Origin of the sequence: methane-oxidizing endosymbiont of Gigantopelta aegis (assembly GCF_016097405.1) — a bacterium.
GTDB lineage: Bacteria > Pseudomonadota > Gammaproteobacteria > Methylococcales > Methylomonadaceae > Methylomarinum.
This window is the reverse complement of record NZ_JAEHGD010000002.1, coordinates 8,056-65,726: the sequence shown is the minus strand read 5'-3', so window position 1 is coordinate 65,726 and position 57,671 is coordinate 8,056. Positions and strand designations below refer to the sequence as shown.

Here is a 57,671-nt window from a genome sequence, read left to right as displayed (position 1 = left end):
CTGGCCTACCACTATCGCTTATTTTTGCACCAAAACTGGCAAACCAGTGTATTCAACGATGGCTTTGGTAACCTTGTCCGGGGTTATTTTCGTCGCTATGGACTGGGGCTGGAATACGCCATCCCGGACCTGATTGCAACAGGGGAAATTCATTATAATAACTTCAAACAAAACACTGTCGGTTTTGCAGCAAGCTTAAATTATCAATTTGATGACTATTGGTCTGCCAATCTGCAATTTGATACTCGCAGCCATGAAATTGGACTGAGGGCTTTGACCAGTGGGCGAGTTTCGGGCAACCAATCCTCCAACGTAACCGCTTGGTCTGTGACCACTGGCTTCGAATACAAAGCTCATGAGTCTAGTAGTTTTAACTTCAATCAATCATTCTTTGCTTATAGTGATAACAATATTCGCTACCAAGCAAATGCCCAACTATACCAACGCTGGTATAGTGGCCCTTGGTATAAATTTTCAACCCGATTGAATGCCGGAACATCTTTGAACACCCGACAAACTGGAAATTATTATCATCCAGAAAACGATGCCTCGCTTGGTCTAACGATGGATCATGACCTCTTGACCTACCGTCATTATGATTTAACTTTTCACCAACGCATTGCATTAACATCCGGCTTTTATTTTCAGAAACAAATTCTTAACCCAGTTACCAACAGTCAGGTGAAATATCACCTTGATCCGGTTGGTAGCATCCAATATGAGCATCGCTGGAAAACACTGGATCGTTATGAGCTAATTTATGGTGCGATTCGTCGTTATGCTGTCTATGATGGCGACAGAACGGAAGACTGGGCTTTTTATTTAAACCTGTCAATGAGGTTTTAAATGATCAAGTTTTACTTACTAATACTCTGCCTATTCAGTCCGGCGCTGTTCGGTATGAACCAAACCTTTATCAGCCTTTGTTATCACGATGTCAAGGATGAATGGGATGACGACCCGATGACCGTCGATACAAACCGGTTGATAAACCAGTTCGCCTGGTTACGTGAACATCACTATCACCCGGTGAGTCTGCAACAGATTCTGGATGCGCAAAAAGGCCTGAAACCATTACCGGAAAAAGCGGTATTACTGACTTTCGATGACGGTTACCGCAATTTTTATCATCGTATTTACCCCATTCTGAAACAATTTAACTATCCGGCCATTTTTTCCTTAGTCACAAGCTGGATGGAAACACCCACTGACCAGCCCGTCCATTACGGAAATGAATTGAAGTCCCGCAACGATTTTTTGACCTGGCAACAAGTCAGGGAAATGATGACCTCAGGGCTGATTGAAATTGCGTCACACAGCCATGATCTACATCATGGCATCTTGGCCAATGTACAAGGCAATACCCAACCTGCGGCCGCAACACGACAGTATTTCCCGAATTTGCAACGCTATGAAACCGATGAAGAGTATCGACACAGAATCCGACTGGATTTAAAAAAAAGCTCGGATATTTTATTGAAAAGAACAGGAAAGCGACCTCGAATAATTGTCTGGCCCTATGGTGATTATAGTATTGAAGTAATCAATTTAGCCAAAAAAGCAGGAATGACTATTTCCATTGGCTTGGGTACTGGAATAAATCCATTGTCCCAAAACCTGCATATACAGCGGCATTTGATTATGGACAACCCGCCCTTGGCCGATTTCGTCTATGACATCAGACACTTAAATGAACAAGAGCCGATCCGTGTCGCCCATGTTGATATGGATTACATCTACGATGAAAACCCCAAACAGATCAATGCTAACCTGAGCAGACTGCTGGACAGAATAAAGGCTATGCGTATCAACACTGTCTACTTGCAGGCTTTTTCCGACCCTGATGGTGATGGTAATGCTGATTCGCTCTATTTTCCGAACCAGCACCTGCCGGTTCGGGCCGATCTGTTCAACCGCGTGGCCTGGCAGTTGAGAACCCGAGCGGGTGTTTCTGTCTATGCCTGGCTGCCGGTACTGGCTTTTCGGGCAAATCTGCCGCAGGATTGGTGGGTACATGAATGGAAAGATGGTAAGGCGGTTCCCAGTCATAACAATTACCACAGGCTTTCTCCCTTTCATCGACAAGCCCGTGAATTTGTTGCTGATATTTACCGAGATTTAGCTCGCTATAGCCACTTTGCCGGTTTATTATTCCATGATGACGCCTTATTGACTGATTTTGAGGATGCTAGCCCTGCCGCGTTAAAACAAATGGAAAAAATAAACCCTGAAGACAAAACACAATTCAACATTAATGCGCTGACCGCTTTTACTGATTATCTGACCCAAGCCGTCCGCTATTACCGGCCGGAAATCAAAACAGCACGTAATCTATACGCTAATGTTATTATGCAGCCTGAAAGCAAGGAATGGTTTGCACAATCTTTTGAAGATTTTATGGCGCATTATGACTATGTTGCGGTAATGGCCATGCCTTATATGGAAAATGCAAAAAATCCAAAAAAATGGCTGACGGAATTGATTGATAAAATTGAAAAAAAACACCCTGAAGCACTAAAAAGAACAGTTTTTGAACTGCAATCGGTAGATTGGCGCGTATCAAAAAAAATATCCGGCATCGAACTTAAGCAACAAATGACATTGTTACAGCAAAAAAATGCCTTGAATTACGGCTATTACCCAGGGCAATCGGGTTTAAATTACACCAAGAATCTTGAGTAAATAATCATTATCCCACCCTGCCATCATTCGCTTGGTTTTTACACCGACTTTGGCCGTTTCCTCGGCTTTTATTAAATTTAAGGCCATGTGTCGAATGACAGCTAAGTTTGAAGCACTATATCCTTTGCGGGTTCGGTTGCTATCCTCATCAAAAGCAAGATCAAGAACCCAATGCAAGTTATTTTCAATCGCCCAATGAGCGCGAACAGCATGCTCTAACTTGTTTGGATCGTTTGCGCTTAAACTGCTTATAAAATAGCGTGTTTCCTCGGTTATTTTTTCATCCACTTCTCTTGTGGCTGTGACGGCAATAATACTTTTTAATCCTGACCAGGAATGCTCCTTTTTAACCATTCAATCTCATCCGTGACACGAACAGAACGCGTTTCAATTCGCCCATGCTCACCATTGACGGTTTTTGTGGCAATTTCTGGCGATAAAGCGGATGTAAAATAGGCCTTTACATCCTCATGTAAGGTGCCATGATTTCCTTTTAAACTCAAAACATAGTCACCGCCTTGGTCGATAATCTGTTTGGCTATTTTCTTTTGGCACCCCATTGCATCAATTGTAATCAAAGCGCCTGCAATATCCAAACGCGACAGAAGTTTGGGTATGGCCGTAATTTCATTGGATTTATCATCCACTTTCGCCTGACCTAAAACCAAACTGTTTTTCCGCGACCAGGCGCTCACCATATAGATGGCTGACTTATTTGAGGCTTTATCAATACTGCGCCTTAAGCATTTGCCATCCATTGCAATATCTTCAACCAAGTCCGCTAGATCGGCCACCCAGTTTGAGAAGCATTGACTAAATTGTTCCGTATCTATGGCGGCAAAAACAGCACCCAACGTATCATGTGAAGGGATTCCATTTTCTAAACCAAGCTGTTCAGTGAACCAGCTTTCTTTAGCCTTTCCAAATTTTTCAATGGCCACCCAGTTATCGGCTCCACAAATAGTCGCACACAAGGTGATGAAAAATATATCAGTGAGTTGATGCTTCTTTCGCCGATCTACTCTTGGATCAGCAATCGTTGAAAAATGGTGGATAATTGAGGCCGTTGGGGTAACTGTCATTTATAATCAAAATGATAAAACCAATACCTTATCTAAATTATAATTTCAACCCTTTTTTAAACCCGATTGCCCTGGGCTATTACCCAGATGATTTTCATCGTAATAAGCCAGCCTTGTCTTTGCTAAAAGAAATGATGTCACTGGAAACTTTTCCATATGGTATTTGAAATATTAGGGGCTGTTGCCATTTCACATAGGTAACCATAAAAAGGCGCAAGCCAGAGCGATAGAGCCTTCAAAATTTCGTTTGAGTTTGTCATATCGCGTGGCGATCGCTCTGAAATGCTTAAGTCTTGCAAACACATTTTCAACGAGATGGCGATATTTGTAGAGACACCAATCCATTTCATCATTTCCCCGAGTTGAATTCTTTTTTCTTGGGATAACAGGAACAGCCCCTTTGTCTTTAATTTGAAGACGTAATGCTTCACTGTCATAGCCTCTGTCAGCAACTATATAGTCACCTTTTGGGAGCTCTGCAACTAATTTCGGTGCTTCTTTACAGTCATGAACTTCGCCGCCTGTCACTGAGAAATGAATAGGAAGACCACAGGCATCAACGGCCATATGAATTTTACTGGTGTTCCCGGCGACAGATTTCCCTATCGCTGTTTCTTGTTCACAGGCCGCACCACTACTATGCTGATGTGCTTTCACAATACTCCCATCAATAAATTCCCATTTCAAGGGGGATTTTCAAAACGGCAACAGCCCCTAATCAATCATGGATGTTGAAAAAATACAATCATGGCTATCTAGCATTCAAGAGTACTTTCCGGTTTTAATCGAAAAACTCGCCTTTTGGATAAGTAATATTACAGAATGGCTTTGGCTGAATTTTTTAACTTCTTATTGACTTTGCCTTTTTATCCATTATTTATGGCCTATTTATGGATGGATTATTGGCGCACTCATTTATTACTTTCACTGGGAAAGAAAACAACCTTTCAAGCCAGGCGACATACCTGAACTAGAACACTATCCACCTGTATCTATTGTCGTACCTTGTCATAATGAGGGAGAGGATATCCGCGAAACCCTCGAATTTTTACTACAGCAAAATTATCCTGCATTTGACATCATCGCAGTCAATGACGGCAGTACTGATAACACGTTGGAAATCTTGAGCGACCTTGCCGCCAGGCATGACAAAATCAGAGTCATTAACCTAACCAGCAACCAAGGCAAGGCAACCGCTTTAAATACAGCCGCTTTATTATCCCCCATGAATTTCTTGTTTGTATCGATGGCGATGCCTTACTTGCACCCGAAGCGGTTGCATGGATGATGAAACACTTTATCTCAGGCCCCAGAGTCGGTGCTGTTACAGGTAACCCCGAATCAGAACCCGTACCACATTATTGGGCAAAATACAGGTAGGGGAATTTTCAGCCATTATCGGCCTGATTAAACGAGCACAACGAATATATGGTCGTATATTCACTGTTTCAGGTGTCGTGGCTGGTTTTCGTAAATCGGCACTACACCGAGTCGGCTACTGGAGTCCTGATATGGTCACAGAAGATATTGATATCAGTTGGAAATTACAGTTGGATCATTGGGATATTCGCTACGAACCCAACGCCTTATGCTGGATTTTAATGCCCGAAACATTGACTGGTTTATGGAAACAACGTCTACGCTGGGCCCAAGGCGGTATGGAAGTTATGCTTAAATATTTTAAGAAACTCGGGCTTTGGGTATCTCGGCGTATGTGGATGATATACCTAGAATACCTGATCAGTATTTTTTGGGCTTATACCATGCTAATCACATTTACATTTTGGGCATTGGGTTATTTTATTGAATTACCTGACCCGCTAAAAGTCCCCACACTACTACCGAGCTGGGGCGGCGTATTACTGGGAATAACCTGTTTGTTACAATTTGCCATCAGCCTGTTTATTGATGGTCGTTATGAAAAGGGGATAGGCAAAAACTACTTTTGGGTAATCTGGTATCCAATGGTGTACTGGATTATCAGTGTATTTACCACCGTCTTTGGCATGCAAAAAGCCATCTTCAGACAAAAAGGCCAACGCGCAACATGGGTCAGCCCTGACCGGGGAATCCGATGAAAGATTTAATCCTCAATTCACCCTCCATGCAGTCCTTATGGCAACGCTATTCTTCTTTTATTCTCACCTTCATCTTCTGGGTTCTTTGGTTTTTCTCTGGGTTCCGGTTGCCACTTTACTGGCCTGGTATCTAGGGGCTGTTGCCGTTTTGAAAATCCCCCTTGAAATTCAATAACTCCGCCACATAGATTGTTTATTTTGACTCAAAAACAAGCCAAACCTTGTCTTCGAAAAACAGTCGAAGGTATTTTTTATCGCTTGCGAGTAGGTTGTCCCTGGAGAGATTTACCCACGGCTTTTGGTAATTGGAATGCGGTATATAAACGATTCAATGACTGGTCTCGTAAAGAAAAACTGATGGGTATTTTTAACGCCTTGGTTGTTGATCCAGACCTGGAATGGGAATTTATTGATGGGAGTATTGTGAAAGCACATCAGCATAGTAGTGGTGCGGCCTGTGAACAAGAAACAGCGATAGGGAAATCTGTCGCCGGGAACACCAGTAAAATTCATATGGCCGTTGATGCCTGTGGTCTTCCTATTCATTTCTCAGTGACAGGCGGCGAAGTTCATGACTGTAAAGAAGCACCGAAATTAGTTGCAGAGCTCCCAAAAGGTGACTATATAGTTGCTGACAGAGGCTATGACAGTGAAGCATTACGTCTTCAAATTAAAGACAAAGGGGCTGTTCCTGTTATCCCAAGAAAAAGAATTCAACTCGGGGAAATGATGAAATGGATTGGTGTCTCTACAAATATCGCCATCTCGTTGAAAATGTGTTTGCAAGACTTAAGCATTTCAGAGCGATCGCCACGCGATATGACAAACTCAAACGAAATTTTGAAGGCTCTATCGCTCTGGCTTGCGCCTTTTTATGGTTACCTATGTGAAATGGCAACAGCCCCTAGGCTATCATCTGGTTTATTTTGAAATGTTCACCCTACAAGGCTATAAGCAGGTGATCCATGACTTTGTCAAATTTATCATCTCTGTTGCCATTATGGGTGGAAGTCTTGCAATCTGGGCGGCATATAATTTTATCCGTTTTAAAGGCAATGATCGGCGCGCAAAACCTCAATCTGTTACGCTGGAAGACCAGGCAGAGTTTTTTGGCATTAATAGTGATTTACTCAGAAAATACCGGCAAGCATCTTATGTTAGGGTATCATTTGATGACAATGGAAAAATAACCGATTTAAGCTAAATTCAACTGCCCCAAGTTTTTCTGTTACTATCGCCTTAAGCTTCAGGTCTTAAGGAGAACATCCCATGCGCATTGAATTTCACGGTGCAGATCAGAATGTAACAGGATCCTGTCATTTGCTGACCAAAAAAGGCAAAAAGATACTGATAGATTGTGGCCTCTATCAGGGCGGTCGAGAGATAGAGGAAGAAAACGCCCAGCCTTTTGGCTTTGACCCCGCCGAGATTGATTATTTATTACTGACACATGCTCACCTAGACCATTGCGGTCGTATTCCATTATTGGTTAAACAAGGCTTTCAAGGCGAGATTATTACCACATCGGCCAGCTGTGAGTTAGCTCGCTTAGTCCTATTAGACGCTGCCCATCTGCAAGAAGAAGAAGCCCGCTATAAAAACCGCAAAATTTCACGCCATGGCACAAAGCCATTGGTAGAACCCTTATATTCTGTCGTCGACACCTTAAATAGTTTTGGCTATTTTGGCCGTACAGCAAAATACAACAAAACGATTGAAATCTTCCCTGGATTCAAAGTTACTTTTATTGATGCCGGTCATATCTTAGGCTCGGCGTCGATTGTCATTAAAACCAAAATCAAAGGTAAGCTTCGTACACTCGTTTTTTCTGGCGACCTCGGCTATCACGACCGTGCGATCATCCGTGATCCAACCACGCCGCCAAAAGCCGATATTGTGGTGATGGAAACCACCTATGGTGACCGCAATCACAAAACCCTGGCACCGACCCTGGAAGAATTTTACAGCGCGACCAATAAAACCTTGAAACAAGGCGGCAACGTTATCATCCCCAGTTTTGCCCTGGAACGGGCTCAAGAATTGCTGTATTACATCCGGGAAGGTATCGATCAAGGAATACTGCCACAATATCTACCGGTCTTTCTCGACTCACCGATGGCCATTTCGGCCACCGAGATTTTCCGCCGTCATCCTGAATGCTTTGATAAAAAGACCTGCAATATTTTTAAAAACGGCGTTGACCCACTGTCTTTTCCGGGCTTGAAATTTACCCGAGAAACAGCCGAATCCATGGCTCTCAATACAATCAGCGGCGGTGCGGTCATCATTGCCGGTTCCGGCATGTGTACCGGCGGCCGTATTCGCCATCATTTAAAACATAATTTATGGAACCAGCATAACAGCATTATCTTTGTCGGTTATGCTGCCCAAGGAACGCTGGCGCGCAGAATTATCGATGGCGCCGAAGTCGTTAAAATTTTTGGCGAAGAAATCCCCGTACAAGCCAGCATTTATACCATCGGCGGTTTTTCTGCCCATGCCGATCAACAGGAGCTATTGCAATGGCATCAACACACCGGCTCTCCAGCCACTACCTTTCTGGTTCATGGCGAAAAAGACGTAATGCCGTTATTTGCCAAAAAACTTAAACGGACAACGGTTGAAATTCCAAGTTTGCATCAACATTATAAGCTTGAGAATTGTCTATAACTCATCCGCAGCACAAGGTTTGCCATGAAATATAACACGACCGACTTCCCACCGTTATTAGATAGCGAAAAAGTCCGTTCCCTCGAGGCGGATGCGTTACTTAACTATCTAAAAAGCGACCTGAACGGTCTGTCTCCGGAGAATGCACGCGCCCGTCTGGCTCATTATGGCCCGAATGCAATTCAGGAACACAAGATCAATCCGGTACTAAAATTCCTGTCTTATTTCTGGGGGCCTATTCCTTGGATGATTGAAATTGCGGCGATTTTATCGGCCATCGTTCATCATACCGAAGATTTGATTATCATTTTAGTGTTACTGATTTTTAACGCTGTCGTCGGGTTCTGGCAGGAATATCAGGCTGGTAACGCGATTGAACAACTCAAAAAACAGCTCGCATTAAAGTCCTGGGTTTGTCGCGATGGGAAATGGCAAGAAATAGATGCCAAGCAACTCGTCCCCGGCGACATTGTCCGCATCCGACTCGGTGATGTCGTACCCGCTGACATTGTACTCCTAAAAGGCGATTATCTGAGTGTTGACCAATCTGCATTGACCGGCGAATCATTACCTGTCAATAAAAAAGTTGGCGACCTAATCTATTCTAGTTCGATTGCTAAACAAGGTGAAATGATTGGCATTGTCGTCGCAACCGGCAGCAATACCTATTTTGGTAAAACGGCCAAGCTAGTGAGTTCAGCCAAATCTGTTTCCCATTTTCAAAAAGCCGTCTTAACCATTGGCGATTATCTGATTTTTATCAGCTTAGGACTGGTGACCATCTTGGTATTGGTAGGACTGGAGCGGCATTTGCCAATTATGGAATTGGTACAGTTTGCCCTGATTTTGACGGTCGCCTCCATCCCTGTCGCCATGCCAGCCGTTCTTTCCGTCACGATGGCTGTGGGAGCGGCAAGTTTAGCCCGTTTAAAAGCCATTGTCTCGCGCCTGGAATCTATCGAAGAATTAGCCAGCATGGATATTCTGTGTTCAGATAAAACGGGCACATTGACTAAAAATGAGCTCACACTGGGAGACCCCGCATACTTCAATGGTGCCGATCAACAACAACTTATTCTGACCGCCGCCCTCGCTTCTGAATGGGATACCCCGGACGCCATCGACAACGCGATTTTGCAAGCATTACCCGACAAAACAGCTTTATCGAGATTTCAACAACAAAGTTTTATTCCATTTGACCCCATTCGCAAACGCACGGAAGCCACCGTTGTCTCGGCCGATGGCAAGCATTTTAAAGTCAGCAAAGGCGCACCACAAGTCGTTCTCGCCTTATGCAAACCTGGCCCGGAACAACGTGAAAAAGCCGAAAAAGTAGTCAATGAATTTGCCCAAAAAGGCTACCGGGCGCTGGGCGTAGCCCATACCAATGCAGAAGGGCAATGGGTATTCCTCGGCATTATCCCATTGTTCGACCCACCTCGCGATGACGCCAAGGAGACGCTTAAGACTATTAAAGCATTAGGTGTCGATGTCAAAATGGTAACGGGTGACAATATCGCCATTGCCAAACAAATCGCCCAGGATCTGGACTTAGGCACCAATATTCTACTGGCCGATCAAATCATCAGTGCGCGTGACAAAAAAGATTTGATTCATGAAGTTGCTCGCTGTGCTGAACGCGCCGATGGCTTTGCCCAGGTTTTCCCGGAACATAAATTCTGGCTAGTGAAAGATCTTCAAGCCAATCAACATATCGTCGGCATGACCGGTGATGGTGTTAACGACGCCCCGGCCTTAAAACAGGCGGATGTTGGTATTGCTGTATCCGGCGCAACCGATGCCGCCCGTGCTGCAGCTGACTTAGTGCTGACCGAACCCGGTTTACTGGTTATCAAGCACGCTATTGAGGAAGCACGGCGTATTTTTAGTCGAATGACTTCGTATGCGATTTACCGTATCACCGAAACTATTCGCATCATGTTCTTTATGGTACTGGCGATGTTAATTTATAACATCTACCCCATTACCGCCATCATGATTATCTTGTTGGCCTTACTGAATGACCTCCCTATTCTGACGATTGCCAAAGACAACACCTACACCGCTCAAAAACCGGTCAATTGGGATATGCGCCAAGTGCTGACCATCGCAACTGTCCTCGGCCTGATCGGTGTAGTAGAAACCTTTCTGCTCATGATCCTCGCCGAAAGCTATTACCATGTCAGTACCGCAGAATTGCAAACCATTATCTTCCTGAAACTGGCTATTGCAGGCCATCTCACCTTGTTTGTGGCACGCACCCGGCATTGCTTCTTGTGCCCACCCTATCCTGCACCATTATTGCTAACAGCCATTATTGGCACCCAGATCGTTGCGATGCTGATTGCGCATTACGGCGTGCTTGTCACGCCTATATCCTGGGAAATTATCGGCATGATCTGGGCCTATTGCCTATTCTGGGTTTTGATTGAAGATGGCTTAAAACTGATGACCTATCATCATCTCGAAAATAGCAGCCCCAGACATCGGCATTTTTTAAATCGTGTTCGCCATTCTCTGCATTTTCATGCCAAACATTCCAACCACAATAACCACTAAAACGGCGACAAAACCATGATTGATAACCCAACAAAATATTTACTGGGCCGGCCATCGCTACTGGATATTGATGGACTTGAACTGCTCATCGAATTGGCATTGGACATGCGTTGCACTTGGTACCATGCCGCTGACAATCTCTGGCAACAACTGGAACCTGACTTATGGGAGCAATCGCATAACCCATGGGCGGTTTTACAAACCGCATCATATGATAGGATCAAACAGGTGCTTAGCGACCCCAAGCTACGAAAACAGCTGGATAGACACCTCAAAACCCATCACCAATTAAAGCATAGACCCGCCTGGTTTCAACAACAGCATGCAGATTCGCCATTGCGCCACATCGCCTATTTCAGCATGGAGTTCATGCTATCTGAAGCCTTGCCTATTTATTCGGGCGGTCTAGGAAATGTTGCGGGCGACCAACTCAAAGCGGCCAGCGATTTAGGTGTTCCTGTCATTGGTATTGGTCTACTCTATCAACGCGGTTATTTTCGCCAGGTCATCGACAACGAAGGTCGCCAATTAGCATTTTATCCCTACAACGACCCAGGTCAGTTACCCATCCAGCCGGTACGCCAAAAGAATGGGGAATGGCTGCGGCTCAAAGTTCAGCTTCCAGGTTACAACGTCTGGTTACGCTGCTGGCAGGTACACGTCGGCCGGGCAACCCTCTATCTCCTGGATAGTAATGACCCGGCCAATTTTCCAACCCATCAAGGCATTACCAGCGAATTATATGGCGGTGGAACCGAATTGCGTTTACAGCAGGAAATGTTGCTAGGTATCGGCGGCTGGCGCTTATTGACCGAACTCGGTATTGAACCTGAAGTCTGCCACTTGAACGAAGGTCATGCCGCCTTTGCCGTACTTGAGCGAGCACGTTGCTATCAAAAGAAACATGACCTGCCCTTTGCCGCCGCGCTTAACGTGACCCGTGCCGGCAATTTGTTCACGACCCATACCGCCGTTGCTGCGGCATTCGACTTATTCCCGCCACAGATGATAAAACAATATCTGGGACATTATGCAGAAGCTGGTTTAAAAATTTCAATTCAAGAATTATTGGCGCTCGGCCGCCTCAACCCAAATGATGATAACGAGCCTTTCAACATGGCTTATCTGGCTATCCGTGGCAGTGGAGCAATCAATGGGGTGAGCCAATTACATGGCCGCGTCAGTCGAGAAATTTTCCAGTCCCTGTTCCCGCGTTGGCCCACCGCCGAAATCCCCATTCAACACGTCACCAATGGCGTCCACATGCCAAGCTGGGACTCACCCATTGCTGACCAAGTCTGGACCGATAGCTGCGGCAAAGATCGTTGGCTCAACGCATCGGATGCATTATCAACCGAGATCCATTGTTTATGTGATGCCAAATTGTGGGAGTTCCGCAGCATTGGCCGCCAATCATTAATCAACTATGCCCGCAAACGGCTGGCTAGGCAACTCGCGGCTTCCGGCGCCAGCCTGGATGATGTCGAACAAGCTAAAACACTGCTGGACCCGAATATCCTAACGCTAGGTTTTGCCCGGCGCTTTGCAACCTATAAACGACCTAATCTGCTATTACATGACCCAGAGCGCTTGCTACGCATTTTAAGTAATCCTGAACGCCCGGTTCAGCTGATTATTGCTGGCAAGGCACATCCTGCCGACTATCCCGGCCAAGCTATGATTCAACAATGGATTAAATTCATTCGACAGCCGCATGTGCGGCCGCATATCATTTTTCTCAGTGATTACGATATGCAAATGACAGAACGTCTGGTGGAAGGTGTCGATGTCTGGCTCAATACACCGCGACGCCCTTGGGAGGCTTGCGGCACCAGCGGCATGAAAGTCCTGGTCAATGGCGGCCTAAACCTTTCTGAACTGGATGGCTGGTGGGCCGAAGCTTATAATCCGGAGGTTGGTTGGGCATTAGGCGATGGTCAGGAGCATGACCACGACCCTGCCTGGGATGCAAAAGAAGCCGATGACTTATACACCCTGCTGGAACAAGAAATTGCACCGCAATTTTATCATCGCGACAGCAATGGTATTCCTAAACAATGGGTTAACCGTATTCGCGAGAGCATGTCGCAATTAACGCCCGTCTACTCAGCTAGCCGCGCCGTCCGTCAATATACTGAACACTATTACCTGCCTGCGGCCCAGTCCTATCAAGCGCGAACCAAAGCACAGCCTAACCTAGGCCAGGATATCTACGAATGGAAAAATCAACTGCAAAAAAACTGGACGCATTTGCGTTTTGGCGAATACCTGACAACAACACAAAATGATCGACACATTATCGATTTACAGGTTTATGTTGATGATATTGACGCTAATGCCATTCAAGTGGAACTCTATGCCGATGGTCTAAACGACACGCCCCCCGAACGGCATATTTTTCAACACCAAAAACAGCTCGTCGGTGCTATCAATGCCTATGATTATCACATCGAAATACCCGCAACTCGCCCCTTGAGCGACTACACCCCGCGTATCATTCCTCGGCATGACATAGCACAAGTACCGCTAGAAGCAAATTTTATTCTTTGGCATCACTAATTAGGATAAACCATGACCAGAAAAACAAACCGATGCATCCCCAAACCACCGGCAAAGGATCGTATTGAACCCTTACCGTGGCATCAACCCAAGCCGCTAGAAGATGACCCGGACGCCCCGCATCGCGTCCATAAAATCATGACCAGCCCCAGCTATCGGCAGGCCGATGAAGATTTCGATTTTTTACAGAGTGACCCGGTTCGGCCCACACGTCTGCAACTGGACTTTTTGAAACCTGAATTATTGATGCAAGACCACGGCATCAAACACACCATCGTCGTTTTCGGTAGTACTCGTATTGTTGAACCCGTCGTCGCCAAACGCCGCGTTCAGGCACTGACCGAAGCCTTAAATAATACGCCCCATAATGAAACCTTAAAAAAACGCCTGGCAATCGCCAAACGTATTCAAGATAAAAGCCGCTATTATGACGTAGCCCATGAATTCGGCCAGATTGTCGGAAAATCAGGTCATGGTGCACACGACTGCCGCTTACTTATCATGACGGGCGGAGGGCCAGGCATGATGGAAGCTGCTAATCGAGGCGCTTACGATGTTGGCTCAAAAACGATTGGCTTAAATATTACTCTGCCGCATGAACAATATCCCAACCCCTATATCACACCAGAATTATGTTTTAAATTTCACTATTTCGCCTGCCGAAAAATGCATTTTCTGCTACGCGCCAAAGCCTTGGTCGTGTTCCCCGGCGGTTACGGCACCTTGGACGAATTATTTGAAACACTAACCTTAATTCAAACCCGCAGCATGCCTCCCGTTCCCATCATTCTAGTCGGAGAAAATTACTGGAAACAGGCTGTCAATTTCGATTTTTTAATGGATGAAGGCGTTATCGACCCGGAAGACTTGGAATTATTCTGGTTTGCTGAAACCGCCGAAGACATCTGGGGCGATATCAACAACTGGTATTTAGCCAAAGGCGAAACTTTATTTAACTGCTGAAGCCAATAGACAAAAAATTCAGCCAACTACGTCTCAAAAATCATCTCCGGCAACAATTAAACTTTTTGTCACCCTCAGTCTAACGTCTACCATTCGTCAGAATGATCATCATCACTTCTGAGGCGGAATAATACCACTCCTAATAAATACTTATGTTAATGAAACCCATTTTTCTCATTCCCACGTTATACATGAGTTTTTATAGAATACTTATCAAGTCAACACAAAGACCGTGCTGTAAATATTTTTGACAGCAGGATGTAATAGAAACTTTTTACACTTCAACGCTCAGTGAAGCATACCTTTTTTGTACGCCTAAAACCATGCCATAAAACAGTTATCAGATCTGCTGTAACGCCTCCCAGGCAGCTGCATAGTCAGGCTCTTCGGCAATTTCACTGACCAGTTCGGTGTAGCGCACCTTATTATCGGCATCAATAATAACGACTGCTCGAGCGGTCAAGCCTTTTAACACACTATCGACCAGGGTAATGCCATAATCTTGGGCAAAGCTGGCACGAAAGCAAGACAACGGCACAATATCTTTTAACCCTTCGGATTCACAGAAACGACTCTGAGCAAACGGTAGATCGGCGGAAATTACCAATACTACGGTATTATCCAGCTTAGCCGCCTTCTGATTGAATTTTCGGGTAGAAATCTGACAGGTCGGCGTATCCAAGCTAGGAACTATATTCAATAACTTAGTTTTGCCCTTGTAATTATGCAGCGAGACTTCCTTCAAACGCGTGTTAACCAATTTAAAATCAGGTGCCTTGCTACCCACAGCAGGCAATTCGCCATTAGTATGAATAGGTTTACCTTGAAATGTTATCGTTGCCATAATGATGTTCCTAAAAAAGATACGCTTTTCACATACGCTGACTTAATGAGGCTGCGATTTATTTTTTGCGTTTACTGAACTTAACCAGCCGACGACGTTTTTTCTGCTGCCGTTCGGTCAGTTTATTGCGCTGCCCTTTGAATGGGTTTTCCGGTGATTTAAACACCAACTTGACTGGCGTTCCTTTTAAACCCAGTTGTTGCCGATAATAATTCATCAGATAGCGACGATAGGCATCGGGAAGCGCATCGGTCTGTACGCCGTGAATCACAACAACCGGCGGATTGCGGCCACCCTGGTGCGCATATTTGAGCTTAATCCGCCGCCCTCGTACTAAAGGTGGCTGATGTGCTTCTACCGCGTCTTTCAAAATTCGGGTCAGCACTGGCGTAGACATATCAATCATCGCTGCATCGTACAATTCGTGTACTACATCGAATAATTTACCCACACCACTGCCATGCAGCGCTGAAATAGGATGTTTTTCGGCAAACTCCAGAAAAGGTAATTTACGCTCAATCTGCTTTTTCACCTGTTCTTTTTGTTCTGGACTGATGCCATCCCATTTATTCAATCCGATAATCAACGCCCGCCCTGCTTCCAGAATCAGGCCGAGTAAATGTGCATCCTGATCAGTCACGCCTTCCCGCGCATCAATCAAATAAATGACCACATTGGCTTTTTCAATCGCCTGCAACGATTTGATAATACTAAACTTTTCGATTGCCAGTGAAACCCTCGCCTTACGCCGCATACCGGCGGTGTCGATCAGGGTAAACTTCTGCCCATTGCGTTCGAACGGTATATAAATGCTATCGCGGGTCGTGCCGGCTTCATCGAACACCACAACCCGCTCTTCGCCTAATAAACGGTTGACCAAGGTCGATTTTCCGACATTCGGACGACCAACGATAGCAATGCCAATGCCGCTATCTTCGCCTTCATCATCTTCAGCAGCAACCTCAGGAATAAGCGCATCAATTCGCGCCAGTAATTCGCCAACACCACGGCCATGACTAGCGGCGATCGGCACCGGCTCACCTAAAGCCAGGCTATAAAAATCACCCGTTGCAATCTCGGCATTAACACCATCGATTTTATTGGCAACCAATACAACAGGCTTATTCCGCCGCCGCAAAGAATCAGCAATCATTTGATCGGCCGCATTCAGTCCGGCCCGGGCATCCACCAGAAAAAACACAACATCAGCTTCTTCCAGCGCAACTTCAACCTGTTTACGAGCAAAACTGTCGATACCGTCTTTATCATCAACAATACCACCGGTGTCCACTACCAGACAATCGCGATGGCCTCGCTTAACCCGGCCATATTGTCGGTCTCGCGTGAGTCCCGGATAATCGGCCACCAACGCCTCACGACTGCGAGTCAAATAATTAAACAAGGTAGATTTGCCGACATTCGGCCGCCCAACCAGGGCAATAACAGGTAACATCACTTTCCTCTGACCCGGTAAGCGGCTAAAGAACCATCCCGGGCTAACACATAAACGGTTTTATCAACCACCAAGGGTTGTGCATCGATTGCCGCGTCACTTAAATGGATACGCGCTAATTGCCGGCCATCGCTGGATGATAACCAATGTACATAACCTGCAAAATCCCCCACCACCACATAATCGTCATATACAGCCGGCGCCGATAATTTACGGTATTGCAATTCGTCTTGCTTCCATAGCGATGCACCATTGCGTTGATCTAATTGCCAGACTTCGCTGTTTTTATCACTGATATACAAATAACGCCAATCTGCACTCATCCCTGATTTGCTGGAAACATCGGCATTCCTCCACAGGATATCACCATCAACTTCCAGCACACCGAAAGTTCCAGCCTGAAAACTGGAGACAAAAACGACGCCATCGGCTTCTATCGGATCAGCATCGAGATCGATCAATCTATCGACCTCAGAACGTCCGGTCGGTATTGCGATAGTCGATTCCCACATCAATTTGCCATCGGTGAGCCGTAAGGCCAACAACTTTCCATTGGCGAACCCTGCAATGACATTGCCTTCCACCACCACCGGCCGACTCAGACCACGAATACTCAGCGCCGGAACATCACGCTCAAATATCCACAGTTGCTTGCCGTCTTTTTCACTCAACGCAAAAACTTTACCATCAATGGTGCGAATAATGACAATACCGTCTGACACCACAGGAGCCGCCAACACTTCGCTGGAGACCTGAGCTTTCCAGCGCAGCTCACCGGTTTCAAGCGACAGGGCGATAACTTCGGCATGACTCGACCCCATGATCACCGTCTCCTCGCCCACTCCAGGACCAGCCGAAAGCAGCATGTCGGTATCTTGTTCCCAAATTTCATCGCCCGTTTTTAAATCCCGCGCCAATACCAGGCCCTCACGGTCACCTGCAAACAATTTGCCATAACTGATCGCCAGTCCCAGCTTTAAATAGTATTCTCCAGCGCCATCGCCAACACTCTGTTGCCAGATTTTTTCGATTTCAATTTCGGGTTTGTATTCGATCAATGCGGCAGGTGGATTGCTATTATCTTCCCCACCCATCATACCGGTCAGAAAGTTCTTACCTTCATCCAATACGGCACAGCCATTGAGCAAAAACAATGTTATCAGCACTAAAACCGCTTGCATCACACGCCGCCTATGGAAAATGTTCAATTATTCAGACCCTGAAACAATGTCGGCCGCGGTTATATCATCCAGCTTAAATTGTATAAAAGGTGAATTAGAACCTGACCGTAAAGCGCTGGTATAGGCGGTTCTCGCTTCCGCCAAACGGCCTAATGCCACATATAAATCACCGGTTAATTCATCATATATCCCAGCAAAACCTTTTGTTACCTCTGGGTCAGCCATCGCAATCAACTGCAAACCTTCTTCATATTTTTCGCTGGCCAATTTTACCCGCACCAACCGAATCCGTGCCAGATTACTGATTTCGGTATCCGCCGTTTTCATCAGCTTATCCAATGTCGTTTCTGCCTCCGCCAGCGCATTTTTTGCCACCTGACTTTTAGCCAAAAATAACTGGCCATAATCGGCATAAGCGGTAGAGGCATATTTTTGCTGTAATTGTGCGGCAATTTTCTCCACATCGCTATTCTTGCCTGCGGCACTGCGCTTCAATATCTGTTCGTACAATGCGGAAGCCTTGAGCGCTTGCTCCTGTTTGTAATTTTTCCAGTAATCCCAGCCTAAAACGACGGCAATCGCCAAACCAATGCCAATCAGCGTTGAGGTGCCGTTTTCTTTCCACCAGCGCTTTAGCGCTTCTACCTGTTCTTCTTCAGTATCGTAAATTTCCATGTTATTTCCTGTTTAATCTGTATCAACTCAGCGTACTTTAATAAAATAAATGCCATTTAATATCAGTTGCTTACGGAAGAAGTGTATGTAACAAGGATGTCACATTCAAGCCTACACGGATGTATTTACGGCGTCTTCTGGAGTAAGTGACTGATATTAAACACCTAAATACGCTAAGTAGTTACTTTAATCTTTAAATTTAAGATTGCTTCCACTGTCGCAGAGTCGTCGTTAATTGCTCAAGCGACATATTTTTTTGTTCATCATCACTGCGTAATGGTTTCAGGCTGACGAGCTTATGTTCCGCTTCATCTTCACCGATAATCACGCCAAACTCAGCACCGCTTTTATCGGCTTTTTTAAATTGGCTTTTAAAACTGCCGCCGCCACAGTGCAGCACGACTTTCAAGCCAGGAACCTCATCCCGCAACGTCTCGCTCACCTTCATGGCAAAACGTGCCGCATTTTCGCCAACATTGATGACATAGACGTCAACGCCAGCGTCTGGTCGAAAGTCTTCTTGCTGTTCGACCAAGGCCAGCAAGCGCTCCATGCCCAGTGCAAAACCGATGGCGTAGTTATTTTTTCCGCCTAATTGTTCAATCAAGCCATCATAACGGCCACCCGCGCAAATCGTCCCTTGCGCCCCCAATTTATCAGTCACCCATTCGAACACGGTCTTGCCATAATAATCCAGCCCACGAACCAGACGCGGATTGATCACATACGCAACGCCTAACTCATCCAGCAAACCGGTTAAGGTATTAAAATGATTCAGACTGTCTTCACCCAAAGAATCCATCAAGGCAGGTGCATTCTTCAGCATCGACTGCATAGCCGGGTTTTTGCTATCTAAAATACGCAACGGATTGGTTTCAAGCCGTCGCAGACTATCTTCATCCAGTTCATCTAAATGTTGATTAAAATAAGCGACCAGTTTTTCGCGATAAAGCAGCCGTTCGGCTAGCGTCCCGAGGGTATTCAATTGTAATTCCAAATCAGGCAGAATACCGAGCTTTTTCCACAGACGATGGCTTAATAAAATAATCTCCGCATCAATATCAGGGCCTGCCATGCCATAGGTTTCAATGCCTAATTGATAAAACTGGCGATAACGGCCTTTTTGTGGCCGTTCATGCCGAAACATCGGCCCCATATACCACAATCTGTGTACCTGATTATGCAATAGACCATGCTCTAAGCAGGCACGCAAGCAACCGGCGGTGCCTTCCGGCCTTAAGGTCAAAGAATCACCATTGCGATCATCAAAGGTGTACATTTCCTTTTCGACAATATCAGTCACCTCGCCGATAGAGCGCTTGAATAATTCGGTTTTTTCGACAACAGGCAAACGGATTTCCTGATAACCATAACTGTCGAGTACCGATTTGATAATGCCTTCTACTTTATGCCAAAGCGGCGATGTCTCGGGCAGAATGTCATGCATGCCTCGAATGGCCTGAATAAGTGGTTGTTTTGCCATATCCTGTATAAGGTTAATTTAATGATTGATTGCTTTACGCGCTTGCTGTGCCTGTTTACTGGCTGGAAAACGTGTTAATAACTGGTTACGATATTTCTCGGCCATAGTCTGATTCCCCAATGCTCGCTCGGTTTGCCAGCCCACCCAAAGTGTTTCCGGAGTATGTTCTGCCACAACCAGATAACGCTGTAAAAAGGCCCGTGCTGACATATAACGTCTATTCTGATAACTTATTTTTTGCATTTGTTGTAATGCCGGCGCATAGTCCGGCTGGTATTGCAACGCATGTCGAAAGGCTTGCTCGGCCAAGTCGGTTTGTCCCTGTTTCAGATAACACAGGCCAATATTGGTCTGTGCATACCATTTCCGGTTATTTAACGGGTTATCAAGCGCTTCTTGCAATAATTTGAACCCTTCATCAAAACGTCCCGCCTCGCATAAAAACCGACCATAATTATTTTTGCTACTATAGGACTGCGGATTTAATTCGATGGCACGACGGTAATGATGATCGGCATCCTCACGTTGGCCGAGTCGTTCACTTAATACGGCTAATGCATCCTGAACTTCAGCATTCTGACTGTCATAACGCTCGGCATTCAACAGTTTTTCCCGTGCTTCGGTCAACATTCCCATTTCCAAGTAACGCACACCCAACTGCAACTGTACCTGTGCTTGCTCATCGGTACTGGCTTCACGCCCTAGCGGATTCTCCGCCATACACGCTGACAGCATCAATGCCAGAAAAAAAACGCTTAATTTATACATGCCCTTGCTCTCCTGCCATTTTAACCCAGCTTTGTCTTTACAATGACATACAGAAAGTCAAAACCCATCATACTGTTTTCAGGTCTGTCACCCATAACTCACCTTGTTTATGACAAGGCTGGGTGAAACTTGAGATGGCGACGACTTTTATCTTTGACTTGGCCGACCAGCTGACCACAGGCTGCATCAATATCATCACCCCGGGTTTTACGTATGGTGGTCACAATCCCCGCATTATGTAAAACATCGCGAAACTTCAGAATAATGGGTCCTGTTGAACATCGGTAATCCGATCCGGGAAAAGGATTGAACGGAATCAAATTGATTTTAGCCGGCACATGACGCAGTAATTTTATCAGCGCTTTCGCATCGCCTATTGAATCATTGATACCTGCCAGCATGACATATTCAAAGGTAATATGCTTGCGTGGACCGGTTTTCGCATAATCCTGACAGGCTGCCATTAACTCTGACAAAGGGTATTTCTGATTGATCGGTACCAGTTCATCCCGCAGTGTATCCGTCGGCGCATGTAATGATACCGCCATGCTGACATCGCAGACTTGGCTCAAACGCTGCATGGCTGGAACAATACCGGATGTACTGACCGTCACCCGCCGTTTGGATAGGCCGTAGCAAAAATCATCCATCATCAGGTTCATCGCGGCAACGACATTGTCGAAATTGAGCAACGGCTCGCCCATACCCATCATCACGACATTAGTGATACGCTGCTTTTCACCCAGACGTTTTTGAGCACTATAAAGTTGCCCGATAATTTCAGAAACGTTTAAATTACGATTAAACCCTTGCCGAGCCGTAGAACAAAAAGTACAAGCCAAAGCACAACCGACTTGTGACGAAACACATAATGTCCCCCGGTTTTGTTCGGGAATGAACACGGTTTCTACCCGATTGCCACAACTCATCTGTATCACCCATTTGCGGGTGCCATCGGAAGCAATCTTTTCCAGCAGAATTTCCGGCGCCTGAATGATGCAATGTTGCTTCAGCCAGGCACGCAGAGACTTGCTCAGGTTGGTCATTTGATCAAAATCATCAACACCTTCCTGATAAATCCATTTCAGCAACTGGGTTGCGCGAAATGGTTTTTCGCCCATTTCGACAAAGAAGGCCTTCAGGCCGTCCCGGTCGAAATCGAGCAGATTGGTTTTTTCAGACTTAACGAGTTCGCTCACAAATTTCATCTTCTGAAAAGAAGAATGCAATTTCTTCTTTGGCGGTTTCCGGTGCATCCGAACCGTGTACAGCATTTTCATCGATACTTTCGGCAAAATCTGCACGAATCGTACCTGGTGCCGCTTCCGCAGGGTTGGTCGCCCCCATCAGCTCGCGATTTTTCAATACCGCATTTTCACCTTCAAGCACCTGAACAACCACCGGACCTGAAATCATAAATGCCACCAGATCATTGAAGAAAGGACGCTCTTTATGCACCGCATAAAAACCTTCCGCCTGTTCTTTGGTTAAATGCAGCATTTTCATCGCGACAATGCGTAAACCATTTTTTTCAAAACGGGAAACGATTTCACCAATCACATTTTTTGCCACAGCATCTGGTTTAATAATTGAAAACGTACGTTCAATTGCCATTTTTTTTAAACTCCTATATCAAAAATAAAAAAATCTGTTCACAAAATTCTGAATTTTTCACCACTGCCATCCAAAAGCTTACGGCATCCCATCTAAATCCAGCCCTTCTTTCTCTGGAATCATCAAGTCTTCCTTGCTGACACCTAAGCCTAAAACAACCGGGCTGGCGACATAAATAGACGAGTAGGTTCCGATACCGACACCAACCAGCAAAGCAATTGCAAAGTTTTGGATAATTTCACCTCCTAAGCTGGCCAGCGCGACTAAAACCAGAGCTGTTGTTATTGATGTCATCAAGGTACGACTCAGGGTCTGGTTCAGCGATACATTCATGATGAATTCTGAAGAGCCCTTGCGCATTTTACGAAAATTCTCCCGAATCCGGTCATAAACGACGATAGTATCGTTCAATGAATAACCGATAACCGCCAGAATAGCCGCCAGCACAGTCAGGTCAAACTCAAGTGCAAACACCGAGAAAAAACCCAAGGTAATGATGACATCATGCACTAACGCAACAACAGAACCTAGCGCAAATTTATATTCAAAGCGCCAGGCAACATACAACAAAATACCAAAGATGGAATACAGCAAGGCCAGGCCACCATCTTCGGCTAGCTCATCACCTACTTGTGGGCCAACAAACTCAACCCGCCGTAATTGAGCTTTTTGCTTACTGGCCTGATTGATGGCCTTGAGAACCTGATTACTCAATTCCGCATTACTGACTTCCGCATCCGGTTTCAACCGAATCAAAACATCTTTGGAGCTGCCAAAATGTAATACCGCCGCATCGTCAAACCCGGCGTCCGCTAAGGCCTTACGAATGGCGGTCAAGTCCGCTGGCTGCTTGTAGCCGACTTCAACCAACGTTCCACCGGTAAAATCAATCCCCAGTTTCAAACCGTTCATGGCCAGTGACGCAATCGAAACCACTAACAACAATCCTGAAAAGATCATCGCCAGTTTACGCTTGCCTAAAAAATCAATCTCTTGTTTATTCATGGTAATCTTCTTTTCTCAGGCTTTTAGATAGACAGTTTTTTGATGCGTCGTCCGCCATAAATCCAGTTAATCAACATCCGCGTCCCCAGGATTGCCGTAAACATTGAGGTTAAAATACCCAGTGACAAAGTCACGGCAAAACCTTTGACCGGCCCAGTACCAAATCCAAACAACACCAAAGCCACCAACAAGGTCGTAATATTGGCATCGAGAATGGTGGTAAAGGCTTTTTCATAACCGATATAAATACTCGGTTGAGGACTGTTTCCGAGCTTCATTTCTTCTTTAATCCGCTCAAAAATAAGCACATTGGCATCCACTGCCATCCCGACCGTCAATACGATCCCGGCGATACCTGGCAATGTCAGGGTGGCCTGCAACAAAGATAACAAGGCGACAATCAGAACCAGGTTAAATGCTAACGCCGCATTTGCCACCAGGCCGAACACCTTATAGTAAACCGCCATAAAAACCAGCACCAGTAAAAAACCGACAACGACCGACATCATGCCTTTGTTGATATTATCCTGTCCCAGGCTTGGTCCAACAGTGCGTTCTTCAATAATATCGACCGGTGCCGCCAATGCCCCAGCCCTCAACAATAAGGCGAGATTACGCGCTTCTTGCGGGCTATCGAGGCCTGTAGTTTGAAAGCGTTTACTGAACGCATCACGAATCGTCGCGACACTGATCACTTTTTCGACTTTTTCTTTACGGCGAACTTTTTTGCCGTCAACGACACGGGTTTTACTCTTATATTCGATAAACACGACGGCCATCGGTTTGCCGATATGATCCCGGGTAAATTTCCCCATTTTTTTTGCACCGACGCCATTCAGCGTGATAAACACCGCTGCCGAACCATTTTGATCCAAACCCGATGAGGCATCGACAATCTGATCACCGGTTACAATGACCCGGCGTTTTAGCAAAATCGGCTGGCCGTTTTTCTCATAATACAATTTACTACCCACCGGCACCCGCCCAGCTAACGCCTGCTGAACATCATGCTCGGTATCGACCAGGCGATATTCCAGTGTTGCCGTGGTACCCAGAATTTCCTTGGCCCGCGTGGTGTCCTGTACGCCAGGCAACTGCACCACGATTCGGTTATCGCCCTGTTGCTGAATCACAGGCTCGGCCACGCCAATTTCATTCACCCGGTTACGCAAGGTTGTCATATTCTGATCCAGTGCAAATTTTTTGATTTCTTTTTGCTCCTGCTCAGAAATTTTGGCCAACAAAGTCACATCATCAGCCTCATCGACCACTAAATTACGAAACTCCTTATCTAAAACCGCCAACGCCTTATCTTTGTCTTGTGCATTTTTGAGAACGACTTTTATCACGCCGTTTTCGCGAACCACTGAACGATAACGTACTTTTGCCGCTCTCAATGCCGAGCGAATATCGCTGTAATAGCGCTCTTCTGCCTGCCTTATCGCCGCATCCATATCCACTTCCAGCAAGAAGTGGACGCCGCCGCGTAAATCCAGACCTAAATACATCGGTTTAGCACCAATCGCACGTAACCATTCAGGCGTAGAAGGCGCCAGATTCAAGGCAACGGTAATATTATCGGCCACTTTTTCACGCAGTAAGTCGGCGGCCTGCAACTGTTTCTCGGTATCATCGAAACGCACCAGAACACGCCCACTGTCAAATTCAATAGCTTTCGGGGTTAAACCGGCTTGTTGCAAAATCGCCTTGATTTCATCCGCCTTAGCTTGTGTCAGCGCGGTTGACGTAGTCGACGATAATTGAACGGCGGGATCATTACCATAAAGATTTGGTAATGCGTATAAAATTCCAACCACAAGTACGGTCAGAATCAAAATATTTTTCCATACGGGGAAATGGTTTTGCATTGTTATTCCATCAAACGATGTAGATTATTTGGTGTCGGTACCTGTACTTATCCTTACCCCGATAACGCACCGAGACGTGGTTTTCCATGACCTTGAGCCATTCGGTGCACTATTCGGGTTAAGCAATGAATCTTGCCCAACCTCCTTTATCATGGATGCTGGACATGTTCTGTTATGCTTTGCTTTTCTTTTTCAGGGTTTTGTAGGTTCCTTTAGGCATCATGCTAGCAATAGCGTGTCGCTGAATCGTTAAATGCGCATTATCATCCACTTCCAGCCGCACAAAGTTCTCATCTAAATCGACCACTTTGCCGACAATTCCGCCACTGGTCGCCACTTCATGGCCTTTGCTCAATGCCGCCAGCATTTCTTTTTGCTCTTTATTACGCTTAGATTGCGGACGAATAAACAAAAAATAGAAAAATATCAAAATTCCCAGCGGGAACAACATGGCTTCAAAACCCGGTTGTTGTGCTGCAGGGGCTGCGGCTGCGGCCGCATCGGAAATCAAGAAACTCATGGTTATCCTCTCGTATTATGTTAGGTTGACTGCCACAAAAAGGCGACAGAAAAACCGAGCTATTATGCCACAACTGGTGCTATTTTGCCTCGTTGCTGATAAAAATCATCCACAAATTGCTCAAATGTTTGCCCTGCAATCGCCTCTCTGATGCCTTTCATCAGTTCTTGATAATAATAAAGATTATGAATGGTATTCAGCCGCGCACCTAACATTTCACGGCATTTATCCAGATGCCGCAGGTAACTGCGTGAATAATGGCGACAAGTATAACAACGGCAATCTTCATCCAATGGCCGAGTATCGAACTGATACTGGCTGTTACGAATCTTGATCACGCCAGAACGGGTGAAGATATGGCCATTGCGGGCATTGCGGGTAGGCATCACGCAATCGAACATATCAACGCCCCTGCGCACCGCCTCTACCAAGTCTTCCGGCGTGCCAACTCCCATCAGATAACGTGGTTTGTCCTTCGGCATCCGGGGTTGCAAAGCTGTCAATGTCGCCAACATTTCTTCTTTCGGCTCACCAACCGAAAGCCCGCCAATGGCATAACCACCAAAACCAATACGGCTCAACCCGTCAATAGACTCTTCCCGTAAATCGGCGTACATACCGCCCTGAACAATACCAAACAAGGCCGACGGGTTGTCTCCGTGTGCTTCCTTACTACGTTCGGCCCAACGCAACGACAGCCGCATCGATTCGGCCGCTTGTTTTTCCGTTGCAGGGTACGGCGTACATTCATCAAAAATCATCACAATATCAGACCCTAAATCCCGCTGTACTTGCATCGACTCTTCCGGGCCCATAAAAATCTTGCTACCATTGACCGGCGATTTAAAGGTCACACCTTGCTCGGTTATTTTGCGCAGCGCCCCTAGGCTGAACACCTGAAAACCGCCCGAATCGGTCAGTATCGGTTTTTGCCATTGCATAAAATCATGTAGATCACCATGTGCTTTAATCACCTCCATGCCTGGCCGTAACATCAAATGGAAGGTATTGCCCAAAATGATCTCAGCCCCCATACCTGCCAGCTCATCAGGCGTCATCGCCTTGACCGTACCATAAGTACCGACCGGCATAAACACCGGTGTTTCAATCACACCGCGCGCAAAGGTCAAACGCGCTCGACGCGCATCACCATCCTGGTTTAATAATTCAAATTGCATCGTTTTAAATAATTTTCAGAAAACTGCATTTATTCATCGCTCAGACTGGCTCTCTCGGTGAGTGTTTTCGACAGTTTCTTTTTCACCTTAACACCCAGCTCTTCAAACTTGATCGCCTGTGCAATTAAATTACCACGCCCATGGGTCAGTTTATTCATCGCATCATCATAGGTTTTATTCACCGTTGCCAACTGGTTCCCCAACCTTTCCAGATCTTCGGCAAAGCCGCACAGCTTGTCATACAAAGCTCCTGCCCGGTCAGCGATCAAGCGGGCATTTTCATTCTGTCGTTCGTAACGCCAGATATTTTGCACTGTGCGCAATGTTGCCAGTAAGGTTGTCGGGGTGACAACTACGATTTTATGCTCGAAGGCGTCATTAAACAGCTTTTCATCGGCTTGAAACGCCGCCATAAACGCCGCTTCAATCGGCATGAACAACAACACAAAATCCAGCGATCGCAAGCCCTTCAAATGCGAATAATCCTTGCCACTCAAGGTTTTAATATGCGCCCTGACCGCTTCGACATGCGCTTTAAGCGCCGCCACACGCTCGTCATCATCATCCGTACTACAATAGCGTTCATAATCGAGTAATGAGACTTTGGAGTCGATCACCACATCTTTTTCTTCAGGCAATCGTACAATCACATCGGGTTTGAACAATTTGTTGTCATTATCACGCAAAGCCGTCTGGGTTTCATACTCCACGCCTTTGCGCAGGCCGGATTGCTCCAGAACCTTCTCCAGCACCATTTCTCCCCAGTTGCCCTGAATTTTTTTATCGCCCTTCAGAGCCCGGGTTAAATTCAAGGCCTCTTGGTTCATTTTGGCCGTATCCCGACGGAGCTGGACGATTTCTTCACGCAGCGAGATGCGATCCTTGCTTTCGGAATCATACAGCGTTTCGAGCCGGCTTTTAAATTCGCCAAATTGCTGTCGCAAGGGGGTCAACAGATGTTCGATGCTGGTTTTATTCTGCTCGCTAAATTCCTTGCTGCGCTGTTCAAAGATACGCTGTGCCAGATTTTCAAACTGATGTTTTAAATGTTGCTCGGCTGATTGCAATAATTCGACTTGCTGTTGATGATTTTTAAGCTGTTCCTGGAGGCGGGTTTTTAATTCAGCATTTTCTGTTTGGCTCACTCGCAATTGCTGCTGTACCGTGGACAATTCATCAGCAATCTGCTGCTGTCCTTTCAGCTTTTCCTGGTAAATGGCCTGCTGTACCTCGCTTTCCTGCGCGATTTTCCGCTGCTGTTCAAGCTGTTGGTTCAAGGCCGTTAACTGCTGCTGTTGCCGCCGCATGGCGTATAAAAAAACTATCCCAGCCACCACAAAACCAGCCAGGACAGCGGCCAGCAACGGCCACAATTGATTCCAGCTTTCCATTTACAAGCGACTAAAGACGCGCCCTGCGGCCTCAATAGTTTCCGCCAGAACCGCCTCATCATGAGCAGCCGAGACAAACCCGGCTTCAAACGCCGATGGCGCCAAATAGACACCTTCCTCTAACATACCATGAAAAAATCGTTTAAATCGTTCCTGGTCACATTGCATCACCTGTTCAAAACGACTAATACTCTCGGCTTCGCTAAAGAACAGTCCAAACATGCCACCGACCTGATTACTGGTCATTGCCACTCCGGCTTGCGCCGCCGCTTGCCGAATCCCGCTCACCAGAGTTTCTGTTTTTGCCGTTATCGAGTCATAAAAACCGGGCGCAGATACCAACTCCAGCGTTTTCAGCCCAGCTGCCATCGCCACTGGATTACCCGATAAAGTTCCTGCCTGATAAACGGGACCTGCCGGTGCCAGATATTCCATGATTTCCCGCTTGCCACCGAAGGCACCAACAGGCATACCACCACCGACCACCTTGCCCAGCGTGGTCATGTCGGGCGTTACACCATACAAGCCCTGCGCACCCTGCAAGCCGACCCGAAAGCCGGTCATCACTTCGTCAAAAATCAACACACTACCGTATTGATCACAAACTTCGCGCAGGGTTTGTAAAAAGCCAGGCTCCGGCGGAATACAGTTCATATTTCCGGCCACTGGCTCGACGATAACACAGGCGATTTGATCGCCCATTTCGGCAAATGCCTTTTTGACTGATTCGCTGTCGTTATACACCAGAGTCATGGTATCGGCCGCAACCGATGCAGGAACGCCCGGTGAACTCGGCACACCCAATGTCAATGCGCCGGAACCGGCCTTGACCAGTAATGCATCGGAATGGCCATGATAACAACCTTCAAATTTGACGATTTTATCCCGGCCAGTAAAGCCCCGGGCCAAACGCAAGGCACTCATGGTTGCCTCAGTGCCGGAACTGACCATGCGCACCATCGCCAATGACGGCACCAACTCGACCAGTTTTTCAGCCATTTGAGTTTCAATTTCAGTTGGTGCGCCAAAGCTGAGGCCCTTTTCAGCTGTTTGCTTGACCACCTCGATTACTTCAGGGTGGGCATGACCTAAAATCATCGGCCCCCAGGAGCCGACATAATCAATATACTGCTTACCTTCGCTATCGACAATATAAGGCCCTTTGGCGTGGTCAATATAAACCGGGGTACCTCCCACACCATTAAATGCTCGAACCGGTGAATTGACCCCACCAGGAATGACTTTTTTGGCTTGATTAAATAATTCTATTGCTTGGGTCATTATTACCTTATCATCTGATTGTTAAAACTAGCGCCATCATTATTAGTGGTGGATTGCCTGCCGGCGAATCCACCCTACTTATAATTATTTTTAATTGCCAAAACCGTCTCCAAAGACAATTCCACCATTTCGGCCACCGCTTCAGGGGAATATTTTTTCAACAACCGGATAACCAATAAAGACATGCCTTGTTCCAGGCCTTGTTCCAAGCCTTGTTCCAAGCCTTTCTCCAACCCTTTTTCCATACCCAATTCATAGGATGGTAAATTTTCTACATTCACCTGTGTAATCATTTGCTCTGCCTCTTTGATAAAATCTTTTAGATGGCGATTGTCCGACAAAATTTCCATCATATAAAAATATTCCCTGAATCGCTTGGGCTGATCGCCCAATTTTCGATATAATCGACTGACAATCTCATTTACCGCCTGCCGTTCCGGCGTGTCTTTAAAATCCCCCAAAATTGATAGCACAATTGCATCGGGACTGTCTTTGTTCAACAATTGGCGATAGTCAATATGATGCATATCAATAATCCGATAGCGATAATCCAGCATCTCGGCTTTCATGCCATCAGCCATTTTCAGCGGTGCCTTACCGATATAGATCAAATATTGCTTGAGCGGCAGATCACTATATTGAAATGCAGCATCGGTATAATAACGTAACATGCGCAAAGGCATCTGCCTATCGTTATCATTCTGGATTTCCACATGCAGAATAAATGCCGGCTCACCTTGCTTTTTGACCCGCGCCAGCAAATCAGCACGCCGTTCTTCTACCCGTTGTTGTTCGGATGACAACAACTCCAGCTCATCATAAGCAATATCCAGCCCCAACAAATAAACCGCCAGATCAACCGCCAGACGTTTGATCAGATGTTTGCTGATAACATCTTTTTGCCCCATGCGCTGTGACTGTCAACGCTTACCAAACAACTTAGGGCCTTTAGGATGAGCTTTTTCCTGCAAGCAATGATAGGCGGCATTTTCAAAACGGATGCGCAAGGACTGGGTGTTTTTATGCTCTTTTAAAAACTTTTCTGCCTCAACAGCCGTCAGATCTTTCATCATGTAGGTTGCAATACACAAACACGGTTTGGCATAGCGTTTTCTTTCCAGCACCGGGTTAGGCGAGTTGGCCGCTTCCCGCTCGGCACACTGATCGGCAAATTCATGCTCAAATTTATGCTTGACCAGGTCGGTCACCTCACTGCCATGCGAATGATCAAACGGATTATGTTCGGCTTTTTTCAGGGGCGTTTTCGGCTTGTCATCGGAACAGGCCGACAGCAGTAAAGCGGCAGACATAACGATCAACGCCGTTTGCAGCGCTTTGATAACAGGGTTTTGCTTTTTCATGACGTTAACAGATTACTTAAAAGGGCAGAACTTTACCATCTTGCCGGACAAGATTCCAGCACGCCAGAGACAAAAAAGGGAAGGTATGACCCTTCCCTTTTTGATGGTGTTCCAAGATTGATCTAACTTAGAATCTGAAACCGAGCGATCCACCCAGGGTAAAACCATCGGTATCAACACCGTCGATATTATCAAAAGAATGATGATAACGACCATCAACACCCGCAACAATACCGTTGAACAACTCATAATTGACACCCGCACCGAACTGCATACCGGTATTCAACACAGTAATGGCATTAGATGGCGGACTGATGATGTTGATGTCCAGACCGGCAGGAATAATCCAAGGTCTTAACTTACTGCCATGCATAAACTTGATTTTTGGCGCGATACTGATTCTTAATTGGTTAACATCCGCTGTTTTATTTGCTCGCGCCCCTAACATAGCAAGTATACCTGTATTACTCTTGTTATTAGCTATATGTGCATATTCAACACCCAATTCCATAGCAAAGGACGTATGATCCATGAAGCCAAACAGATCATTGTTGACATTAAAATCAATCGCGCCACCATAATAATACGCATCCCTGTCGCCTCGCAAACCACCGAAATCAAGACCACCTGTATCAGTTCCATCCCGGTTATCATTAAAATGCATCCAACCACCACGAGCCGCAATCAGGTTGTCCTTGCTGGCCACATGAACCGGCGCACTCTTAACAGAAGCCATCCATTGATCCAGCTCCTGCAGTTTTTGTGAGTTGCTGCTAACGGCAGTCGAGGCTTGCGCTTTAACGCGGCTTAATTCGGCCTGCATGGCTTGCATCATGCTGGCCATTTGCTGGACTTGTGCTTCCAGCGCGGCTGTTTTCTTGGCAGTGGCATCGGCAATGCGTTCTGCTTTAGAGTGCGCCATGGCCGAAGATGAAGCCAGCGCCAGGGTTGCCGTGGCCACTGCCATGGCGATTTTTGTTTTTTTAAAAGTCATAATATCCCCTCTCAGAGGTTGTTGTTATTAAACTGCGTTTGCTTATATGCAACACAGGTTTTTTGCTCGTGGGTAATAATAGCAACAAAACCTTTCCCTTACAAGTTTTTAATCTATTTTTTTTATCTTTATATTTCAATAAATTAAATTACACATTTAATTTATTTTTTAATCTGTTACAAAAAAACAACAGGTCTTTCCAGCAGAACAACGGTTTTTCTACCACGCTTTTCGTGCTACCTTTAGTGCCTCACCCAATATAAATTTGGGCTCGATATAACCTTCTAAACCTCACGGTAACTTCTTTTAATGAGCGAACGATTTGATTTTTCCATTCTCGGGGGCGGCATCAGCGGCCTATTAACCGCGTATGAACTGTCTCAGGCCGGTTTTAGCGTTTGTGTTATCGATATTTCCGCTGTTGGCCGCGAATCATCCTGGGCCGGAGGGGGTATTTTGCTGCCACTGTATCCATGGCGACAAGCGGAGAGCATCAGCGATTTAGTGATTGCCAGCCTTGCTCTTTACCCTGATTTGATCACCGACCTGGTGACGCAAAGCCATATAAACCCTGAATTTATCGTCAGCGGCCTATTGCTGAGTACGTTGCCTGATCGTCCCGCCGCACTGGACTGGTGCCGGCGTTATCAAATCCGTTATCAACTCCCAACACCGGATGCACCCTTTCACCCTGCATTACAATGCCAACTTGATCAGCCGCTATGGTTGCCCGATATTGCACAAGCGCGCAATCCACGCTTGCTGAAAGCACTTAAAGCGACATTACAACAACGTGATGTGGTTTTCTTTGAGCATTGCCAAGTGCATACGATACACCACCAAAACCAGCACATTACGCATCTACAGACGCAGGACAAAACCATCGCCACCGGCCACCTCGTCGTAACCGCCGGCGCATGGACATCCACCTTGTTTGATCAATTACTCCCTGACATCACACCGCCACCAGCGATAAAACCCATAAAAGGCCAGATGCTTTTATTTGACAGCCCCCCAGGACTACTACCATTTATGGTGCTTGCGAACGACCGCTATCTGATTCCACGGCAAGATGGCAAGATTCTGGTCGGCAGCACGGTGGAAGATACAGGCTTTGACAAACAAACCAGCGATACGGCGCGGCAACAGCTTTATCAATTTGCTACCACATTATTACCCGCTTTAGAAGATTATCCCGTCGGCCATCACTGGGCCGGTTTGCGCCCGGGCACCGATGCGGGTGTCCCCTGTATCAGTTTACATCCAGACATCGACAATCTGAGTATCAATGCCGGCCATTTTCGTAACGGTCTCGGTATGGGGCCTGCCTCGGCCAAGCTGCTAGCCGACTTGATTCTTGAGCGCAGCCCGCTATTAAACCCCGAACCCTATCAACTTAAGTCGCTTTAAAATAACATCAATGAACATTTATCCCTTGCTCCGCCCTTTATTATTTCAATTAGACCCTGAAACCGCACACCATGTGACATTGGAAGGCTTAAAACTGGCATATAAATCTGGCCTATCGCCTTTAATCAAGGCACAAAATTCTGAACAGCCCATTGAGGTTATGGGACTACATTTTGATAACCCTGTCGGACTGGCAGCAGGGCTGGATAAAAATGGCGATTATATTGATGCGCTGGCTGCATTGGGTTTTGGCTTTATTGAAATTGGCACCGTTACACCACGCCCTCAGCCTGGCAACCCCAAACCACGCCTGTTTCGACTGCCCGAACAGCAGGCCATTATCAATCGCATGGGCTTTAACAATAAAGGTATCGACCATTTAATCAATCAAGTTAAACAAACCCGTTATCGTGGCGTGCTAGGCATCAATATCGGCAAAAATTTTGATACGCCGCTGGAAAATGCGGTGGATGATTATTTAATTGGCCTTGAAAAAAGCTATCCTTTTGCCAGTTATATCACGATCAATATTTCTTCACCCAACACAAAAAATCTGCGCCAGTTGCAACAGGGCGAGGAAATTGGCCGTTTATTATCGGCATTAAAAAATGCCCAGCTAAGATTACAGCAACAACACAGCCGCTATGTTCCATTGGTGGTCAAAATTGCGCCCGATCTAAGTAATGAGGAAATCCAGCATATTGCTTCTTTATTAAAATCACTGGCTATCGATGGTGTTATCGCGACCAATACAACAATCGACCGGAGTGCTATCGCAGAGCATACACTTGCCAACGAAAATGGCGGCTTGAGTGGTGCGCCAGTCAGGGAAAAATCGACCGCTGTAGTCAAAAAACTGGCCGATGAACTTAGTGGTGCATTACCGATTATTGCCGCCGGCGGTATTTTAAACGGACGCGACGCCCAAGAAAAAATCGAAGCCGGCGCCAAGCTGGTGCAAATATACAGTGGGCTGATTTACCGAGGGCCCCAGTTGATTACAGATATTTTAAAGGCTATCTATCAACCAGACAGGATTCGGTAAACTACTTATAATCTGATGTTACGCAGTAACTCTTCCCTCATTCCCACACTCCTGCGTAGGAACCCATATAGACACTTCAGACCTCTGAGAACACAGAGAATGAAACCGTGCAGCAAGGATGAACAACCGATATTTCAACAGAGTCGTTGATAACGTCATGAATCCAGACCACTCAAAGGCATTAAACGATACAAACGATAACTCTGTGATCTCTTTTATCGTACCCTCTCTACCTGCGTGGGTACGATAAATCCAGCACCTCGTCCTGAAGGACAAGGTTTTCTTTAAGAAAAATAGTGCACCTTTTCATCCTCGCCATGAATGACGAGGTATTCTGAGGTGCTGGATAAATAGCAGTCAGTACCGAGGTGCAATTGTGATTCCCTCATTCCCACGCAAAACCAAGGGGATAACTCTGTGCGCTCTGTGGTCTCTGTGTCGATAAAAAATAGAGGCCAGAGATGGCTTTTTCTTTCTCGGTAATGGTGAACGGAGAATCATGGAAATGAAATTAAAGAGCCACCGCGTAACATCAATTGTAATAATCAAACTGGTCTTTATTTTTCTTCTTGGCTCGCGCTTCGGCTTCTTGGCGCTTACGCTCTGCTTCTTTTTCTTTCAATTCATCAAGCCGAGCCTTAACCATCGTATCATAGTGACGACGCAGCATTGAGTCGGTCGGACGCGGCGGCAAATCATCCAAATCTAATTTAAGCTCTTCAACCTTTTTCAATCCACGACGGCTGCGCTTGTCATTGACTTCGCGCTCAACTTTTTGTACCGCCACTTTACCCAGAAATTCTTGAAACCACGGTTCATATTTTACCGCCGCCATATCCGGGTCATTCATAACATCGTCTTCATCAGGTAAGCTGCCTTTTTCGCGCGCCAATTCCAATGCGGCCTGACAAGCTTCGGTATCGCCCTGCAACGCATAAACACAGGCCATATTATAAGCCGCACTTCCCTTTTGAATTCGATCAGCCCGTTCAAAAAACGTCAACGCTTGTGCATACAAAGGGTCATCTGGTTGTACACTGTTGATGCGCGCTATTTCCATATAGGCAACGCCACCATCAATCGCAGCACCTAAATGTGAAGGGGCAACGAGCAGGCAGAACTTGAACTTTTCTATTGCTTCATCCAGCAGCTTTAGTGCATTTTCAGGTGCTTGCACTTTAGCTTCATGCAATAACGCAAAGCCCCAGTTATACAAGGCTTCTGCGGTATTCAAATCGCCCTCGACAACCTTAGCGAAACCCTGATAAGCACTCTTAAACAATTGTTCTGCGCGCCCCCCTTTGTTTTTTCTGGCTTCGGCGACCTGCTTGATTGCCGCCTTTAAGGTTCCGGCTTTACCCAGCGAACTGAAAATAGACATACTCTCTCCTGTTTTTTATTGTTATGATTCACGGCCCGCTATAAGCGCCGTCGTCAATGCATTAGTCAGGCTTGCTATGATAGCGCATTTTTTTACTTTTACATGGACATCTTCAATCTGAAAAAATCATTATGACGGAAAACGACGAACAATTATTACGGCATAAAATCAATCAAGAAACCTCAAAAATTCATTGGTCGGAATTACAGCGCTTTTTCGCCAGCGGCTTAGCAATTTCGGTCGCGCCAGAACTGGACTTGGTTGAGGTTGCCCTGATGTTTTCCGTCGATAACAAAGACCACGTTAAGCAATGGATTGAGCAGGATAAAATTGGCCCGGTCACTGACGCGCAAGCCCGCCAATGGCTGGAAAACGATGTTCATGTTTGGGCCGTTGTCGTCAAACCTTGGATTCTAGTACAGCACCCGTCTCAGGCCGACGGTTAGAATAGATACGCTCCACACATGGCATAGTTGACCAAATTTATCAGCAAAGGCTGACAAATTTGAGTAAAATCAAGGATTCCTTAACTTTTGTAACATCAATAGTGTTTAAAACAAAACCCGGAAGTCCTTATCCTCATGGTGCAAAATTTAGCAAAGATGGGGTAAATTTTTCCATCTTCAGCCGCCATGCTGAGAGTGTGGAATTATTGCTGTATAAAACGGAGGACTGTAAAGAGCCTTTTCAGGTTATCACCTTATCCAAGGAAAAACATTGTACGTTTTTTTCCTGGCATATTTTTGTCAAGTTTTTGCCTGCAGGCACTTGGTACACTTGGCGTGTAGATGGGCCAAACCACGATCCCCGTCATACGGGACTGTGTTTTGATAAGGAAAAACATTTGCTTGACCCATGGGCACGCGCGGTCAGCATTAAGAATTGGAACCGTGCATCGGCGTGCTTCCCTGGCGACAATGGTGACTGTGCCATGCGCAGCGTGGTGGTGGATGACAATTATGATTGGGAAGGTGATACACCGCTGGCCATCCGCAGTGAACGCGCCATTATTTATGAAATGCATGTTGGCGGCTTCACGCGCCATTCTTCTTCAAAGGTCAAACATCCCGGTACCTTTTCAGGTGTCATCGAAAAAATCCCTTATTTAAAAAGTTTAGGCATCACCCATGTTGAACTGCTGCCAGTTATGGCATTTGATGAGCAAGATGTGCCAGAACATACCGCCGACCTCGGTTTAAAAAACTATTGGGGCTACAGTACCCACAGTTTTTTCAGCCCACATCCAGGCTTTTGTGTTACCCCGGAACAAGGCACCCATCAACAGGAATTCCGCGATATGGTGAAGGCGCTACATCAAGCCGGTATCGGGGTGATTCTGGATGTGGTCTTTAATCATACCTCTGAATCCGGCGCCGATGGGCCGATGATCAATTTTAAAGGCATGGTCGGCAACAGTTTTTATTTAATCGATAAAGTCGACAAGACCATCTTTCATGATTATACCGGCTGCGGCAATACTGTTAACGCTAATCATCCATTAGTATCACGCTTTATCATTAGCTGTTTGGAATATTGGGTCAGAGATATGCATGTCGATGGCTTCCGCTTTGATTTGGCCAGTGCCTTATCGCGTGGCGAAGATGGCAGTGTTTTAGACGACCCCCCTATTGTCTGGGGTATTGAACTCTCTGAACAACTGGCTAAAACCAAACTGATTGCTGAAGCCTGGGATGCCACCGGTTTATATCAAGTCGGCTGTTTCCCTGGATTCCGCTGGGCCGAATGGAATGGCATTTATCGTGATGTGGTGCGCCAATATGTCCGTGGCGACAAAGACATGGTCAAGAACCTCGCCACGCGTATTTGTGGCAGTAGTGATTTGTATGAAAAACAACAACGCTTGCCAATCAGCAGTATCAATTTTGTAACCTGTCATGACGGTTTCACGCTGAATGATTTGTTCAGTTACAACGAGAAACATAATGAAGCCAATGGCGAACACAACCGCGATGGCTGTAACCATAACCTAAGCTATAACCATGGCGTCGAAGGCGACACTGATGATCCAGCTATTTTGGCATTACGCCGCCGTCAGGCCAAAAATACCTTTGCTATTTTGCTACTGAGTCAGGGTGTGCCGATGTTACTGGCGGGCGATGAATTTTTGCATTCACAGCAAGGCAACAATAATTGTTATTGCCAGGATAATGAATTGGCTTGGCTGAACTGGGAACAGGCTGAACAAAACCAAGACATGGTGCGTTTTGTGCGGTTAATGATTCGGCTCAGAAAACGTCACGCCTCATTGATGCGGCGGCATTTCTTTACCGGAAAGTTAATTGAAGGCCGCGACATTCCCGACATTCGCTGGCAACATACCCGACCGGATCAGATGCCGGAGTGGGACAATCCCGACAACCGCTTTTTAGCCTTTACACTCGGTGCTGCCGACCCTAGGGAGCCGGATATCTTCATTGCATTAAATATGGATGAACATGCTATTTCGGTCGAACTGCCGGTTATCAGCGATCATTATTGGTGTCTTTCGGTCGATACCGCTAGACCGGGTGAGGAGGATATTATTCCACGACCGGAGCAAACCCGCTATTGTGAAACCTCTTATACGATTCATCCCCACTCGGTTGTGGTGTTTGAAAACAAGCTGATTGCTGATTAGCTGCGTAATGCAGGGCGATGAATGTATAACCATTGCAGGGCGATAATCGGAATCGCTGAATCGATTTCGCCCTGCTCCATCATCTGGTAGGCTTGTTCAAATTTAACCGCACTGACCCGAATATCTTCATCTTCGTGGTCCAGCCCGAAAATACCGCCAACATTGCGGCTGTCGATACGCCCGTAGAATAAACTGAGCCATTCAGAAGCGCCGCCAGGGGTGGTATAAAATTCGTGGATCAAACGCAATTCCTGAATTTTGCAGCCCGCTTCTTCTTCCGCTTCCCGAATTGCCACCTCCGCCGCCGTTTCGCCTGGCTCCACCGCACCGGCGACAATCTCCAGCAGCCAGGCCTGTTTTTTACGCAACACCGCGCCAATTCTGAATTGCTCGATCAACACCACTTCATCACGCACCGGGTCATACAGCAAAACGGCGACGCAATCACCACGGCGAAATAATTCACGAACAATTTCATTGCTCCAACCGCCTTGAAACAACGTATGCTTCAAACGATATTTTTCCAACCGAAAAAAACCTTGATAGACGGTTTCCTTAGCAATGACTTGAAGTTGCTTATTGCTCATTTTTGGTAACTTACCCGATAAACCACACCCAACGTATCATCGGCAATCAACAAACTACCATCCGGCATTTGCAAAATATCGGTAGGTCGCCCTAAAACCTGCCCGTCAGATGTTAGCCAACCCTCAATAAAAACCTGTTCACTAATGGCTTTATCGCCCTTAAATTTAATCACGACCACCCGATAACCATGCGGTTTACTTCGATTCCAAGAGCCATGTTGCGCGACAAACAACTGGTTTTTATAGCGTACTGGAAATTGCTGCCCCGTATAAAAACGCAAGCCTAAGGGAGCCATATGCGCTTTAAACTGCCATACGGGGGGAACATAATCTTGACATGATTTTCCTTTCCCGAATTCGGGGTCAAGCACATCGCCGCCATGACAAAAAGGATAGCCAAAGTGTTCGCCTTTTTTACGCCAGCGGTTCAACTCATCGGCCGGCTGGTCATCACCAAGGTAATCGCGGCCATTGTCGGTAAAAAACATCACTTCCGTACCAGGCTGCCAGTCAAAGCCGACGCTGTTACGAATGCCTCGGGCTAATATTTCAAACTCGCTGCCATCCGGCTTTAAACGCACCAATGCCGTGTAAATAGGCTTCCCTGGTAAACAGATATTACATGGCGCACCAACAGCCGTATATAGTTTCCCATCTGGCCCAAAGCGCAGATACTTCCAGCCATGATGCCGATCGCTGGGCAATTTGTTGTAAACAACTTCGGGGTTTAGCCGTTGTCCTAAATGCTGCTGAATATTTCGATACCGGATAATCCGATGTGTCTCTGCCACAAACAGATCGCCATTACGATACGCGACACCATTGGGCATATATAAGCCTTTAGCAATAACAAACCGTTTATCGGCGACACCATCGCCATTACTGTCTTGCAGCGCATAAACACTACCCTGTTGCCGCGTACCGACAAAAACGACACCATCATCGCCTAAAGCCAAGGTTCGGGCATTAGGAACATTCTGGGCAAACAAACTAATTTTAAAACCATCCGGCAGTTTCAAATGCGATAACACTTGCTCTAGTGACATCGCCACAGCACTTGTCGCATAAGCCCAGATGAACAATACCCATAAGCGAATATTTTTCTGCATTTTTTTCTCCCGTGACAAACTTTTTGCCAGTTTACCACTCTATAGCTTGAAAAAAACCCATACCACCCTTATATTTCAGACAACCTAAACTTTAACTCTTTAAGGAATATCGTCATGATGCGAATTTTGTTGTTTCTGGCAACTAACGCGGCCATTTTAGTGGTCATTAGCATTGTTTTTAATCTTCTTGGAATCAGCGGAACATTAGATGCCCAAGGCGTAAACCTGGATCTAAATGCATTGCTGATTATGTCGGCCGTTATTGGCATGACCGGCTCATTCATATCATTAGCCATGTCTAAATGGTCCGCCAAACAAGCCATGGGCGTTTATGTGATTGAGCGACCTCAAAACCAAACCGAACAATGGCTGGTCGATACCGTTGCAAAACTAGCCCGTCAAGCGGGCATCGGTATGCCGGAGGTGGGTATTTTTCAGGCACCGGAACCTAATGCTTTCGCTACCGGCATGAGCAAGGACAACGCCCTAGTCGCAGTCAGCACAGGCTTGCTGCAAAGCATGAGTCCCGATGAAATCGAAGCGGTTCTAGGTCACGAAATCAGCCATGTCGGCAATGGCGATATGGTCACCATGGCACTGATGCAAGGCGTGGTCAATACCTTTGTCTATTTCTTCGCCAGTGTCATTGGTCACATCGTTGACCGGGTTGTATTTAAAACCGAACGCGGTTACGGGCCGGCCTATTACATCACACAAATCGTCATGCAGATTGTGTTATCCATTCTGGCCACCATGCTAGTCATGTGGTTCTCGCGTTATCGTGAATTCCGTGCCGATGAGGGTGGTGCTCGTCTGGCGGGTAAACAAAAAATGATTAACGCGCTCAGAGCTCTGCAGCGCTCCCATGAGCCTGAAGACCTACCAGAACAACTGGCTGCTTTCTGCATCAATGGCGGTCACGTGCAAAAATTATTCATGAGCCATCCGCCTTTAGAAGAGCGCATTGCTGCGCTTGAAAAGCTCCGTTGAGCACTCTAAACTGCCGGCCCTCGGGCCGGCTTTTTTTTGGATAACCTAAGCCCTGATGCATAAATCATTTCGTTTTTATTTGAATATCCGTTATGAGCAATTTTTGAGCGTTTATCGAGGTACGTATTCATCGATACGCACTAAAACACTGGACGGTCGTATCATTGAATTTCCGGCCCGAAAGGTGCAGCCCTTTTTGACCCAGGACGGTATCAACGGCTTGTTTGAAATGACGCTCACGGCAGAAAATAAATTTGTAGCCCTCAAAAAAATCTCCTGACCGCTGCACGGTATCAAGCACCTAAACTTGTCTATACTTGAACCATTCTTGAAAACATCAGCGGATACCGTGTTAAAAAAACAATTTACGCCCATCAAGCTCGGCGCACCCGGTGAAGAAATCGGCCGTAAAGACTTACATCAAGTCATTAGCCGTTTCAAAGTCCTGCACCAGTCGCGATTGCAACATATTCAGCAATTCCTGTTGCCCAGACAGCGGGTTTTTCTGGATATTCTGGCGTTGATTTTTCATCAGAACCATGCCGCATTACCCGGCTTTCATGATACCGAAACGCCTTATGGCATCCTGGACTTCAAACCCGGCCCCATCGCCTTACAAGCCTGCCGACAATACTTCAAGAATTTTCGTTATCGCCGCAAAGCGCTGAACCAATATGCTATCGAGGGTATTTTTTTAATGGGCAGCGTCGGCAGTATGGCGTTTTCCAAAACCAGCGATATCGATATCTGGTTATGTCATGACAGTACGCTGAACTCAAAGCAACTGGATCATCTGCAAAAAAAGGCTTCTGCGGTTGAAACTTGGGCAGAAAGTTTAGGGGCTGTTGCCGTTTTGAAAATCCCCCTTGAAATGCCGGGAACACCAGTAAAATTCATATGGCCGTTGATGCCTGTGGTCTTCCTATTCATTTCTCAGTGACAGGCGGCGAAGTTCATGACTGTAAAGAAGCACCGAAATTAGTTGCAGAGCTCCCAAAAGGTGACTATATAGTTGCTGACAGAGGCTATGACAGTGAAGCATTACGTCTTCAAATTAAAGACAAAGGGGCTGTTCCTGTTATCCCAAGAAAAAAAGAATTCAACTCGGGGAAATGATGAAATGGATTGGTGTCTCTACAAATATCGCCATCTCGTTGAAAATGTGTTTGCAAGACTTAAGCATTTCAGAGCGATCGCCACGCGATATGACAAACTCAAACGAAATTTTGAAGGCTCTATCGCTCTGGCTTGCGCCTTTTATGGTTACCTATGTGAAATGGCAACAGCCCCTAGACCTGGAAGTCCATTTTTTTTTTGATGAATGCAGTGCAATTCAGGCAAGGTCAACATATCCGATTTCATCTGAAAGCAGCGGCGACACCCAACATTATTTGTTACTGGAAGTAATTTTACCGCACGGCCATTTATGTCGCAGGCAAAGCACCGGCTTGGTGGCTGGTGCCACCAGAGCAGGATGCACACTATACCGACTATATCAACCACCTGCTGACCAATCGCTTTATTTCCGATCAAGATATTATTGATTTTGGTGGCCTAGACAAGGTACCCGCCGATGAGTTTATCAGCGCCACCCTGTGGCATATTTATAAATCGCTGAATTCACCGTATAAATCATTATTGAAATTATTTTTAATGGAAGCTTACGCCAGTGAATACCCAGACACCGGCTGGCTGGCTAATCAAATCAAACGCTCTGTCTATGTCGGTAATATGGATTTTGACGCATTAGACCCGTATTTCCTGATCTATCAGAAAGTCGAAAACTACCTCAGGCTAGTGCGCTCCCAAAAACGCCTTGCCCTGGCGCGCGAATGTTTTTATCTGAAAATCATGGGCTCAGCGCCCAACCTGTTACCGGCTGCCGCTAAATGTCAACCAACCTGTCGCATTTTTTGCAATAATTTACGAAATGAATTTTATTAAGCTGCTTGACATTCTGTTGTGTTGAAATTTTCCTTATCCGGATTAAGATAAACATGGCCAATGGGCGTTAAATTTCGTGTTTGTCGTCCATTCCATCGCTCTGGATTGTCTCTTTTTGCTTGCTCGATGACTCGTTTTCTTTTTCGAGTACGGCGCTGTCTAAGCCGTTATGGCGTTGGTTGGGTGTTACAAACTTGAGCGCACTGTGTTGATGTTCATTGTTGAACCAACAAACGAAAGCTTCAACCCAGTTCCTGGCTTCGCTTAATGTTTTAAAAGGGTTTTCTGGAAAGGTATGATGATATTTGACTGTTTTAAATAACGATTCTGAATAAGGATTATCATTACTGACACGAGGTCTGCTGAACGACGTGGCAATGTCTAAATCGACCAATTTGGCCCTTAATGTTGCGCCTTTCATCGGACTGCCGTTGTCAGAATGTATCACCAATTGCTTTTTGTCGATGTTTTCCCGGCGAGCGATATCTTCGATCAAATCAGCAGCGTGTGCGCTTGATTCGGCATCATGAACTTGCCAGCCTACGATTTTCCGACTATAGATGTCCATCACCATGTAGAGGTAAAAATACTGCCCTTTGACGGGGCTTAATAAATACGTAATATCCCACGAGTAGATTTGATTGGCCTGTGTGGCTTTGAGTGACTGCGGTTTATTATGCTGACCTGCGGCTCCTTTAGCTCTGTGCTTAAGCTGGTTGTGGGCTTTCATGACACGATAAAAGGTTGATTCTGATGCGAGATAGCAGCCCAAATCCAATAACCTCGGAACGATTTGATGCGGCGTTAAAGCGCTGTATTCCGGTTTATTAATCACGGTGATGATTTCTTGCTTGATGGCCTCGGATAATTGATTGTGCACAGGCGCTGTATTGTGCAGTCGTAGGTCTTCTGAGAGTCCTTCTCCCCGGTTCCAACGCTGATAGGTTCGAGCTGATATACCCACCAGTTCACAGGCTAATTTCTGCCGCGCTCCATTGTCAACGGCTTCATCAATGAGTGCGCTGTAGTGTTGGCGATCTGAGTAGGCGATTAATCGGCCGCCTTTTCCCCCAGATCGCTTGGCACTTTTTGATAACACCAGTAAAGCCGCTGTTTCTGATAACGCTTTCTCTTTGCGGTTTAGCTCCTTATGCAAACGCTTGTTTTCTTGTTTGAGTTTTGTTTGCGCCTGTTTATATACGGATTCTGTTGATTTAGATTCTGACAAAAATTCCGCTTTCCAGGTATTTAGATGATGTAAGTAGATGCCTTGTTCACGACAATAGGCGCTAGCCTGATCATCGGTGAGATGATGACAATGAACAATGGCTTCAAAACGTTCTACTGTATTCCAATCTTGAGGGCTTTTTTTCTTTTGACATGTTTGACTCTGTTTTTTCGAGTTGATTTTTCTTAGCTAACCGAATCCATTTTTTGAAGTGTGGAGTAACCCACACCTAAAGTAACTGCAATTTGCTTTAGCGATTGTTCTGGTCTTCTGGATAATGCTTTTTCTACTGATTGTACTTTAAATTCTTGGCTAAATACGCTCATTTTTGTCTCCTGATTTAAAATTTCCTAGGCGACAGGTATGTTGACATAGGGGGCGGTTATCGAGAAGCTGAAGCTGCCGCCAGGCATTTTGAAGAAAGCTTGGAAAAATTCCGCCAGCGTTATCAGGATAATCCTGGAAAATTAGCCCAGCTGTCTCATTTAGACAAGGTCTTTAAACACTATTATCAAGAAGGTCAAACGATGGCCAAAGTTTATGTCACAGAAGGTCTTGAAGCGGGTAACCGAATCATGGAAAGTTTTGATGAACAATCTGAACAAATCACTCAACTGGTCGGGCAGCTAAAAACAGAGCATGTCAAACAGGCGATCGAGCTGACCGATCAGGTTACAGAACAAACCTGGTGGGCCTCAACCCTAGGCAGTTATTTGTTAGCCGTGATAATCGCTGTCTACTATGCAATATCGACCGCTAATCGATTGTATGGGCAATTAGGCATTGATCCTTTTTATGTCAGGGGAATCGCCAAGGAAATTGCTCAGGGTAATTTACAACGGGACATCCACCTAGAAGACGGTGATAACAGCAGCTTACTGTTCGCGATAAAAACCATGCAGGGCAATCTCAAGCAAGTGATTCGCCAAATCATACAAGGTGCTGAACAAATCAAAACTGCTTCCGACCAGTTAATGCAGGCATCACAGATCATTGCCTCCAGTTCTGACACCCAAAATCAATATGCCTTGACAACAGCCTCAGCAATGGAACAAATGACCGCCAGCATTCGTGAAATTTCCAGCAAAACCACGCTTTCTGCCGAGCAGGCATTACAGGCCGGCCAGGTTGCCGATGAAGGCTATACCGTGGTGAATGACGCTGTAGAAGAAATGCAAGAAATTGCCGATGCGGTCTCAGAATCATCCCGGATTATCGGGCAATTGAGTGAAAGTTCCCAGCAAATTTCAGACGTGGTCGAGGTGATTAACCAAATTGCGACCCAAACTAATTTATTGGCGCTCAATGCGGCCATTGAAGCTGCCCGCGCAGGTGAGCAGGGACGGGGATTTGCAGTGGTTGCCGATGAGGTTCGAAGCCTGGCGGAAAGAACATCACAATCAACCCAGGAAGTGGCTAAAATTATTGAAGAAATTCAAAACAACGCGGCCGAGGCTGTAATCAGTATGGAAAAAGGCCGCAAAAATGTTACCGAAGGGGTTGAAAAAGCCCAAAAAGCAGGCAGTAGCATGACGACAATTAAGGAAAACACCGATACGGTAGCCAGCTCGGTAACCGATATTTCCAATGCAATGGAGCAACAAAATACCGTCGTCACAGAAGTTTCCCGGGATGTAGATAAAATTTCTGAGTTAGTGCAGGAAAACAATAATTCAGTCAACGAATTAGCTTCAACGATCTCTCAGCTCAAAAAAATGGCCGATGACCTGAATAACGCCATTGGAAAATTTAAAGTTTGAGCTGTACCTGAATCGGTTCTTTCTATGCCGATTCAGGTTTTGTTTCCCGAGCAGCCATCAAATAAATTGGAACAGTGACAAATTTTGTACCTTGGCAAAAGCTTGTTGCGAGGCTTGCAGCGCCAGGGTTTCCTGATTGAATTGACTGATGGCGCTGGCATAATCTAAATCTTTTAATCTAGATTTAGCCGTCTCCATATCCAGCAGATAATCGGCGTGCGCATTTTGTTGTTTTTCGATCAAATTAAGCCGTGCGCCGACCGACGACTCGGTGGTGATCATTTTCTGAAGATAAGGCTCGAGCTGGCCTAATGTCGCAGCCGAGGGGTGCCTGCGCGCAATTGGGCGGTAAAGGTTTGAATCACATCAAACACGCTATCGGCCGAAGTATTAGGGGCTGTTGCCATTTCACATAGGTAACCATAAAAGGCGCAAGCCAGAGCGATAGAGCCTTCAAAATTTCGTTTGAGTTTGTCATATCGCGTGGCGATCGCTCTGAAATGCTTAAGTCTTGCAAACACATTTTCAACGAGATGGCGATATTTGTAGAGACACCAATCCATTTCATCATTTCCCCGAGTTGAATTCTTTTTCTTGGGATAACAGGAACAGCCCCTTTGTCTTTAATTTGAAGACGTAATGCTTCACTGTCATAGCCTCTGTCAGCAACTATATAGTCACCTTTTGGGAGCTCTGCAACTAATTTCGGTGCTTCTTTACAGTCATGAACTTCGCCGCCTGTCACTGAGAAATGAATAGGAAGACCACAGGCATCAACGGCCATATGAATTTTACTGGTGTTCCCGGCGACAGATTTCCCTATCGCTGTTTCTTGTTCACAGGCCGCACCACTACTATGCTGATGTGCTTTCACAATACTCCCATCAATAAATTCCCATTCCAGGTCTGGATCAACAACCAAGGCGTTAAAAATACCATCAGTTTTTTCTTTACGAGACCAGTCATTGAATCGTTTATATACCGCATTCCAATTACCAAAAGCCGTGGGTAAATCTCTCCAGGGACAACCTACTCGCAAGCGATAAAAAATACCTTCGACTGTTTTTCGAAGACAAGGTTTGTCATAAATTCCCATTTTCAACATAATTATCTTCAGTTTCTCCCAAAGTTCATCCGTAAGCATTTGTCGGGGCATAGTTTGCTTGTTTTTGAGTCAAAATAAACAATCTATGTGGCGGAGTTATTGAATTTCAAGGGGATTTTCAAAACGGCAACAGCCCCTAGTTGTCGGGCCAAAAACGCTGTTACCTGGGTCGCCATCGGCCACAGTCAACCCGTCATTGATCTGGATTTGGCGCTGATTGCTATCGCCTTGATAAACAAATGGTGTACCCGCTTGAAACGGAACTTGCTGACTCATCATGCCGGCAAACAAATACTCGCCATTAGCGTTTTGGGTGTTGGCCAGACTCAGCAACTGCGCGCCCATTTGATCGATTTCATCGGCAATCGTATCGCGATCGGCTTGATTATTGATGCCATTCAACCCTTGCAAACCTAAGTCTTTAATCCGGTTCATAACATCCAGCGCACTTTTCAAGGTTGTTTCCTCCAGCCCCAAACGTTGCTGAGCGGCATCCAGATTGTCCTGAAATTGTTTGACCTGATCAATGCGCTGCTGAAATGCCATCACCTGCGCATTATCCAGGGGCGCTTCGCTGGGTTTTAGATATTTTTCACCGGACGCTAGGGGCTGTTGCCGTTTTGAAAATCCCCCTTGAAAAGATTTACCCACGGCTTTTGGTAATTGGAATGCGGTATATAAACGATTCAATGACTGGTCTCGTAAAGAAAAACTGATGGGTATTTTTAACGCCTTGGTTGTTGATCCAGACCTGGAATGGGAATTTATTGATGGGAGTATTGTGAAAGCACATCAGCATAGTAGTGGTGCGGCCTGTGAACAAGAAACAGCGATAGGGAAATCTGTCGCCGGGAACACCAGTAAAATTCATATGGCCGTTGATGCCTGTGGTCTTCCTATTCATTTCTCAGTGACAGGCGGCGAAGTTCATGACTGTAAAGAAGCACCGAAATTAGTTGCAGAGCTCCCAAAAGGTGACTATATAGTTGCTGACAGAGGCTATGACAGTGAAGCATTACGTCTTCAAATTAAAGACAAAGGGGCTGTTCCTGTTATCCCAAAAAAAAGAATTCAACTCGGGGAAATGATGAAATGGATTGGTGTCTCTACAAATATCGCCATCTCGTTGAAAATGTGTTTGCAAGACTTAAGCATTTCAGAGCGATCGCCACGCGATATGACAAACTCAAACGAAATTTTGAAGGCTCTATCGCTCTGGCTTGCGCCTTTTTATGGTTACCTATGTGAAATGGCAACAGCCCCTAATTTCAATTGCGACTGATTGACTTTGTTTTGTTGCAACAACACCGCATTCAACCCCAGTTGATGGCTCCAGGCTGTTGAAATTTTCATAATGCCTCCTTATCCAACCGCATTGATCAGCGTGTCAAAAATCGTTTTTGTGGTCGCAATCGATTGTGCTGAAGCTTGATAGGCCTGCTGCAATTTAATCAGCTCGGCCGCCTCTTCATCCAGATTGACCCCGGAAATATTACTCATTTGTTCTTTGGCATTGTTCAGCAACACCTCCTGCGCCGAGCGACCGATTTTGGCCGACTGCGTTTTATTGCCGACATCGGTTATCAGTTGCGTAAATTGATCCTTGAAGCTGGCAGTCCCTTTGATCATGCCTTTTTGTTGTTCCAGCGCCGCCAATGCCAGCGCATTACGGTTATCCCCCGGCAGTGGGCCACCAGCGCTGTTCAGACTACTGGCCGCTGCAATCTTGCGCGGATCAGTCAAGGCAACACCGACTGATTCGGCAGCCGCATACGTTGGCCGAATTAAAAATTCATCGCCGACAGCGGGCGCAGTACCAATTGAAATACTGATACCCGGCAAGGTGTCAGGCAATGTAGCGACCAGATTCCCCCCAACATTGTTTAACGAGATAACCGAATTATCTGACAAGCGTTTAAGGCTATAACTAGGACCTACGCCCACGCTGAGCTGGTAATCGCTGTTGTCGATAAGGCTTATTGCATTGCTGTCGAAAGTCACATTGATCGTGCCGGTGTTGCCGACAGGTGCTTGTACCGGCACTGTAGCAATACCGGAAAACAAGTCGCTACCGGCAACTCCGTTCAGATCAAACCCTGCCGCATGTTGTTTATTCACTTCCAATACAAAACTGGCCGCTAATTGCCCTAATGATTGTTGCGCCGGTGTCAACAGGTCATCCCGAAAACGGATCAAGCCTGACAATTTACCCCCAGATAATTGCGGCGTAATATCGGTAAATGTACCAGTTGACGGGTCTTTAACGCCAATTTGCAATTTTTCACTATCCAACGGCGATTGTTGAACACTAACAGGCATTGCACCATTAGATAACACCAACGGCTGGCCTTGGCCGATAAAAACATTCAATACATTGTTTCCTCCAGGCACTACGGATACATCAATGACTTCTGATAACTTACTGATCAGTAAATCACGCTGGTCCAGTAGATCATTGGCTTTGTAACCGACATTGGCAGCGGAGCTTTGTTCAGCTATTTTCTTGTTCAGGTTGGCAATCGACTTGGCATAGCTGTTAATATTCTGCACAGCACCTTTAATATCCTGATTGACCTGCGCCCTCAATTCCTTCAGCCGGCTTTGTATGGTGGAAAAGCGGCTGGTTAAAGTCGTCGCCTCTGATAACAGGGTTTGCCGCGCCGGTATCGAGGTCGGATCATTGGCGACATCATTCATGGCATTGAAAAATTGTTTCATCGCTGGCATGACTGACGTGTCTTGACTGGCCATCAGGTTATCGACCTGCTCAGCCATCACATAATATTGGTCAGAATCGTTAAATGCCGCTTGACTGGAGCGCAGCTGGCGGGTGGTAAATTCATCATATTGCCGAGCAATATCGGTAATATGCACACCCTTACCCACAAATCCACCGCCGGTGCGTTGCGCTGCGTTCGTACCCAACTCAACCCGTTGCCGACTGTAACCTTCGGTATTAACATTAGCAATATTATGACTGACAGTTTGTAAAGACCGTTGCAAGGTGTTTAGCCCTGAAACGGCCGTGTCTAAAATACCTGATGCCATAATCGTTACCTTTTAGTTCATTGCCAACCGGGTTGCCCCTTTATACACCCGCATGACTTTGCGGGCGTATTCAGGGTCTGTTGCATAACCGGCTTTTTGTAATTCATGCATATATTGTTCCGGATTTGACGAAACCTTCAATGCCTGTTGATAACGCGGGTTGTTTTTAATAAACCGCGCATAATCCATAAAGCTTTGCCGCCAGGAGCCATACGATCTGAACTTAGCCTTTTGTTTATGCGGTATTCCACGTTCAAATTCCAGCGTCACTTTCTCGACGCTTTCGCCTTTCCAATATTTATCGGCCTTGATATTAAACAAATTAAAACTACTACGACCATCGGCATGGGTTAGCACGCCTTTCCCCCAACCTGTCTCCAGCGCCGCTTGTGCTAACAATACCCCCGCATCGACACCGAGCTCATTAGCAGCCTGTTCAGCAAAGGGGCGTAAGTGTTCTACAAACTGCTGTCGATTATTGATAGGTGGATTGCCTGTTGAGGTAATGCTTTTACTCTGTTCAGTTTTATTCTCAGTGTGTACTGCATTACTCTGCCCCCGGGCCTGCAGTGGCCGCCGCAAATAGTCTTCCACCCCCAGCGTCGCATTCTGTTCTTGGGCTTTTGGGCTGAGCTGTTTGACGATCAAGTCCGCCAAGCCGATACCAGGTTTGGCAGACAGATGAACTGCCAATTGCTGATCGTACATATCCTGAAAGAATTTACTCTGATCACTATCCATAATGCCATCGGCTAATTTTGCCTGGCGCATGCTTTTTAGCACCATACTAAGAAAAATAGACTCGAACTGGGCGGCAACTTTTTGCAGGGCGGCAGGATCATGTTTCCGAGCCGCTGTTTTCAATTTGGCCAACCCTGAAAAATCGGTATAAACCTCGGCATCCTGTAGTTTCATGTCTCTTTACCCGCTTAAATCACAATCAATTCGGCCCGCAACGCGCCAGCGGCTTTCAGCGCTTCCAGAATTGCCACTAAGTCACTGGGTGCTGCCCCCACAGCATTGACTGCTTTGACGATTTCATCTAATGACACACCAGGGTTAAAGACAAACATATGATTTGCCCCTTCCTCTTCAACCTTGACCTCAGATTGTGGCGTAACCGTGGTTTGTCCTTGCGCTAGCGGATTCGGCTGACTGACTTGCGGGTTTTCGCTGATAGTGACCGTCAAACTGCCATGCGAAACCGCCGCAGGCTGCACTCGCACCTTGCTGTTGATAATCACCGTTCCCGAGCGTGAATTCACGATCACTCGAGCCGGTGCATCATCTGGCAATACATTCAGATTTTCGACCAAGGATGCAAACATCACCCGCTGCGACCTGTCCGCTGGGGCACTCACCCGCACCGAGGTCGCATCAATGGCATGCGCTGCACCTTCGCCCAATTTTTGGTTAATGGCACGAACCATACGGGTTGCGGTGGTAAAGTCTGGATTATGCAAATTAAAGATGAGTTCATTGGCATTTTCGAATGGCGTCGCCACTGTTCTTTCAACTGTTGCTCCACTCGGAATTCGGCCAACAGTCGGGTTATTCACCGTAATATTAGAGCCATCTGCACCTGATGCACTCAAACCACCGACCACTAGATTCCCTTGCGCCATAGCATAAACCTTACCATCGACACCTTTTAATGGACTCAGTAACAAGGTTCCTCCACGCAAGCTTTTAGCATCACCGATTGACGATACAGTCACGTCAATAGTTTGTCCCGGCTTAGCAAAAGGTGGCAATTCTGCACTCAATGCCACCGCGGCAATATTTTTTGCTTTTGGATCAATTCCAGGTGGCAAACGCAAACCTAATCGAGTCAACATATTGGCCAGGGTTTGGCCAGTAAATTCAGTTTTATCGCCTGATTTTGGCAATCCCACGACTAAACCATAGCCCACTAACTGGTTACTGCGAACACCGGCCATTGAAGCTAAGTCTTTGATTCGTTCAGCCAATACCCATTCGCTGCACAAAAACAGCATCAAAAAAACTATACATCGTCGCTTCATCACGGCTCTCCTTAAAATGGAAAAATGGGACTCAAAAAGAAGCGGGCTAGCCATCCCACCTTGCTGGAATCAGCAATACTGCCTTCGCCGGTATACATGATGGTGGCATCTGCAACCTGGGTTGACAATACGGTATTATCCGCAGCAATATCTTCCTGCCTGACTATGCCGGATACCCGAATAAATTCATCACCATCATTCAGCGTCATTCGCTTCTCGCCCCGGACTTTCAAATTACCATTGGGCAATACTTGAACGACGGTGACAGAAATATTCCCGGTTAGGGTGTTGTTCTGTTGCGCCTGCCCTTCTCCTTGGAATCGATGTGTCGATTTCATTTTGGTTTCCAAGTCATGTCCTAGCAAAGCTTGACTGGCAACTCCCCATAATGTGGGGGCTGTCACCGAAACCGAGTTGTCCTTGGCAGCATCCAGACTGGCCTGTTTTTTAGCTTGGGTATTTTCTTGCAACACAATAGTAAGAATATCGCCGACCCGTCTGGCAACACGATTCTCAAACAGTCTGACATCATAACCAGCCTGGTAAATCGAACCGGTATTTTGTACCGGCGGCCTTAAATCACTGGCCTGTACCGGTGCAAAGTCCGGGTCACGCTTGGGCAAGCTGCCCCCACACGCCGTCAACAGCAATGCTATCAGTACAATACCTATCGTCTTAATGTTCATAGCATGACCTGCTTGTATCGCACTAGAGTTGCTGGGTAATAAAGGACAACATTTGGTCGGTTGTCGAAATCGCCTTCGAATTCATTTCATACGCCCTTTGTGTCTCGATCATATTGACCAATTCCTCGACCACATTGACGTTAGAGGTTTCCAATGAACCTTGAAATAAAGGCCCGTATTCATTCTCACCCGGATTACCAATAACCGGCGCACCGCTGGAAACCGACTCTCGATACAGGTTTTCTCCAACAGGCTCTAAGCCGGTTGGATTAACAAAGTCAGCTAATTGAATCTGGCCTAGCTGAACGGGTGTTGCATTGCCGGGCTGCAAGGCTGATACCGTGCCATCGCGGCCGATAGTGAGTGACATGGTATCCGGCGGCACCGTAATCGCAGGTTGTAATTCAAGACCACCAGAGGTCACGATTTGTCCAGTCGAGCTGAGTTTAAACTCACCATTCCGGGTATAGTTAATATCCCCATTGGGCATCAGTATCTGAAAAAAACCACGCCCGCTGATCGCAACATCCAGGGAGTTTTCCGTCTGTTGGAGATTGCCTTGGGTGTGAATTTTTTCCGTGGCGACAGTTCTGACCCCGGTGCCTAGCTGTAACCCTGAGGGGAGTTCAGTATTCTGTGTGGATTGTGCACCGACCTGGCGAATATTCTGATACACCAGGTCTTCGAACAAGGGTCTGGATTTTTTAAACCCCGTGGTATTGACGTTGGCGAGATTATTGGAAATCACCGCCATTCTGGTTTGTTGGGCATCGAGGCCGGTTTTGGCCACCCATAAAGCTCTTTCTGTCATAACACCCTCCTGATGACGTTTTTTTGTCTTATCAAGAGTGATGCAGTTTCTATGCCATTTGCATCAACTTTGCTGAAACACTGGCATTTTCATCAGCATTTTTCATCACTTTGGTTTGCAACTCAAAATGCCGCGCTAATTCGATCATCGATACCATGGCTTCAATGGTATTAACATTACTGCCTTCTAATGCCCCTTGGACCAGGCTGACATCGGCGCTAGCTGGCACAGATGCTCCTGCTTTGGCATACATCAGACCATCGAGTCCTTTCTCCAGCGCCTGAGGTTCGGGCTTAACCAGCTTTATCCTGTCAGCTACAACCAGGGTCGCCGCATTGCTACCTAACGGTACAATACTGATGGTGCCATCACGACCAATCTCAAGCTTATCGTACGGCGGAATGGCAATCGGCCCATCATCCCCTAAAACCGGCAAACCGGCCTCAGTTTGCAATTGGCCTTGTGGTGAAATCTTCAAATTCCCTGAGCGGGTATAGGCTTCTTGGCCATCCTTGCCTAAAACTGCCAGCCAGCCAGCCCCTTTTATGGCTACATCCAGATTGCGCCCAGTCGTTTGTAAAGCCCCCATACTCATATCCGTCGCGGGGCGCTCGGTCATAGCATAAACCCGGGTCGGATAACCCGGGCCAAATACCGGCATGCTGCGAAATTGATGTAGATCCGACTTGAAGCCCGTGGTCTGACTGTTCGCCAAATTATTGGCATTGGCCGTTTGCGCCAGTAAAGTTTGCTTGGCGCCACTCATTGCAATAAAGAGACTACGATCCATGAGCTTTTCTCCTGGGCTTAAATATTCAGAATACTCTGAATAATCTGATTTTCAGTGGTAATAGTCTTGGCATTGGCCTGATAGGCTTGCTGAGCGACAATCAAATTAACCAACTGCTTTGACAATTCAACATTAGATGCCTCAAGCGAACCCGATTGAATCACCCCAAAATTATTGGAGCCAGGTTGCCCCGAAACCGGATCGCCGGAACCGGCATTTTGTCCCCAAGTGGTATCACCTAGCTTGGACAAGCCTTGCGGATTTGAGAAGCGACTTAATGCCACCTGTCCCAATGTTTTAGAACCGCCATTACTGAACCGAGCAAAAATCACCCCTTCATCATCGATATCGATACCGGTTAACTGTCCGGCAGGCAAGCCATTCTGATTAAGCTCATTGACACTGAACTTTTGATTGAACTGAGTTGAACCAAAATAACTAAGCTTGCTGATGTCAATATCGCTGGCCCCAGTAGCTGGCGTAATCGCATAAGGTGCTAAATCGAATAGCCCATCCACGACGCCAGTAGTTGTGTTCACTGGTGCTTTTAGATTGCCGACCGCATCAAATTTCAATTCCCCAAAAGCATTACCGTTTTGTAAAGTCACTGCATTACCATCAATATAATGATAAACCCTCCAGGTCGGATCACCGGCAACCACGCCTTTATTGACAAAATAAGTGGTAAAAATATGCGACGTCCCAAATGAATCATACACAGTGGCCGACGTCTGACTCGTATAGGTATTGACATTTGTTTTGTCAAAAGGCGTGACCGCGGCGGGGGCTTTACTAGCATCAAGATTTACCACAATACTAAGCTCATCTGTTGCACGCGGCTGACCGGCAATGGTATTAATTTGGATAGGTTGCATCACGCCAGTACTGAAGCCATCGGCTACGGTATTACCATTTGGCCGGTAGGCCAGTAATGCCTGCCCCTGATTGTTAACAATATAGCCGTCCTTGTCGAGTTTGAACTCCCCTGCCCGCGTATAAGAACGATTGTTCACATCAGTAGGGCTGGCCGCCAAGCTAAAAAAACCCTCACCACTGATCGCCAAATCAAGACTGTTATCGGTAAAATTCAGATTTCCCTGGTTAAATTGTTGCGCCACATTGGAAACCCTTACACCCGACCCTGCCGTGATTGAGCTCACTCCACCCAGACTTGCTGCATAAACATCGGCAAACTCAGTCCGTGACTTTTTAAAGCCTGTCGTGTTGGCATTGGCAATATTATTCCCGGTTACCGCCAGATTCTTAGATGCAGCCGCTAGACCGCTTAATGCTGTACTAAATCCCATCGCTCACCTACCTTACAAAATTTGTTTGATTTGACTGAATTTGACTGAACCGAGACCTTGCAGATTAACCTTTAAGCCCTGGCTACCTTGATTCAAACTGACGCTTTCCACTTTGGATTTTATATGTGTTTGCAATACCGTATTCTGCTTTCCGATTTTAGCCTCGACTTTAACCTGATAAACGCCAGGGTTTGCCAATTCATTATTGTCGGTCACTCCATCCCAACTGAATGCCATATCACCCTGAGCCTGGGAGCCTAAATCAATGGTCCGAATCGTCTCACCCGTCGTCGGGTCTGAAATCTTCAAAACCACAGAGCTGGCTGACTCAGGCAGTGTCACGCTACCGGAAATCGTGCCACCAGCGGCGAGCAAGCCTTCTGTTGCCGGAGCGGCAACATATCGCCCCACAAGACTTGCCGCCTGCAAAGTCTGGCCGGAGCTGACAGAGTCTGCAAAATCCTTAAACGATTTTTGCAAATCTTGAATGCCGGAAACAGCACTAAATTGCGCCATTTGTCCTAAAAAATCACCATTATCCATCGGTTTTAATGGGTCTTGATGAGTTAATTGCGTCGTCATCAGCTCTAAAAATTGTTCTTGCTGTAAAGTCGCTTCTTTAGGTTTATTTTTATCAACAGTTGCTAAACCTAACTCTTTATATTGACTGAGGGCATCGATAGACATGACTAATCTCCTATTGTCCCATTCTCAAAGTCTGCAGCATTAACTGCTTAGCCGTATTCAGCACTTCGACATTATTCTGATAGGATCGTGATGCCGACATCATATTAGCCATCTCTTCCACCGTATTGACATTCGGTTTATAGATATAACCATTTTCATCCGCCATCGGATGATTAGGCGCATATTCCATCACGGGTGGTGCCTGGTTTTCGACTACGCCTTTGATCATCACGCCGCTGGCCGCCTGCTGTGTATCCAATAAATTTTTGAGTTCGGCAGCAAACACCGGTTGTCTGGATTTATAAACCTGATCAATGCTACTGCTTACACTATTGGCATTGGAGATATTGCTAGCAACTAGGTTTAAACGTAAGTTCTGTGCATTCATACCACTGCCGGCAATATCAAAGATTTTCATGGTCATGTTTACTCTCCTTTAATCGCCGTCATCAATCCAGAAAATTTGCCATTGATAAACCGCAGACTAGCTTGATACTGCACTGCATTTTCCGCGTATTTCGCTTGTTCGATGTGCTCTTCAACGGTATTGCCATCTAACGATGCCTGTTGGGGATTGCGGTATTTCAATTCCGCGCCAAGCCATTGTTGGTCGGGGGCAATATGCCCTTGCCGGGTGGTTTCCAGATTGATATGAGAAGATTGCTGCCGTAAAACCGCTTTGAAATCCAGATCCCGCGCCTTATAGTCAGGCGTATCGGCATTCGCCAGATTGGCGGCTAAAAGTTCGCTGCGTTTTTCCCGCAGCATCAACGCATCAGGATGAAGACCTAAAGCCGATTGAAAGTCAATTGCCATAACTGTCACCATTTTGTCTTTTTACAAAATGACAAGCAGTTTATGTACCAACTTTTAGGGAAAATTTAAAAATAAGGATAACTGCTCACCCGGTTA

48 protein-coding genes and 8 pseudogenes (1 of these 56 running past the window's edge) are annotated in these 57,671 nt (G+C 46.2%); 20 read left to right on the top strand and 36 right to left on the bottom strand.

Going from position 1 to position 57,671, the window contains the following annotated elements:
* Window positions 1-846 carry part of the coding region annotated (gene pgaA / locus JEU20_RS11110) for a poly-beta-1,6 N-acetyl-D-glucosamine export porin PgaA (RefSeq protein ID WP_198246112.1) on the top strand (this coding region is incomplete at its 5' end). 2,047 nt of the annotated region lie to the left of the window's left edge, so 846 of the 2,893 annotated nt are shown.
* A gap of 54 nt (window positions 847-900) precedes the next feature.
* A complete protein-coding gene (pgaB, locus tag JEU20_RS11105) occupies window positions 901-2,682 on the top strand; it encodes a poly-beta-1,6-N-acetyl-D-glucosamine N-deacetylase PgaB (RefSeq protein ID WP_198246110.1) in 1,782 nt (593 codons plus the stop codon).
* On the opposite strand, the pseudogene JEU20_RS11100 reads toward pgaB, so the two are convergent.
* Window positions 2,656-3,764: pseudogene (locus JEU20_RS11100) on the bottom strand (ISAs1 family transposase). The gene pgaB and the pseudogene JEU20_RS11100 overlap by 27 nt on opposite strands.
* Window positions 3,765-3,953: 189 nt before the next feature.
* Window positions 3,954-4,451 (bottom strand): annotated as a pseudogene (locus JEU20_RS11095) (IS5 family transposase); the annotation flags it as partial.
* 135 nt (window positions 4,452-4,586) lie between these two features.
* Here JEU20_RS11095 and pgaC point away from each other — a divergent pair.
* The 7 genes and pseudogenes from pgaC to JEU20_RS11060 all read left to right on the top strand — a co-directional run bounded on the left by pgaC (window position 4,587) and on the right by JEU20_RS11060 (window position 14,593).
* A pseudogene (gene pgaC / locus JEU20_RS11090) lies at window positions 4,587-5,842 on the top strand (poly-beta-1,6-N-acetyl-D-glucosamine synthase).
* A 216-nt stretch (window positions 5,843-6,058) separates the two neighbouring features.
* A pseudogene (locus tag JEU20_RS11085) lies at window positions 6,059-6,732 on the top strand (IS5 family transposase); the annotation flags it as partial.
* Window positions 6,717-7,046 (top strand): poly-beta-1,6-N-acetyl-D-glucosamine biosynthesis protein PgaD, encoded by a 330-nt coding sequence (gene pgaD, locus JEU20_RS11080; protein WP_198246108.1) that lies wholly within the window; start codon window positions 6,717-6,719, stop codon window positions 7,044-7,046. The pseudogene JEU20_RS11085 and the gene pgaD, both read left to right, overlap by 16 nt.
* 65 nt (window positions 7,047-7,111) lie before the next feature.
* Window positions 7,112-8,512, top strand: coding sequence for an MBL fold metallo-hydrolase (locus JEU20_RS11075; RefSeq protein WP_198246106.1), 1,401 nt, complete (start codon window positions 7,112-7,114; stop codon window positions 8,510-8,512).
* Window positions 8,513-8,536: 24 nt separating this feature from the next.
* Complete coding sequence (locus JEU20_RS11070) at window positions 8,537-11,071, top strand: plasma-membrane proton-efflux P-type ATPase (protein ID WP_198246105.1); 2,535 nt, start codon at window positions 8,537-8,539, stop codon at window positions 11,069-11,071.
* A 15-nt stretch (window positions 11,072-11,086) separates the two neighbouring features.
* On the top strand, window positions 11,087-13,630 hold the full coding sequence (gene glgP / locus JEU20_RS11065) for an alpha-glucan family phosphorylase (RefSeq protein ID WP_198246103.1): 2,544 nt from the start codon (window positions 11,087-11,089) through the stop codon (window positions 13,628-13,630).
* A 12-nt stretch (window positions 13,631-13,642) separates the two neighbouring features.
* Window positions 13,643-14,593, top strand: coding sequence for an LOG family protein (locus JEU20_RS11060; protein WP_198246101.1), 951 nt, complete (start codon window positions 13,643-13,645; stop codon window positions 14,591-14,593).
* A 340-nt stretch (window positions 14,594-14,933) separates the two neighbouring features.
* On the opposite strand, the gene tpx is transcribed toward JEU20_RS11060, so the two are convergent.
* From tpx to JEU20_RS10975, 17 genes are all read right to left on the bottom strand, one after another.
* Window positions 14,934-15,437, bottom strand: coding sequence for a thiol peroxidase (tpx, locus tag JEU20_RS11055; RefSeq protein ID WP_198246099.1), 504 nt, complete (start codon window positions 15,435-15,437; stop codon window positions 14,934-14,936).
* Window positions 15,438-15,495: 58 nt separating this feature from the next.
* Window positions 15,496-16,890 (bottom strand): ribosome biogenesis GTPase Der, encoded by a 1,395-nt coding sequence (gene der, locus JEU20_RS11050; RefSeq protein ID WP_198246097.1) that lies wholly within the window; start codon window positions 16,888-16,890, stop codon window positions 15,496-15,498.
* Window positions 16,890-18,071 (bottom strand): outer membrane protein assembly factor BamB, encoded by a 1,182-nt coding sequence (bamB, locus tag JEU20_RS11045; RefSeq protein ID WP_198246095.1) that lies wholly within the window; start codon window positions 18,069-18,071, stop codon window positions 16,890-16,892. The genes der and bamB overlap by 1 nt, the downstream gene beginning before the upstream one ends.
* Window positions 18,072-18,098: 27 nt before the next feature.
* Window positions 18,099-18,746 carry a YfgM family protein gene (locus JEU20_RS11040; protein ID WP_198246093.1) on the bottom strand — a complete coding sequence of 216 codons (648 nt, stop codon included), beginning with the start codon at window positions 18,744-18,746 and terminating at the stop codon, window positions 18,099-18,101.
* A 199-nt stretch (window positions 18,747-18,945) separates the two neighbouring features.
* On the bottom strand, window positions 18,946-20,229 hold the full coding sequence (hisS, locus tag JEU20_RS11035) for a histidine--tRNA ligase (RefSeq protein WP_198246091.1): 1,284 nt from the start codon (window positions 20,227-20,229) through the stop codon (window positions 18,946-18,948).
* 18 nt (window positions 20,230-20,247) lie between these two features.
* Window positions 20,248-20,997, bottom strand: coding sequence for a type IV pilus biogenesis/stability protein PilW (gene pilW, locus JEU20_RS11030; protein ID WP_245395232.1), 750 nt, complete (start codon window positions 20,995-20,997; stop codon window positions 20,248-20,250).
* 107 nt (window positions 20,998-21,104) lie between these two features.
* Window positions 21,105-22,205 (bottom strand): dual-specificity RNA methyltransferase RlmN, encoded by a 1,101-nt coding sequence (rlmN, locus tag JEU20_RS11025; protein ID WP_198246089.1) that lies wholly within the window; start codon window positions 22,203-22,205, stop codon window positions 21,105-21,107.
* Window positions 22,180-22,611, bottom strand: coding sequence for a nucleoside-diphosphate kinase (ndk, locus tag JEU20_RS11020; protein WP_198246087.1), 432 nt, complete (start codon window positions 22,609-22,611; stop codon window positions 22,180-22,182). The genes rlmN and ndk overlap by 26 nt, the downstream gene beginning before the upstream one ends.
* Window positions 22,612-22,689: 78 nt before the next feature.
* On the bottom strand, window positions 22,690-23,616 hold the full coding sequence (secF, locus tag JEU20_RS11015) for a protein translocase subunit SecF (RefSeq protein WP_198246085.1): 927 nt from the start codon (window positions 23,614-23,616) through the stop codon (window positions 22,690-22,692).
* A 23-nt stretch (window positions 23,617-23,639) separates the two neighbouring features.
* Window positions 23,640-25,484 (bottom strand): protein translocase subunit SecD, encoded by a 1,845-nt coding sequence (secD, locus tag JEU20_RS11010; RefSeq protein WP_198246083.1) that lies wholly within the window; start codon window positions 25,482-25,484, stop codon window positions 23,640-23,642.
* Window positions 25,485-25,656: 172 nt separating this feature from the next.
* Window positions 25,657-26,004 carry a preprotein translocase subunit YajC gene (gene yajC / locus JEU20_RS11005; protein ID WP_198246081.1) on the bottom strand — a complete coding sequence of 116 codons (348 nt, stop codon included), beginning with the start codon at window positions 26,002-26,004 and terminating at the stop codon, window positions 25,657-25,659.
* Window positions 26,005-26,066: 62 nt separating this feature from the next.
* Window positions 26,067-27,182, bottom strand: coding sequence for a tRNA guanosine(34) transglycosylase Tgt (gene tgt / locus JEU20_RS11000; RefSeq protein ID WP_198246079.1), 1,116 nt, complete (start codon window positions 27,180-27,182; stop codon window positions 26,067-26,069).
* Between the two features lie 29 nt (window positions 27,183-27,211).
* Window positions 27,212-28,573, bottom strand: coding sequence for a DNA recombination protein RmuC (locus JEU20_RS10995; RefSeq protein ID WP_245395230.1), 1,362 nt, complete (start codon window positions 28,571-28,573; stop codon window positions 27,212-27,214).
* Entirely contained in the window at window positions 28,574-29,854 is a 1,281-nt protein-coding gene (hemL, locus tag JEU20_RS10990; RefSeq protein ID WP_198246077.1) for a glutamate-1-semialdehyde 2,1-aminomutase, read from the bottom strand.
* Between the two features lie 74 nt (window positions 29,855-29,928).
* Window positions 29,929-30,762 (bottom strand): RpnC/YadD family protein, encoded by an 834-nt coding sequence (locus tag JEU20_RS10985; protein ID WP_198246076.1) that lies wholly within the window; start codon window positions 30,760-30,762, stop codon window positions 29,929-29,931.
* Window positions 30,763-30,774: 12 nt separating this feature from the next.
* Entirely contained in the window at window positions 30,775-31,215 is a 441-nt protein-coding gene (locus tag JEU20_RS10980; protein WP_198246075.1) for a hypothetical protein, read from the bottom strand.
* A gap of 127 nt (window positions 31,216-31,342) precedes the next feature.
* On the bottom strand, window positions 31,343-32,209 hold the full coding sequence (locus JEU20_RS10975; RefSeq protein WP_198246074.1) for a porin family protein: 867 nt from the start codon (window positions 32,207-32,209) through the stop codon (window positions 31,343-31,345).
* A 309-nt stretch (window positions 32,210-32,518) separates the two neighbouring features.
* On the opposite strand from JEU20_RS10975, the gene JEU20_RS10970 reads away from it, so the two are divergent.
* Both JEU20_RS10970 and JEU20_RS10965 read left to right on the top strand, forming a co-directional pair.
* The gene (locus JEU20_RS10970) at window positions 32,519-33,619 is read left to right on the top strand and encodes an NAD(P)/FAD-dependent oxidoreductase (RefSeq protein ID WP_198246073.1); all 1,101 of its coding nucleotides are present in this window, start codon (window positions 32,519-32,521) and stop codon (window positions 33,617-33,619) included.
* A gap of 10 nt (window positions 33,620-33,629) precedes the next feature.
* Window positions 33,630-34,664, top strand: coding sequence for a quinone-dependent dihydroorotate dehydrogenase (locus JEU20_RS10965; protein WP_198246072.1), 1,035 nt, complete (start codon window positions 33,630-33,632; stop codon window positions 34,662-34,664).
* Window positions 34,665-35,196: 532 nt separating this feature from the next.
* On the opposite strand, the gene JEU20_RS10960 is transcribed toward JEU20_RS10965, so the two are convergent.
* Complete coding sequence (locus JEU20_RS10960; protein ID WP_198246070.1) at window positions 35,197-36,045, bottom strand: TPR end-of-group domain-containing protein; 849 nt, start codon at window positions 36,043-36,045, stop codon at window positions 35,197-35,199.
* A gap of 131 nt (window positions 36,046-36,176) precedes the next feature.
* On the opposite strand from JEU20_RS10960, the gene JEU20_RS10955 reads away from it, so the two are divergent.
* The gene (locus JEU20_RS10955; protein WP_198246068.1) at window positions 36,177-36,491 is read left to right on the top strand and encodes a DUF2288 domain-containing protein; all 315 of its coding nucleotides are present in this window, start codon (window positions 36,177-36,179) and stop codon (window positions 36,489-36,491) included.
* A gap of 101 nt (window positions 36,492-36,592) precedes the next feature.
* Window positions 36,593-38,683 (top strand): glycogen debranching protein GlgX, encoded by a 2,091-nt coding sequence (gene glgX / locus JEU20_RS10950; RefSeq protein ID WP_425356713.1) that lies wholly within the window; start codon window positions 36,593-36,595, stop codon window positions 38,681-38,683.
* On the opposite strand, the gene JEU20_RS10945 is transcribed toward glgX, so the two are convergent.
* Together JEU20_RS10945 and JEU20_RS10940 are read right to left on the bottom strand one after the other, a co-directional pair.
* Window positions 38,680-39,270: an NUDIX domain-containing protein gene (locus JEU20_RS10945; protein ID WP_198246066.1), complete on the bottom strand. Its 591-nt coding sequence runs from the start codon at window positions 39,268-39,270 to the stop codon at window positions 38,680-38,682. The two genes, glgX and JEU20_RS10945, sit on opposite strands and share 4 nt — an antisense overlap.
* Complete coding sequence (locus tag JEU20_RS10940) at window positions 39,267-40,379, bottom strand: PQQ-dependent sugar dehydrogenase (protein WP_198246064.1); 1,113 nt, start codon at window positions 40,377-40,379, stop codon at window positions 39,267-39,269. Before JEU20_RS10940 ends, JEU20_RS10945 begins: the two co-directional genes overlap by 4 nt.
* 114 nt (window positions 40,380-40,493) lie before the next feature.
* Here JEU20_RS10940 and htpX point away from each other — a divergent pair, with 114 nt between their 5' ends.
* The 5 genes and pseudogenes from htpX (at window position 40,494) to JEU20_RS10915 (ending at window position 43,313) form a co-directional block, all read left to right on the top strand.
* Window positions 40,494-41,369: a protease HtpX gene (htpX, locus tag JEU20_RS10935; protein ID WP_198246062.1), complete on the top strand. Its 876-nt coding sequence runs from the start codon at window positions 40,494-40,496 to the stop codon at window positions 41,367-41,369.
* 55 nt (window positions 41,370-41,424) lie between these two features.
* Window positions 41,425-41,649, top strand: a complete 225-nt coding sequence (locus JEU20_RS10930; protein ID WP_198246060.1) for a DUF2835 domain-containing protein — start codon at window positions 41,425-41,427, stop codon at window positions 41,647-41,649.
* A 69-nt stretch (window positions 41,650-41,718) separates the two neighbouring features.
* A complete protein-coding gene (locus tag JEU20_RS10925; RefSeq protein ID WP_214657307.1) occupies window positions 41,719-42,309 on the top strand; it encodes a hypothetical protein in 591 nt (196 codons plus the stop codon).
* A pseudogene (locus JEU20_RS10920) lies at window positions 42,243-42,641 on the top strand (IS5 family transposase); the annotation flags it as partial. The gene JEU20_RS10925 and the pseudogene JEU20_RS10920, both read left to right, overlap by 67 nt.
* A 186-nt stretch (window positions 42,642-42,827) precedes the next feature.
* On the top strand, window positions 42,828-43,313 hold the full coding sequence (locus tag JEU20_RS10915) for a class I adenylate cyclase (RefSeq protein ID WP_342590508.1): 486 nt from the start codon (window positions 42,828-42,830) through the stop codon (window positions 43,311-43,313).
* On the opposite strand, the pseudogene JEU20_RS10910 reads toward JEU20_RS10915, so the two are convergent.
* A pseudogene (locus JEU20_RS10910) lies at window positions 43,310-44,867 on the bottom strand (IS3 family transposase). The gene JEU20_RS10915 and the pseudogene JEU20_RS10910 overlap by 4 nt on opposite strands.
* Before the next feature lie 99 nt (window positions 44,868-44,966).
* Here JEU20_RS10910 and JEU20_RS10905 point away from each other — a divergent pair.
* Window positions 44,967-46,301 (top strand): methyl-accepting chemotaxis protein, encoded by a 1,335-nt coding sequence (locus JEU20_RS10905; RefSeq protein WP_198246056.1) that lies wholly within the window; start codon window positions 44,967-44,969, stop codon window positions 46,299-46,301.
* A 57-nt stretch (window positions 46,302-46,358) separates the two neighbouring features.
* Here JEU20_RS10905 and JEU20_RS10900 read toward each other — a convergent pair whose 3' ends face one another.
* The 3 genes and pseudogenes from JEU20_RS10900 to flgL form a co-directional block, all read right to left on the bottom strand.
* Window positions 46,359-46,583, bottom strand: coding sequence for a flagellin (locus JEU20_RS10900; protein ID WP_198246054.1), 225 nt, complete (start codon window positions 46,581-46,583; stop codon window positions 46,359-46,361).
* Window positions 46,584-46,709: 126 nt separating this feature from the next.
* Window positions 46,710-47,457: pseudogene (locus JEU20_RS10895) on the bottom strand (IS5 family transposase).
* A 45-nt stretch (window positions 47,458-47,502) separates the two neighbouring features.
* A complete protein-coding gene (flgL, locus tag JEU20_RS10890; RefSeq protein ID WP_198246052.1) occupies window positions 47,503-48,057 on the bottom strand; it encodes a flagellar hook-associated protein FlgL in 555 nt (184 codons plus the stop codon).
* Here flgL and JEU20_RS10885 point away from each other — a divergent pair.
* Window positions 48,044-48,654, top strand: a pseudogene (locus JEU20_RS10885) (IS5 family transposase); the annotation flags it as partial. The gene flgL and the pseudogene JEU20_RS10885 overlap by 14 nt on opposite strands.
* Before the next feature lie 114 nt (window positions 48,655-48,768).
* On the opposite strand, the gene flgK reads toward JEU20_RS10885, so the two are convergent.
* The 10 genes from flgK to flgB are packed head-to-tail and all read right to left on the bottom strand — an operon-like array spanning window position 48,769 to window position 57,575.
* The gene (gene flgK, locus JEU20_RS10880) at window positions 48,769-50,454 is read right to left on the bottom strand and encodes a flagellar hook-associated protein FlgK (protein WP_198246051.1); all 1,686 of its coding nucleotides are present in this window, start codon (window positions 50,452-50,454) and stop codon (window positions 48,769-48,771) included.
* 12 nt (window positions 50,455-50,466) lie between these two features.
* A complete protein-coding gene (gene flgJ / locus JEU20_RS10875) occupies window positions 50,467-51,369 on the bottom strand; it encodes a flagellar assembly peptidoglycan hydrolase FlgJ (protein ID WP_198246049.1) in 903 nt (300 codons plus the stop codon).
* 14 nt (window positions 51,370-51,383) lie between these two features.
* The gene (locus tag JEU20_RS10870; RefSeq protein WP_198246047.1) at window positions 51,384-52,478 is read right to left on the bottom strand and encodes a flagellar basal body P-ring protein FlgI; all 1,095 of its coding nucleotides are present in this window, start codon (window positions 52,476-52,478) and stop codon (window positions 51,384-51,386) included.
* A gap of 11 nt (window positions 52,479-52,489) precedes the next feature.
* A complete protein-coding gene (flgH, locus tag JEU20_RS10865) occupies window positions 52,490-53,164 on the bottom strand; it encodes a flagellar basal body L-ring protein FlgH (protein ID WP_198246045.1) in 675 nt (224 codons plus the stop codon).
* Between the two features lie 22 nt (window positions 53,165-53,186).
* A complete protein-coding gene (gene flgG / locus JEU20_RS10860) occupies window positions 53,187-53,975 on the bottom strand; it encodes a flagellar basal-body rod protein FlgG (protein WP_198246043.1) in 789 nt (262 codons plus the stop codon).
* 49 nt (window positions 53,976-54,024) lie between these two features.
* Window positions 54,025-54,765 carry a flagellar basal-body rod protein FlgF gene (gene flgF / locus JEU20_RS10855; protein ID WP_198246041.1) on the bottom strand — a complete coding sequence of 247 codons (741 nt, stop codon included), beginning with the start codon at window positions 54,763-54,765 and terminating at the stop codon, window positions 54,025-54,027.
* Between the two features lie 17 nt (window positions 54,766-54,782).
* Window positions 54,783-56,072: a flagellar hook protein FlgE gene (flgE, locus tag JEU20_RS10850; protein WP_198246039.1), complete on the bottom strand. Its 1,290-nt coding sequence runs from the start codon at window positions 56,070-56,072 to the stop codon at window positions 54,783-54,785.
* Window positions 56,073-56,084: 12 nt separating this feature from the next.
* Window positions 56,085-56,759 carry a flagellar hook assembly protein FlgD gene (locus JEU20_RS10845; RefSeq protein WP_198246037.1) on the bottom strand — a complete coding sequence of 225 codons (675 nt, stop codon included), beginning with the start codon at window positions 56,757-56,759 and terminating at the stop codon, window positions 56,085-56,087.
* Window positions 56,760-56,769: 10 nt separating this feature from the next.
* Window positions 56,770-57,183: a flagellar basal body rod protein FlgC gene (flgC, locus tag JEU20_RS10840; RefSeq protein WP_198246035.1), complete on the bottom strand. Its 414-nt coding sequence runs from the start codon at window positions 57,181-57,183 to the stop codon at window positions 56,770-56,772.
* A 2-nt stretch (window positions 57,184-57,185) separates the two neighbouring features.
* The gene (gene flgB / locus JEU20_RS10835) at window positions 57,186-57,575 is read right to left on the bottom strand and encodes a flagellar basal body rod protein FlgB (protein ID WP_198246032.1); all 390 of its coding nucleotides are present in this window, start codon (window positions 57,573-57,575) and stop codon (window positions 57,186-57,188) included.
* Between the last annotated feature and the right edge of the window lie 96 nt (window positions 57,576-57,671).

What these genes read in the sequence shown, in the direction of transcription:
- pgaD (WP_198246108.1), top strand. Translation starts at nt 6,717, where the DNA reads ATGGTTACCTATGTGAAATGGCAACAGCCCCTAGGCTATCATCTGGTT.
- JEU20_RS10960 (WP_198246070.1), bottom strand. Translation starts at nt 36,045, where the DNA reads ATGTCTATTTTCAGTTCGCTGGGTAAAGCCGGAACCTTAAAGGCGGCA.
- JEU20_RS10945 (WP_198246066.1), bottom strand. Translation starts at nt 39,270, where the DNA reads ATGAGCAATAAGCAACTTCAAGTCATTGCTAAGGAAACCGTCTATCAA.
- JEU20_RS10870 (WP_198246047.1), bottom strand. Translation starts at nt 52,478, where the DNA reads ATGAAGCGACGATGTATAGTTTTTTTGATGCTGTTTTTGTGCAGCGAA.
- hemL (WP_198246077.1), bottom strand. Translation starts at nt 29,854, where the DNA reads ATGACCCAAGCAATAGAATTATTTAATCAAGCCAAAAAAGTCATTCCT.
- yajC (WP_198246081.1), bottom strand. Translation starts at nt 26,004, where the DNA reads ATGAGTTTCTTGATTTCCGATGCGGCCGCAGCCGCAGCCCCTGCAGCA.
- JEU20_RS10970 (WP_198246073.1), top strand. Translation starts at nt 32,519, where the DNA reads ATGAGCGAACGATTTGATTTTTCCATTCTCGGGGGCGGCATCAGCGGC.
- secF (WP_198246085.1), bottom strand. Translation starts at nt 23,616, where the DNA reads ATGAATAAACAAGAGATTGATTTTTTAGGCAAGCGTAAACTGGCGATG.
- JEU20_RS11040 (WP_198246093.1), bottom strand. Translation starts at nt 18,746, where the DNA reads ATGGAAATTTACGATACTGAAGAAGAACAGGTAGAAGCGCTAAAGCGC.
- JEU20_RS10930 (WP_198246060.1), top strand. Translation starts at nt 41,425, where the DNA reads ATGCATAAATCATTTCGTTTTTATTTGAATATCCGTTATGAGCAATTT.
- JEU20_RS10975 (WP_198246074.1), bottom strand. Translation starts at nt 32,209, where the DNA reads ATGACTTTTAAAAAAACAAAAATCGCCATGGCAGTGGCCACGGCAACC.
- ndk (WP_198246087.1), bottom strand. Translation starts at nt 22,611, where the DNA reads ATGGCAATTGAACGTACGTTTTCAATTATTAAACCAGATGCTGTGGCA.
- pgaB (WP_198246110.1), top strand. Translation starts at nt 901, where the DNA reads ATGAACCAAACCTTTATCAGCCTTTGTTATCACGATGTCAAGGATGAA.
- secD (WP_198246083.1), bottom strand. Translation starts at nt 25,484, where the DNA reads ATGCAAAACCATTTCCCCGTATGGAAAAATATTTTGATTCTGACCGTA.
- rlmN (WP_198246089.1), bottom strand. Translation starts at nt 22,205, where the DNA reads ATGAAATTTGTGAGCGAACTCGTTAAGTCTGAAAAAACCAATCTGCTC.
- JEU20_RS11070 (WP_198246105.1), top strand. Translation starts at nt 8,537, where the DNA reads ATGAAATATAACACGACCGACTTCCCACCGTTATTAGATAGCGAAAAA.
- flgE (WP_198246039.1), bottom strand. Translation starts at nt 56,072, where the DNA reads ATGGGATTTAGTACAGCATTAAGCGGTCTAGCGGCTGCATCTAAGAAT.
- flgJ (WP_198246049.1), bottom strand. Translation starts at nt 51,369, where the DNA reads ATGAAACTACAGGATGCCGAGGTTTATACCGATTTTTCAGGGTTGGCC.
- bamB (WP_198246095.1), bottom strand. Translation starts at nt 18,071, where the DNA reads ATGCAAGCGGTTTTAGTGCTGATAACATTGTTTTTGCTCAATGGCTGT.
- JEU20_RS11060 (WP_198246101.1), top strand. Translation starts at nt 13,643, where the DNA reads ATGACCAGAAAAACAAACCGATGCATCCCCAAACCACCGGCAAAGGAT.
- JEU20_RS10955 (WP_198246068.1), top strand. Translation starts at nt 36,177, where the DNA reads ATGACGGAAAACGACGAACAATTATTACGGCATAAAATCAATCAAGAA.
- glgP (WP_198246103.1), top strand. Translation starts at nt 11,087, where the DNA reads ATGATTGATAACCCAACAAAATATTTACTGGGCCGGCCATCGCTACTG.
- der (WP_198246097.1), bottom strand. Translation starts at nt 16,890, where the DNA reads ATGTTACCTGTTATTGCCCTGGTTGGGCGGCCGAATGTCGGCAAATCT.
- JEU20_RS10980 (WP_198246075.1), bottom strand. Translation starts at nt 31,215, where the DNA reads ATGAAAAAGCAAAACCCTGTTATCAAAGCGCTGCAAACGGCGTTGATC.
- JEU20_RS10965 (WP_198246072.1), top strand. Translation starts at nt 33,630, where the DNA reads ATGAACATTTATCCCTTGCTCCGCCCTTTATTATTTCAATTAGACCCT.
- JEU20_RS10845 (WP_198246037.1), bottom strand. Translation starts at nt 56,759, where the DNA reads ATGTCTATCGATGCCCTCAGTCAATATAAAGAGTTAGGTTTAGCAACT.
- JEU20_RS10940 (WP_198246064.1), bottom strand. Translation starts at nt 40,379, where the DNA reads ATGCAGAAAAATATTCGCTTATGGGTATTGTTCATCTGGGCTTATGCG.
- hisS (WP_198246091.1), bottom strand. Translation starts at nt 20,229, where the DNA reads ATGGCAAAACAACCACTTATTCAGGCCATTCGAGGCATGCATGACATT.
- tgt (WP_198246079.1), bottom strand. Translation starts at nt 27,182, where the DNA reads ATGCAATTTGAATTATTAAACCAGGATGGTGATGCGCGTCGAGCGCGT.
- flgC (WP_198246035.1), bottom strand. Translation starts at nt 57,183, where the DNA reads ATGACCATGAAAATCTTTGATATTGCCGGCAGTGGTATGAATGCACAG.
- htpX (WP_198246062.1), top strand. Translation starts at nt 40,494, where the DNA reads ATGATGCGAATTTTGTTGTTTCTGGCAACTAACGCGGCCATTTTAGTG.
- tpx (WP_198246099.1), bottom strand. Translation starts at nt 15,437, where the DNA reads ATGGCAACGATAACATTTCAAGGTAAACCTATTCATACTAATGGCGAA.
- JEU20_RS10985 (WP_198246076.1), bottom strand. Translation starts at nt 30,762, where the DNA reads ATGGGGCAAAAAGATGTTATCAGCAAACATCTGATCAAACGTCTGGCG.
- flgG (WP_198246043.1), bottom strand. Translation starts at nt 53,975, where the DNA reads ATGACAGAAAGAGCTTTATGGGTGGCCAAAACCGGCCTCGATGCCCAA.
- flgK (WP_198246051.1), bottom strand. Translation starts at nt 50,454, where the DNA reads ATGGCATCAGGTATTTTAGACACGGCCGTTTCAGGGCTAAACACCTTG.
- JEU20_RS11075 (WP_198246106.1), top strand. Translation starts at nt 7,112, where the DNA reads ATGCGCATTGAATTTCACGGTGCAGATCAGAATGTAACAGGATCCTGT.
- pilW (WP_245395232.1), bottom strand. Translation starts at nt 20,997, where the DNA reads ATGTATAAATTAAGCGTTTTTTTTCTGGCATTGATGCTGTCAGCGTGT.
- flgB (WP_198246032.1), bottom strand. Translation starts at nt 57,575, where the DNA reads ATGGCAATTGACTTTCAATCGGCTTTAGGTCTTCATCCTGATGCGTTG.
- JEU20_RS10995 (WP_245395230.1), bottom strand. Translation starts at nt 28,573, where the DNA reads ATGGAAAGCTGGAATCAATTGTGGCCGTTGCTGGCCGCTGTCCTGGCT.
- flgH (WP_198246045.1), bottom strand. Translation starts at nt 53,164, where the DNA reads ATGAACATTAAGACGATAGGTATTGTACTGATAGCATTGCTGTTGACG.
- flgF (WP_198246041.1), bottom strand. Translation starts at nt 54,765, where the DNA reads ATGGATCGTAGTCTCTTTATTGCAATGAGTGGCGCCAAGCAAACTTTA.
- JEU20_RS10900 (WP_198246054.1), bottom strand. Translation starts at nt 46,583, where the DNA reads ATGATCACCACCGAGTCGTCGGTCGGCGCACGGCTTAATTTGATCGAA.